The sequence below is a fragment of the Sphingomonas dokdonensis genome, from assembly GCF_002197685.1.
Taxonomy (GTDB): Bacteria; Pseudomonadota; Alphaproteobacteria; order Sphingomonadales; family Sphingomonadaceae; genus Sphingomonas; species Sphingomonas dokdonensis.
On record NZ_NBBI01000003.1, the window covers coordinates 165,249 to 222,919 of the forward strand.

The 57,671-nt window shown below is 67.4% G+C and carries 49 protein-coding genes and 1 tRNA gene (2 of these 50 cut by a window edge); 25 read left to right on the top strand and 25 right to left on the bottom strand.

The features are described from left to right. A protein-coding gene (locus SPDO_RS09235; protein WP_088367199.1) for a M16 family metallopeptidase crosses the window boundary here: on the bottom strand, positions 1-265 show its 5' portion. 2,543 nt of this gene lie to the left of the window's left edge; 265 of the gene's 2,808 nt are visible here — the first part of the coding sequence; its start codon is at positions 263-265; the stop codon falls past the left edge of the window. 153 nt (positions 266-418) lie between these two features. Between SPDO_RS09235 and SPDO_RS09240 the strand changes: the two genes are divergently transcribed. The 6 genes from SPDO_RS09240 to SPDO_RS09265 all read left to right on the top strand — a co-directional run bounded on the left by SPDO_RS09240 (position 419) and on the right by SPDO_RS09265 (position 6,684). Beyond that, on the top strand, positions 419-895 hold the full coding sequence (locus SPDO_RS09240; protein ID WP_088367200.1) for a MarR family winged helix-turn-helix transcriptional regulator: 477 nt from the start codon (positions 419-421) through the stop codon (positions 893-895). After that, on the top strand, positions 883-2,310 hold the full coding sequence (locus SPDO_RS09245) for an efflux transporter outer membrane subunit (protein ID WP_088367201.1): 1,428 nt from the start codon (positions 883-885) through the stop codon (positions 2,308-2,310). The genes SPDO_RS09240 and SPDO_RS09245 overlap by 13 nt, the downstream gene beginning before the upstream one ends. Continuing rightward, positions 2,307-3,461: an HlyD/EmrA/EmrK family protein gene (locus tag SPDO_RS09250; RefSeq protein WP_088367202.1), complete on the top strand. Its 1,155-nt coding sequence runs from the start codon at positions 2,307-2,309 to the stop codon at positions 3,459-3,461. The genes SPDO_RS09245 and SPDO_RS09250 overlap by 4 nt, the downstream gene beginning before the upstream one ends. A gap of 50 nt (positions 3,462-3,511) precedes the next feature. Continuing rightward, positions 3,512-5,089, top strand: coding sequence for a DHA2 family efflux MFS transporter permease subunit (locus SPDO_RS09255; RefSeq protein ID WP_088367203.1), 1,578 nt, complete (start codon positions 3,512-3,514; stop codon positions 5,087-5,089). A 61-nt stretch (positions 5,090-5,150) separates the two neighbouring features. Continuing rightward, on the top strand, positions 5,151-6,281 hold the full coding sequence (locus SPDO_RS09260; RefSeq protein WP_088367204.1) for an acyl-CoA dehydrogenase family protein: 1,131 nt from the start codon (positions 5,151-5,153) through the stop codon (positions 6,279-6,281). Between the two features lie 97 nt (positions 6,282-6,378). After that, a complete protein-coding gene (locus SPDO_RS09265; RefSeq protein ID WP_088367205.1) occupies positions 6,379-6,684 on the top strand; it encodes a hypothetical protein in 306 nt (101 codons plus the stop codon). Positions 6,685-6,735: 51 nt separating this feature from the next. Here the strand turns inward: SPDO_RS09265 and hslU are convergent, their stop codons facing one another. Both hslU and mutS read right to left on the bottom strand, forming a co-directional pair. Then, positions 6,736-8,031 (bottom strand): ATP-dependent protease ATPase subunit HslU, encoded by a 1,296-nt coding sequence (gene hslU, locus SPDO_RS09270; protein WP_088367206.1) that lies wholly within the window; start codon positions 8,029-8,031, stop codon positions 6,736-6,738. A gap of 53 nt (positions 8,032-8,084) precedes the next feature. Next, positions 8,085-10,676, bottom strand: coding sequence for a DNA mismatch repair protein MutS (mutS, locus tag SPDO_RS09275; protein ID WP_088367474.1), 2,592 nt, complete (start codon positions 10,674-10,676; stop codon positions 8,085-8,087). A 205-nt stretch (positions 10,677-10,881) separates the two neighbouring features. Here mutS and SPDO_RS09280 point away from each other — a divergent pair, with 205 nt between their 5' ends. Beyond that, positions 10,882-11,376 carry a methylated-DNA--[protein]-cysteine S-methyltransferase gene (locus SPDO_RS09280; protein ID WP_088367207.1) on the top strand — a complete coding sequence of 165 codons (495 nt, stop codon included), beginning with the start codon at positions 10,882-10,884 and terminating at the stop codon, positions 11,374-11,376. On the opposite strand, the gene SPDO_RS09285 is transcribed toward SPDO_RS09280, so the two are convergent. Continuing rightward, positions 11,360-12,112, bottom strand: coding sequence for an SDR family oxidoreductase (locus SPDO_RS09285; protein WP_088367475.1), 753 nt, complete (start codon positions 12,110-12,112; stop codon positions 11,360-11,362). The two genes, SPDO_RS09280 and SPDO_RS09285, sit on opposite strands and share 17 nt — an antisense overlap. Positions 12,113-12,197: 85 nt before the next feature. On the opposite strand from SPDO_RS09285, the gene SPDO_RS09290 reads away from it, so the two are divergent. From SPDO_RS09290 to SPDO_RS09310, 5 genes are all read left to right on the top strand, one after another. After that, a complete protein-coding gene (locus SPDO_RS09290) occupies positions 12,198-12,593 on the top strand; it encodes a winged helix-turn-helix transcriptional regulator (RefSeq protein ID WP_245829350.1) in 396 nt (131 codons plus the stop codon). Positions 12,594-12,670: 77 nt separating this feature from the next. Continuing rightward, complete coding sequence (locus SPDO_RS09295) at positions 12,671-14,935, top strand: NADP-dependent malic enzyme (protein WP_088367209.1); 2,265 nt, start codon at positions 12,671-12,673, stop codon at positions 14,933-14,935. 133 nt (positions 14,936-15,068) lie between these two features. Then, entirely contained in the window at positions 15,069-15,485 is a 417-nt protein-coding gene (locus SPDO_RS09300; protein ID WP_211280036.1) for a hypothetical protein, read from the top strand. Between the two features lie 162 nt (positions 15,486-15,647). After that, positions 15,648-17,108, top strand: coding sequence for a flavin-containing monooxygenase (locus tag SPDO_RS09305; RefSeq protein ID WP_088367210.1), 1,461 nt, complete (start codon positions 15,648-15,650; stop codon positions 17,106-17,108). A gap of 174 nt (positions 17,109-17,282) precedes the next feature. Next, positions 17,283-18,125 carry a hypothetical protein gene (locus SPDO_RS09310; protein WP_088367211.1) on the top strand — a complete coding sequence of 281 codons (843 nt, stop codon included), beginning with the start codon at positions 17,283-17,285 and terminating at the stop codon, positions 18,123-18,125. A gap of 353 nt (positions 18,126-18,478) precedes the next feature. On the opposite strand, the gene murA is transcribed toward SPDO_RS09310, so the two are convergent. Further along, positions 18,479-19,774 (bottom strand): UDP-N-acetylglucosamine 1-carboxyvinyltransferase, encoded by a 1,296-nt coding sequence (gene murA, locus SPDO_RS09315; RefSeq protein ID WP_088367212.1) that lies wholly within the window; start codon positions 19,772-19,774, stop codon positions 18,479-18,481. 127 nt (positions 19,775-19,901) lie between these two features. Here murA and SPDO_RS09320 point away from each other — a divergent pair, with 127 nt between their 5' ends. Further along, positions 19,902-20,636, top strand: coding sequence for a Crp/Fnr family transcriptional regulator (locus SPDO_RS09320; RefSeq protein WP_088367213.1), 735 nt, complete (start codon positions 19,902-19,904; stop codon positions 20,634-20,636). A gap of 9 nt (positions 20,637-20,645) precedes the next feature. Here SPDO_RS09320 and dprA read toward each other — a convergent pair whose 3' ends face one another. Next, a complete protein-coding gene (gene dprA, locus SPDO_RS09325; protein WP_088367214.1) occupies positions 20,646-21,740 on the bottom strand; it encodes a DNA-processing protein DprA in 1,095 nt (364 codons plus the stop codon). Next, positions 21,733-22,359, bottom strand: a complete 627-nt coding sequence (gene plsY, locus SPDO_RS09330) for a glycerol-3-phosphate 1-O-acyltransferase PlsY (RefSeq protein WP_425441944.1) — start codon at positions 22,357-22,359, stop codon at positions 21,733-21,735. Before plsY ends, dprA begins: the two co-directional genes overlap by 8 nt. Before the next feature lie 112 nt (positions 22,360-22,471). Here plsY and murI point away from each other — a divergent pair, with 112 nt between their 5' ends. The 8 genes from murI to SPDO_RS09370 all read left to right on the top strand — a co-directional run bounded on the left by murI (position 22,472) and on the right by SPDO_RS09370 (position 28,046). Continuing rightward, the gene (gene murI / locus SPDO_RS09335; RefSeq protein ID WP_088367215.1) at positions 22,472-23,260 is read left to right on the top strand and encodes a glutamate racemase; all 789 of its coding nucleotides are present in this window, start codon (positions 22,472-22,474) and stop codon (positions 23,258-23,260) included. Positions 23,261-23,357: 97 nt separating this feature from the next. Then, a complete protein-coding gene (gene hemA, locus SPDO_RS09340) occupies positions 23,358-24,602 on the top strand; it encodes a 5-aminolevulinate synthase (RefSeq protein ID WP_088367216.1) in 1,245 nt (414 codons plus the stop codon). Positions 24,603-24,954: 352 nt separating this feature from the next. Further along, complete coding sequence (locus tag SPDO_RS09345; protein WP_088367217.1) at positions 24,955-25,824, top strand: 3-hydroxybutyryl-CoA dehydrogenase; 870 nt, start codon at positions 24,955-24,957, stop codon at positions 25,822-25,824. Positions 25,825-26,004: 180 nt separating this feature from the next. Next, positions 26,005-26,250 carry a translation initiation factor IF-1 gene (gene infA, locus SPDO_RS09350; protein ID WP_026325702.1) on the top strand — a complete coding sequence of 82 codons (246 nt, stop codon included), beginning with the start codon at positions 26,005-26,007 and terminating at the stop codon, positions 26,248-26,250. 28 nt (positions 26,251-26,278) lie between these two features. Then, positions 26,279-26,854, top strand: coding sequence for a Maf family protein (locus SPDO_RS09355; protein ID WP_088367478.1), 576 nt, complete (start codon positions 26,279-26,281; stop codon positions 26,852-26,854). Beyond that, complete coding sequence (locus SPDO_RS09360; RefSeq protein ID WP_088367218.1) at positions 26,847-27,773, top strand: ribonuclease E/G family protein; 927 nt, start codon at positions 26,847-26,849, stop codon at positions 27,771-27,773. Before SPDO_RS09355 ends, SPDO_RS09360 begins: the two co-directional genes overlap by 8 nt. Then, positions 27,770-27,940, top strand: a complete 171-nt coding sequence (locus SPDO_RS09365) for a DNA gyrase inhibitor YacG (protein ID WP_088367219.1) — start codon at positions 27,770-27,772, stop codon at positions 27,938-27,940. The genes SPDO_RS09360 and SPDO_RS09365 overlap by 4 nt, the downstream gene beginning before the upstream one ends. A 30-nt stretch (positions 27,941-27,970) precedes the next feature. Continuing rightward, a tRNA-Phe gene (locus SPDO_RS09370) sits at positions 27,971-28,046 on the top strand. Positions 28,047-28,102: 56 nt separating this feature from the next. Here the strand turns inward: SPDO_RS09370 and SPDO_RS09375 are convergent. Continuing rightward, positions 28,103-29,002, bottom strand: a complete 900-nt coding sequence (locus SPDO_RS09375; RefSeq protein ID WP_088367220.1) for a LysR family transcriptional regulator — start codon at positions 29,000-29,002, stop codon at positions 28,103-28,105. 89 nt (positions 29,003-29,091) lie between these two features. On the opposite strand from SPDO_RS09375, the gene SPDO_RS09380 reads away from it, so the two are divergent. Further along, positions 29,092-29,973 carry an aldo/keto reductase family oxidoreductase gene (locus SPDO_RS09380; protein WP_088367221.1) on the top strand — a complete coding sequence of 294 codons (882 nt, stop codon included), beginning with the start codon at positions 29,092-29,094 and terminating at the stop codon, positions 29,971-29,973. 47 nt (positions 29,974-30,020) lie between these two features. On the opposite strand, the gene SPDO_RS09385 is transcribed toward SPDO_RS09380, so the two are convergent. Next, on the bottom strand, positions 30,021-30,962 hold the full coding sequence (locus SPDO_RS09385; protein ID WP_088367222.1) for a cation diffusion facilitator family transporter: 942 nt from the start codon (positions 30,960-30,962) through the stop codon (positions 30,021-30,023). 119 nt (positions 30,963-31,081) lie between these two features. Here SPDO_RS09385 and SPDO_RS16825 point away from each other — a divergent pair, with 119 nt between their 5' ends. Next, on the top strand, positions 31,082-31,222 hold the full coding sequence (locus SPDO_RS16825) for a hypothetical protein (RefSeq protein WP_158212171.1): 141 nt from the start codon (positions 31,082-31,084) through the stop codon (positions 31,220-31,222). A 666-nt stretch (positions 31,223-31,888) separates the two neighbouring features. Continuing rightward, positions 31,889-33,676 carry an acyltransferase family protein gene (locus SPDO_RS09390; protein ID WP_088367223.1) on the top strand — a complete coding sequence of 596 codons (1,788 nt, stop codon included), beginning with the start codon at positions 31,889-31,891 and terminating at the stop codon, positions 33,674-33,676. A gap of 15 nt (positions 33,677-33,691) precedes the next feature. Here the strand turns inward: SPDO_RS09390 and SPDO_RS09395 are convergent, their stop codons facing one another. The 12 genes from SPDO_RS09395 to SPDO_RS09450 form a co-directional block, all read right to left on the bottom strand. Next, positions 33,692-34,429 carry an RNA methyltransferase gene (locus SPDO_RS09395; protein ID WP_088367224.1) on the bottom strand — a complete coding sequence of 246 codons (738 nt, stop codon included), beginning with the start codon at positions 34,427-34,429 and terminating at the stop codon, positions 33,692-33,694. A 51-nt stretch (positions 34,430-34,480) separates the two neighbouring features. Beyond that, positions 34,481-34,942: a transcriptional regulator NrdR gene (gene nrdR, locus SPDO_RS09400; RefSeq protein WP_088367225.1), complete on the bottom strand. Its 462-nt coding sequence runs from the start codon at positions 34,940-34,942 to the stop codon at positions 34,481-34,483. 130 nt (positions 34,943-35,072) lie between these two features. Continuing rightward, entirely contained in the window at positions 35,073-35,249 is a 177-nt protein-coding gene (locus tag SPDO_RS16955; RefSeq protein WP_169716253.1) for a small multi-drug export protein, read from the bottom strand. A gap of 7 nt (positions 35,250-35,256) precedes the next feature. Then, the gene (gene glyA / locus SPDO_RS09410) at positions 35,257-36,564 is read right to left on the bottom strand and encodes a serine hydroxymethyltransferase (protein ID WP_088367227.1); all 1,308 of its coding nucleotides are present in this window, start codon (positions 36,562-36,564) and stop codon (positions 35,257-35,259) included. Next, positions 36,561-37,013, bottom strand: coding sequence for a ribose 5-phosphate isomerase B (rpiB, locus tag SPDO_RS09415; RefSeq protein WP_088367228.1), 453 nt, complete (start codon positions 37,011-37,013; stop codon positions 36,561-36,563). The genes glyA and rpiB overlap by 4 nt, the downstream gene beginning before the upstream one ends. Before the next feature lie 138 nt (positions 37,014-37,151). Next, positions 37,152-39,191: a malate synthase G gene (locus SPDO_RS09420; protein ID WP_088367229.1), complete on the bottom strand. Its 2,040-nt coding sequence runs from the start codon at positions 39,189-39,191 to the stop codon at positions 37,152-37,154. A 227-nt stretch (positions 39,192-39,418) separates the two neighbouring features. Then, on the bottom strand, positions 39,419-40,921 hold the full coding sequence (locus tag SPDO_RS09425) for an acetyl-CoA acetyltransferase (protein ID WP_088367479.1): 1,503 nt from the start codon (positions 40,919-40,921) through the stop codon (positions 39,419-39,421). A 2-nt stretch (positions 40,922-40,923) separates the two neighbouring features. Next, positions 40,924-41,727: a crotonase/enoyl-CoA hydratase family protein gene (locus SPDO_RS09430; protein WP_088367230.1), complete on the bottom strand. Its 804-nt coding sequence runs from the start codon at positions 41,725-41,727 to the stop codon at positions 40,924-40,926. A 16-nt stretch (positions 41,728-41,743) separates the two neighbouring features. Then, positions 41,744-44,020, bottom strand: a complete 2,277-nt coding sequence (locus tag SPDO_RS09435) for a CaiB/BaiF CoA-transferase family protein (protein WP_088367231.1) — start codon at positions 44,018-44,020, stop codon at positions 41,744-41,746. After that, positions 44,017-45,432 carry a phosphotransferase family protein gene (locus tag SPDO_RS09440; RefSeq protein WP_088367232.1) on the bottom strand — a complete coding sequence of 472 codons (1,416 nt, stop codon included), beginning with the start codon at positions 45,430-45,432 and terminating at the stop codon, positions 44,017-44,019. Before SPDO_RS09440 ends, SPDO_RS09435 begins: the two co-directional genes overlap by 4 nt. Further along, positions 45,429-46,541: an Rv3169 family protein gene (locus SPDO_RS09445; protein WP_088367233.1), complete on the bottom strand. Its 1,113-nt coding sequence runs from the start codon at positions 46,539-46,541 to the stop codon at positions 45,429-45,431. Before SPDO_RS09445 ends, SPDO_RS09440 begins: the two co-directional genes overlap by 4 nt. 137 nt (positions 46,542-46,678) lie before the next feature. Then, complete coding sequence (locus tag SPDO_RS09450; protein WP_088367234.1) at positions 46,679-47,281, bottom strand: NADPH-dependent FMN reductase; 603 nt, start codon at positions 47,279-47,281, stop codon at positions 46,679-46,681. Positions 47,282-47,342: 61 nt separating this feature from the next. On the opposite strand from SPDO_RS09450, the gene SPDO_RS09455 reads away from it, so the two are divergent. Next, positions 47,343-49,544: a transglycosylase domain-containing protein gene (locus tag SPDO_RS09455; RefSeq protein WP_088367235.1), complete on the top strand. Its 2,202-nt coding sequence runs from the start codon at positions 47,343-47,345 to the stop codon at positions 49,542-49,544. A 275-nt stretch (positions 49,545-49,819) separates the two neighbouring features. Here the strand turns inward: SPDO_RS09455 and gltB are convergent, their stop codons facing one another. From gltB to SPDO_RS09475, 4 genes are all read right to left on the bottom strand, one after another. Further along, complete coding sequence (gltB, locus tag SPDO_RS09460; RefSeq protein ID WP_088367236.1) at positions 49,820-54,334, bottom strand: glutamate synthase large subunit; 4,515 nt, start codon at positions 54,332-54,334, stop codon at positions 49,820-49,822. Next, positions 54,334-55,779: an NAD(P)-dependent oxidoreductase gene (locus tag SPDO_RS09465; protein WP_088367237.1), complete on the bottom strand. Its 1,446-nt coding sequence runs from the start codon at positions 55,777-55,779 to the stop codon at positions 54,334-54,336. Before SPDO_RS09465 ends, gltB begins: the two co-directional genes overlap by 1 nt. Positions 55,780-55,913: 134 nt before the next feature. Further along, positions 55,914-56,714 (bottom strand): undecaprenyl-diphosphate phosphatase, encoded by an 801-nt coding sequence (locus SPDO_RS09470; protein WP_088367238.1) that lies wholly within the window; start codon positions 56,712-56,714, stop codon positions 55,914-55,916. A 56-nt stretch (positions 56,715-56,770) separates the two neighbouring features. Continuing rightward, on the bottom strand, positions 56,771-57,671 hold the 3' portion of the coding sequence (locus SPDO_RS09475) for a complex I NDUFA9 subunit family protein (protein WP_088367239.1). Its footprint extends 29 nt past the window's final position; 901 of the gene's 930 nt are visible here — the last part of the coding sequence; its start codon lies beyond the right edge, outside the window; its stop codon occupies positions 56,771-56,773.

Consider the following 57,671-nt stretch of genomic DNA (forward strand, 5'->3'; position numbering starts at 1 on the left):
TGCCGTTGAACATCAGATGCTCGAACAGATGCGCAAAGCCGGTCTGCCCCTTTGGCTCGTGCTTTGACCCCACGTCATACCACACCGACACCGCCACCACCGGCGCCTTGCGGTCGGTGTGCACCACCACGCGCAGGCCGTTGGGCAGGGTGAATTGCTCGAACGGGATGTCGATCGCCTTCACCAGATCGGCGACAGGCGCCGCCTTCGCCGCGACAGGCGCAGGCGTTGCCGCTTGGGCGTAAGCAGGGGGAACAAGGGCCATGGCCGCAACGCTCGCAGCCAGAGAGATCGACAGACGCAATGCGCAACTCCTCTACAATCCGGCCAGCCTAGGCGCCGCGCGGCGCACTGGAAAGCCAGCAACATTTCGTCACACCGATTGACTGCCCAGGCAATCATTGCCTAAGCAACCAATGTGACCTTCACCGACTCGACCTTTTATCCGGAAACCTCGCCCGGTTACCTGGTGCGCCTGATCCACCAGATGAACGTGGCCGCTGTCGATCGCACGCTCGCCGCTGACGGCCTCAGCGCGACGCAATGGACTACCTTGGTGTCGCTCTACTTCGGCCACGCCGACACCTGCGTCGGCCTCGCGCGCAAGCTCGGGCACGACAAGGGCGCGATGACGCGCCTCATCGACCAGATGGAGGCAAAGGGCTGGGTGTCGCGTCAGCGCGACGACGCCGACCGCCGCCTCATCCGCCTGTCGCTCACCCCGGCAGGCGCGGCCACCGCGATCGCGGCCAAGCGCAAGGTGATCGACTGCTGGAACGGCTTTCTCGCCGACTGGAGCGACGCGCAGATCGCCGAGATGATCGCCGTGTTGCAGCGGCTGCGCACCACCATGGAGGAAAAAATGGCGGAGGACAGCGACCCATGCGCCGCCTGATCGCGATCCACCCACGCGCGTTCGGCGTGGCGTCGCTCGCGGCCTTGCTTGCCGCCTGCACCCCGCCCGACACCGCACCGCAACTGACCGCAAAGGCGCCGGTCGACCTCGGCCTTACCGGCGCACCCATGCCGGCGATCGACCCGACCTGGTGGACCGCATTCGGCGATCCGCAGCTGAACCGCGTCGTCACCGATGCGCTCGCCGGCAGCCCCGATCTCGACGCCGCGCTCGCGCGTGTCCGACAGGCGCAGGCCACGCTTGGTCGCCAGGAGGCCAATCTTGGCCCGAACATCACCGGCGACGTGTCGGCGCAGGCCGCGCGTCTCTCGGGCCGCTACACTATCCCCCCGCCCTTTGCGGGCAGCATCCGCTTCCTGGGGTCGGCGCAGGCGAACCTGTCGTGGAACCTCGATCTCTTCGGCCGCCAGCGCGCTGCGATCGAGGGCGCGCGCGCCTCGCTCGCCGCCAGCGCCTATGACGCGGAGGCCGCACGACTGATGCTCGCCGGCTCGATCGTCACCACCTATGCCGAGGTCGCCCGCGCAGAACGGGTTGCGACGCTCGCCCGCCAGACCATCGCCACCCGTGAACAGGCGGTGCAGCTGGTCAATTCGCGCGTCCGCAACCAGCTGGCGAGCAAGCTCGACGTGCAGGCCGCCACCACGCTGCTGGCGCAGGCCCGCGTCGCGCTGACCCGCGCCGAGGCCGCCCGCATCCTCGCCGTCGACGCGCTCGCTGCGCTCGCCGGTCGCGGCACCGATTACGCGGCCACGATCGGCCAGACGCGCCTCGCCGCACCGACCAGCCTGCCGCTGCCGGCCTCGATCCCCGCCGACCTACTCGCCCGCCGCGCCGACATCGCCGCCGCCGCCGCGCGGGTCGATGCCGCCGCCGCCGGCCGCCAGGTCGCACGCCGCGCTTTTTACCCCAACGTCAATCTGATCGCGCTGGCCGGCCTTCAGGCGGTCGGCATCGGCAATTTCTTCAATCCCGACGCCGGCACCGCTGGCGCGGGCGGCGCGCTGAACCTGCCGATCTTTGACTCCGGCCGGCTGAAGGCCGATCTCGCCGGCGCCACCGCACAGGTCGATCTCGCGATCGCCGACTACAACCGCACCGTGGTCGGCGCGGTGCGCGAGGCGGCCGACGCGCTCGCCACCATCCGCGCCACCGAGGCGGAAGCGGCGGCGCAGGCGCAGGTGGTGCGCGGCTTTGCCGAAACCAATCGCCTGAACGCCGTGCGCATCAACGCCGGGCTCGATTCGCGCCTGACCGGCATCGATACCGACATTCGCCTGCTCGACGCCCAGCTCGCCGCCGCCACCCTCGCCGTCGATGCGCTCGCCGCCCGCGCGCGGCTGGCGCAGGCGCTCGGCGGCGGCTTTGATCCCTCCCGGAACCCTGCATCATGAGCGATACCGCCGTTCCCACCCCGCCACCCGCCGGTCGCCCGGCGCTGCGCCGCCGGCTCCTGACCGGCCTGGCGATCGTCGTGGTCATCGGCATTGCGATCTGGGCCGTGTTCCACTTCCTGCTCGCCGCGCCCGAAGAGGAAACCGATGACGCCTATGTCGCCGGCGACGTCGTCGCGATCACCGCGCGCGATCCGGGCACGATCCTCGCCATCCATGCCGACAATACGCAATCTGTGAAGGCCGGACAGCCGCTGATCGACCTCGATCCACTGACCGCTGACGTGAACCTCGCCGCTGCCGAGGCCGATCTCGCCCGCGCCGTGCGCGGCACGCGCGCCGATTTCTCGCGGGTTGGCGAAGCGAATGCCGCCGTCGTCCAGGCCGAGGCGCAGCTTTCCGCCGCCCAGGCCGATTACACCCGCCGCCGCGGCGCCGCCGCCGAGGGCGCCGTCTCGGGCGAGGAGCTCAGCCACGCCGCCGATCAGGTAAAGGTCGCCCGTGCCGCGCTGAACCTTGCGCGCAGCCGCCGCACCCAGGCGCAGAGCACCGTGGCCGGCACCGCCGTGAACACCAATCCCGCCGTGCTGTCGGCTATCGCCGCCTATCGCCGCGCCGCCATCATGCGCAGTCACATGCACATCGTCGCACCGATCGACGGCGTCGTCGCGCAGCGCAACGCGCAGGTCGGTCAGCAGATCGCCGCCGGCACGCCGCTGATGGCGGTGGTGCCGCTCAATCGCCTGTGGGTCGACGCGAACTTCCGCGAAACGCAGCTCAAGGACCTGCGCATCGGCCAGCCCGCGACGGTGGTGGCGGACGCTTATGGCGATGACGTGGTGTATCACGGCCGCGTTGCGGGTCTGTCCGCCGGCAGCGGCAACGCCTTTGCACTCCTCCCGCCGCAGAACGCCAGCGGTAACTGGATCAAGATCGTGCAGCGCGTACCCGTGCGGATCACGCTCGACCCCAAGGAGCTGCGCGCCAATCCGCTGCGTGTCGGCCTCTCGGTGATGGCCAAGGTGGATACGGCAAACACCAGCGCACCGCGCCTCGCAGCGCCGGCGGCGCAGCCCTATCGCGGGAATGTGACGGAGGCGGATCCCGAAGTGGAGGCGAAGATCGCGCAGATCATCGCCGCGAACCGCTGATCCGATGATCCGCTCGGCTCCCCGCTCCCTCGCATCGATGGAACGGCACGGTGGCTAGCGCCGCTGCCCCCGCGGGCGCCCGCGCAGGCGGCGCGCCCGCGCAGCCGCGCCCGCTGACCGGCGCGCGCCTCGGGCTGGTCGCTTTCGCGCTCGCGCTCGGCACCTTCATGATGGTGCTCGACACCACCATCGCCAACGTCTCCCTGCCGACGATCGCCGGTAATCTCGGCGTCAGCTCGGACAATTCGACCTGGATCGTCACCGCCTTTGCCGTCGCCAACGGTATATCGGTGCCGCTTACCGGCTGGCTCATGCGCCGCTTCGGCGTGGTGCGCACCTTTTGCACCTCGCTGGCGCTCTTCACGATCGCCTCGTTCCTGTGCGGCATCGCATGGAGCTTGCCCTCGCTCATCATCTTCCGCGTCCTGCAGGGCGCCGTGTCGGGCCCGATGATGCCCGGCAGCCAGGCGTTGCTGATCTCCGTCTTCCCGCCCGAAAAGCGCGCCACCGCGCTCGGTATCTGGTCGATGACCACGCTTGTCGCGCCGATCATGGGGCCGATCTTGGGCGGCTACATCTCCGATAATTACCATTGGAGCTGGATCTTCCTGATCAACGTGCCCTTCGGCTTCTTCACCATCGCGATCTGCTGGGCGAACCTGAAGGATCGCGAAACCCCGACGGCCAAGGTGCCGATCGACACCGTGGGCCTCGCCCTGCTGGTGCTATGGGTCGGCTCGCTCCAGGTGATGCTGGATCTCGGCAAGAACGCCGATTGGTTCAACGATCCGATGATCGTCGTGCTGACGGTGATCGCCGGCGTCGGCTTCGTCGCCTGGCTGATCTGGGAGCTGACCGACGCCAATCCGATCGTCGACCTGTCGCTGTTCGCCAGCCGCAATTTCGCGATCGGCAACATCGCCTTTTGCCTCGGCTATGCGGTGTTCTTCGCGAACATCCTGCTGCTGCCGCTGTGGCTCCAGACCCAGCTTGGCTACACCGCCACCTGGGCCGGCCTGGTCGCGGCACCCAGCGGCGTCGTCGCGGTCCTGCTCACTCCCTTGAGTGCGCGGCTGTCGGGCAAGATCGACGCGCGCATCCTCGCCAGCGTCGCATTCGTCGCCTTTGCGGTCAGCTATTGGATGCGCTCGGGCTACACGACCTACGCCGGCTTCTGGGACTTCGTGTTCCCGCTGCTGGTGCAAGGTATCGCCATGTCGACCTTCTTCCTGTCGATGCTCACCATCTCGCTTGATCGTATCCCGCCCGAGCGGTTGCCGTCCGCCACCGGCCTGTCGAACTTCACTCGCATCGTCGCGGGCGCCTTTGCCGCGTCGATCATCACCACCGCTTGGGATCGCCGCGAGGCGCTGCACCAGGGCCGCCTGTCCGAAGCGATCGGCACCAACGTGCCCTACCAGATGGCCAGCGAGGGGCTGATGAACCTCGGCATGAACGCGACGCAGGCGGCGGCGGTCATCACGCGCCAAATGGTCGGCCAGGCCTATCTCCTCGCCTCGACCGACCTCTTCCGCCTGTCCGCCTATCTCAGCGCCGGGCTGCTGATCATCGTGTGGCTCTGCCGCCGCCCGTCGGCCAATGGAGCGGGGCCGGTCGCCGCCGACTGAGCCTTGCGTCCGCTCCCCCGCCAATTCATAGCGTGTTCCAAGAATAGGACGGGAGAGGGCCATGGATCTGTCGCTCAGCGACGAGCAGGTGATGCTGCGTGACACGCTCACGCGCTATCTGGCGCAGAGCTTCGCATTCGACCCCCACCGCCCGCGCGACGCTGCCGCGCTGTGGCAGGCGCTCGGCCGCGATCTCGGCGTGCTCGGCGCGGCCCTGCCGGCAGAAGTCGGGGGCCTCGGCGGCGGCGCGGTCGAGGTGATGGTGGTCGCCGACGCGCTCGGCGAGGCGCTTGCTCCCGTGCCGTACATCGAAACCGCGGTGATCGCCGCCGGCCTGCTGAAACGCACGGGCGGCGAGCGCGCCGAGGCGCTGCTCCCGAACCTCGCCGACGGCAGCGTCCGCGCCGTTCTGGCCGCCGGGGAAGCGGACAGCCGGCAGGCATTGGAAGCCGTCGCCACCACCGCGCGGCGGAGCGGCGACGGCTGGACGCTCGATGGTGAAAAGGTCGTCGTGGCCGGCGCACCCGGCGCCGACTGGCTGCTCGTCACCGCCCGTACTTCGGGCGACACGCGCGACGTGCGCGGAGTGTCGCTGTTCCTCGTGCCCGCCGATGCCGATGGGCTGTCGCGGCACGATTATGCGCTGATCGACGGTCTGCCCGCCTCCGACCTGACGCTCGCCGGCGTGTCGCTGCCGGCCGATGCGCTGCTAGGCGACGAAGGCAGCGCGCTGCCGCTCCTTGAACAGGCGCGCGACGAGGGGATCGCCGCCTTGTGCGCCGAGGCCGCCGGCCTCACCCGCAAGCTGCTGGGCGACACCGTCGCCTACACCAAGGAGCGCAAGCAGTTCGGCCAGCCGCTCGCCAGCTTCCAGGCGCTGCAGCATCGCATGGTGGACATGTATATCGCCGCCGAACAGGCGACCTCCGCCGCCTATCTTGCCGCGCTGCATGTCGATCACCCCGCCGATCAGCGCGCCCGCGCGGTCGCCGCGGCCAAGGCGACGGTGGCCGCCGCCGTCCGCTTCGTCGGGCAGAATGCGGTGCAGTTGCACGGGGGCATGGGCATGACCGACGAGCTTGCCGTCGGCCATTATTTCCGCCGCGCCACTGCGATCGAGCAGCAGTTCGGCGCTGCCGACCATCAGGCCAAGCGCTATGCTGCGTTGATGCGCGAAGACCTTGGCATCTGATCGGAAAGCAGAACCGTCCGCCACGATAGTATCGGGAACGCAAAGCACAGTCGAGCCGTTCAGGTGATCCAGTTTTTCAAAAGCCGGAGTATGGCAGATGAAGACCATGATCGCACTGGCTGTTGCCGGTACCGCTTTCGCAACGACTGCACAGGCCGACGTCCCCCGCTGGGTTTATAGCGACTCGAACTCGCATTATCTCGACTACAAGACCGATTTGAGCGAAGCACGGCGGGAGTTGCGCAGCGATCTGGCGCGCGCGAACGATCAGGCCGATCGCGTCGATGCCTGGGCCGAATATCGCCGCGAGGTCGCCGATGCCCAGCATGACTTCGAGAAGGAAATGGCCGAGCGCGGCATCACCGTGACGCGGCGCCCCAGCGTGTCCGTCGAACCCTATTGATCGACTGAAAGGAACGGGCGGCTCGATAAACGAGCCGCCCGTCCTCCGGGATTACAGCACGAAGCGGCTGAGATCCGTGTTGCGCGCCACGCTGGCGAGATGCTGCTCGACGTAGGCCGCATCCACCGTCACCGAGCTGCCCGCGCGATCCTCGGCGTCGAAGCTCACTTCCTCCAGCAGCTTTTCCATCACCGTCTGCAGCCGGCGGGCACCGATATTCTCGATCTCGCCATTCACTTCGGCCGCGATCCGCGCGACGGCGCGAATGCCATCCTCGGTGAAGTCGACGGTAACGCCCTCGGTCCCGATCAGCGCCTTGTACTGCGCGGGCAATGACGCCTTGGTGTCGGACAGGATGGCAACGAAATCATCTTCCGTCAGGCCCTTCAGCTCGACACGGATCGGCAGGCGGCCCTGAAGCTCGGGCAACAGGTCGCTCGGCTTCGCGACATGGAAGGCGCCCGACGCGATGAACAGGATATGGTCCGTCTTCATCGGACCGTACTTGGTCGAAACCGTTGTGCCCTCGATCAGCGGCAGCAGGTCGCGCTGCACGCCCTCGCGGCTCACCGAACCGCCGCGCACGTCGCTCACCGCGATCTTGTCGATCTCATCGAGGAAGACGATCCCGTTCGCCTCGGCATCGGCCAGCGCGACACGGCTCACCTCGTCCTGGTCGAGCCGCTTGTCGGCCTCTTCCTCGACCAGCTTTTCCCACGCCGCCGGCACCAGCAGCTTGCGCCGCTTGGTCTGCCCGCCGCCCAGCTTGCCGAACATCTCGCCAAGATTGATCATGCCCATCTGGCCGCCGCCGGGCATTTCGAACGGCATCTGCGGCGCGACCTGAAGCTCGAGCTCGATCTCGGTCTGGTCGAGATGCCCGTCGCGGAAGCGCTGGCGGAAGCTTTCGCGCGTGGCCTGGCTCGAATCCTTGCCGACCAAAGCATCGAGCAGCCGGTCCATCGCCGCTTCCTCGGCCTTGTCCTTCACCGCGTTGCGGCGGCGTTCCTTCTCCAGCCGCACTGCTTCCTCGACCAGGTCGCGCGCGATCTGCTCCACGTCGCGGCCGACATAGCCCACCTCTGTGAACTTGGTCGCTTCCACCTTCACGAACGGCGCATCGGCCAGCTTCGCCAGCCGGCGGCTGATCTCGGTCTTGCCGCAGCCGGTCGGCCCGATCATCAGGATGTTCTTCGGCGTCACCTCGTCGCGCAGATCGGGCGACAGCTTCTGCCGCCGCCAGCGGTTGCGCAGCGCGACGGCCACCGCACGCTTCGCGTCCTTCTGTCCGATGATATGTGCGTCGAGGGCGGCGACGATCGCCTTGGGGGTAAGTGTGTCCTGCATCGCGGGCGCATATCGGGGCGCGGCGGCAGGGGATCAAGCGGGCGCGCGCGCCTTCACCCCTCCCGCACGATCCCCTTCAACCGATAGAGCTGGTCCAGCGCCTCGCGAGGGGAGAGCGCATCGACGTCCAATTCCTCCACCGCTGCGCGCAGCGGATCGACTGTCTCCTCCGGCACAGCCGCCGCCGCGGCAAACAGCGGCAGGTCGTCCAGCCCCGCCGCCAGCCCGCCGGTCTTGGCGCGCCCCGCCTCCAGCTTCGCCAGCACCGCCTTCGCCCGCGCCACCGTCGCCGGCGGCATGCCCGCGAGCCGCGCGACGGCAAGGCCGTAGCTGCGATCCGCCGGCCCTTGGGCCAGCTCGTGCAGCAGCACCAGCTCGCCCTTCCACTCGCGCGCCCGCACATGGTGCAGCGACAGCGCGTCGCACCGCTCCGCCAGTCGCGTCAGCTCGTGGTAATGCGTCGCGAACAGGCAGCGGCAGCGATTGTCCTCATGGATCGCCTCCACCACTGCCCAGGCGATGGCGAGCCCGTCATAGGTCGACGTGCCACGCCCCACCTCATCGAGGATGACGAAGCTCTGCGGCGTCGCCTGCGCCAGGATCGCCGCCGTCTCGACCATCTCGACCATGAAGGTCGATCGCCCGCGCGCCAGATTGTCCGATGCGCCCACGCGGCTGAACAGCCGATCGACCAGCCCCAGGGTCGCACTGGTCGCCGGCACATAGCTTCCCGCCTGTGCCAGCACCGCGATCAGCGCGTTCTGCCGCAGGAACGTCGACTTGCCGCCCATGTTCGGACCCGTGACGAGCCACAGCCGCGAACTTTCCGACAGCGTGCAATCATTGGCCACGAACCGCTCGCCGGTCTTCGCTACCGCTGCCTCCACCACCGGATGCCGCCCGCCGATGATTTCGAAGCACGAATGCTCCACAAGGCTCGGCCGCGCCCAGCCCCCTTCCGCCGCGCGCTCCGCCAGCCCGGCGGCGACGTCCAGCCGCGCCAGTGCATCCGCCGTCGCCGCGATCGGCTCCGCGCGCGCCAGCGCGGCAGCGATCAGATCCTCGAGATGCGCCGCCTCCGCCGCCACCGCATGCGCGCCGGCCTGGGTCACCCGGCTCGCCACCTCGTGCAGCTCGGGCGCATTGAAGCGCACTGCCCCCGCCATCGTCTGGCGGTGCGTGAAGCCGCTGTCGGGCTTCATCAGCGCCTCGGCATTCTTCGCCGGCACCTCGACATGATAGCCAAGCACGTTGTTATGCCGGATCTTCAGGCCGTTGATCCCGGTCTCGGTGCGATAGCGCGCCTCCAGCGCCGCGATCGCCTTGCGCCCGCCCGATCCCGCATCCCGCAGATCGTCGAGCGCGGCGTCATACCCTTCCGCGATGAAGCCGCCGTTCGCCGCATCGATCGGCGGCATCGGCACCAGCGCGCGCTTCAGCAGGTCGATCAGCTCGCCATGCCCACGCAGCCGCGGCGTCAGTCGCGCCAGCAGGTCGCCGCCCGCGCCGTCCACCAGCTGCGCCGCGATCGATTGCAGCGTCTCGGCCAGCAGCCACGCGCCGTCCAGCCCGTCACGCAATTGCCCCAGATCGCGCGGGCTGCCTCGCCCGGCCACCAGCCGCCCGATCGCACGGCCGATATCGGGCAGCGCGCGCAACCGCTCGCGCAGCCGGGCGCGCAGGTCGCCGTCGTCGTGAAACAGCGTCACCAGCGCCAGCCGCGCCTCGATCGCTGCCTTGTCCATCAGCGGCGCACCGATGTCGGCCGCCAGCAGCCGTGCCCCCGCCCCGGTCACCGTGCGGTCCACCGCATCGAGCAGACTGCCCTTGCGCGTGCCGCCGGCAGTGCAGGTCAGCTCCAGGCTCTCGCGCGTCGCGGCATCGATCGCCATCGCCTCGGCGCTGCGGCTGATCACCGGCGCGCGCAGGAACGGCAGCGTGCCCTTTCCATTATGGTCGAGGTACGCGATCAGCCCGCCCGCCGCGGCCAGCATCGCGCGATCGAACTGACCGAACCCGTCGAGCGTCGCCACGCCATGCAGGCGCTTCAACCGCTCTTCGCCCCGCGCACTGTCGAACTCGCCACGCGGCCGCCACACCGTCGCCGGCGCGTCGCTCCCCTCGGCCGCGACCACTTCCGCCGCCGCCAGCCGCGCGAGCTCCGCGCCCAGCGCGTGGGGCGAACAGGCGATCACCTCGAACCGCCCGGTCGACACGTCCGCCGCCGCGATCCCGACGCCGCCCGCCGCCTCGCCCACCGCAACGCACCAGTTCGCGGCGCGCGCATCCAGCAGCGCTTCTTCGGTCAGCGTCCCCGCGGTGACGAAGCGGATGATCGCGCGGTTCACCAGCGCCTTCGATCCGCGTGCCTTGCGCGCTTCCTCGGGGCTTTCGGTCTGCTCCGCGATCGCCACGCGATGCCCCGCCTTGATCAGCCGCTGGAGATACGCCGTCGCGGCATGCACCGGCACGCCGCACATCGGGATCTTCTCCCCGGCATGTTCGCCGCGCGCGGTCAGCGCGATGTCGAGCACCTGGCTCGCGATCCGCGCATCCTCGAAGAACAGCTCGAAGAAATCGCCCATGCGATAGAACAGCAGGCAATCGCCTGCTTCTTCCTTCAGCGCGAGATATTGCGCCATCATCGGCGTCGGAGCGGTTGGGTCGGCCATGATTTTCCGGGTGTCGAAACGGATGAGGTGCTGATGCGGGCAGGCAGACGTGGCGACGCCCGCCGGATCACCCCCGTCTAGCCAGACATGCCGCCGCTGACGAGGGGCGCTTTGGCCGCAAGCATCGGGACGCACGCTCGCCCGGCCGCTATTAGGGTCACGCCGAAGGAGCCACGCCATGACCTTTGCGACCGCCACCATCCCCTCGCCCACCGGCGATCTCACGCTGATCGCCAGCGACGCCGGCCTCGTCGCAATCCTGTGGGACGACGATGCGGCAGCGCAGGTGCGCTATGCTCCGCGGCGCGCGGATACGCACCACCTCGTGATCGCCGCCACCGTCCGCCAGCTGGAGGAATATTTCGCCGGCACGCGCACCGCCTTCGATCTGCCGCTCGATCCGGTCGGCACGTATTTCCAGCGCGACGTTTGGCGCGCGCTCCTCACCATCCCCTATGGCGAGACGCGCAGCTATGCCGACATCGCCCGCGCGATCGGCCGGCCGACTGCCACGCGCGCCGTGGGGGCGGCGAACGGGCGTAATCCGCTGCCGATCGTCACCCCCTGCCACCGCGTGATCGGCAGCAACGGCACGCTCACCGGCTTCGCCGGCGGCCTACCGAACAAACAGCTCTTGCTCGCGCTGGAGCAGCGCGTCAGCGCCGCTGGTTGATCATCTTGAACACCTTGGCGTGCTGTGCGTCGTCCTGCGCCGCGCGCAGCGGCTTGCAGCGCTCCACCACGATCTCCTCGCCGTCGGGGTTCGCCTCCAGGATCGCCATCACCTCGGCGATGTAATCGGCGAGAGGCATCGCGTTGGGATCGCTGTCATGCCCCGGCATCAGCTCGGTCTGCACGCCTGGCGGGATCAGCTCGATCACACCAATCCCGCTGCCCGCCAGCTGCGCGCGGAGCGCGATCGACCAGCTGTGGATCGCCGCCTTGGTCGCATTGTACGTCGGCGTCGCGACCAGCGGGACGAAGGCGAGACCCGACGAGACGGTCATGATCGTCGCGCCCTCCTTGCCCTTCAGATGCGGCAGCAGTGCCGCGGTCAAGCGGATCGGCCCCAGCAGGTTGGTGGTGATGATCGCCTCGGCGGTGTCGAGCGTCCAGTCGTCGGCGGCGATATCCTCCGCCACCATGATGCCGGCATTCTGGATCACGACGTTGAGATCGGGATGATCGGCGCTCAGGCGCGCCGACACGTCACGGATCGCCGCCGGGTCGCTCACGTCCAGCACCACGCTCGCCATGCCCGGATTTGCCGCGACCACCGCGTCGAGCGGCCCCTGCCGCCGCCCCGCCACGATCACCTTGTTGCCCTTGGCGTGCAGCGCCTCTGCAAGCGCACGGCCGATGCCGCTGCCGCCGCCGGTGATCAGGATGGTATTGCCCGAAAGTTTCATGCTGGCCTCCATGCGAAATGCTGGACGACAGGTAAGCGGGGCAGTTACCAACCGAAAGAAGGCACCTGAAAGTTCGGTACTTACCGTGCAGAAACCAGCGATCGACCACGACTATCCCGAAAACCTCGACCCACGTGTCGAGGCGCTCGTCACCCAGGTGATCGGCCGCGTCGCCGACAAATGGACCATGATCCTGCTGGAGGTGCTGACCGAGCATGGTGAGCAGCGCTTCTCGCAACTGCTCCGCGCCGCCGACGGGATCAGCCAGAAGATGTTGACCCAGACGCTGCGCCAGATGGAGCGCGACGGCCTTGTCATCCGCACCGTGCATGCTGCCGTCCCGCCGCGCGTCGATTATCGCCTGACCGATCTTGGCGAGGGGCTGAGCTACGCCTTCTGCGGCGTCTGGGTGTGGGCGGCAAAGAACGTCGATCGGATCGAGTCGGCCCGCGCCGCCTTCGATGCCGCGCGCGAGCGTTGAAGAACCGCGCGCGGATGGTTCCCATCCTCCCCCCTTGCTCCTAAAGGTCCGGCTTGAAACCTTCGGCCGGGGGCGAAATGACCGACAAGACCAGCAACACCATCCAGTTCTCCGAGCGCGAGGCGCTGCTGTTCCATTCCGAAGGCCGCCCGGGCAAGATCGAGATCATCGCCTCCAAGCCGATGGCGACCCAGCGCGATCTGTCGCTCGCTTATTCGCCGGGCGTCGCCGTGCCGGTACAGGCGATCGCCGACGATCCCGCCACCGCCTATGATTATACCGCCAAGGGCAATCTGGTCGCCGTCATCTCCAACGGCACCGCAATCCTCGGCATGGGCAATCTCGGCGCGCTCGCCTCCAAGCCGGTGATGGAAGGCAAGGCGGTACTGTTCAAACGGTTCGCCGACGTCGATTCGATCGACCTCGAGGTGAAGACCGAGGATGTCGACGCCTTCATCAACTGCGTCGAGCTGCTCGAGCCGTCGTTCGGCGGCATCAACCTTGAGGATATCAAGGCGCCCGAATGTTTCATCATCGAGCAGACGTTGCGCGAGCGGATGAACATCCCGGTCTTCCATGACGATCAGCACGGCACCGCGATCATCACCGCCGCCGGCCTCATCAACGCCTGCCTGCTGACCAAGCGCTCGCTGCGCGACGTGAAGATCGTGGTGAACGGCGCCGGTGCGGCCGCGATCGCCTGCACCGAGCTGATGAAGGCGATGGGCGTGCAGCATGACAATGTCATCATGTGCGACCGCACCGGCGTGATCTATCAAGGCCGCGAGGACGTGAACCAGTGGCAGTCGGCGCACGCCGCCGTCACCGAAGCGCGCACGCTGACCGAGGCATTGGTCGGTGCCGACGTGTTCCTTGGCCTCTCCGCCGCCGGCGCGCTGAAGCCGGAGATGGTGAAGGACATGGCGCCCGCGCCGATCATCTTCGCCATGGCCAACCCCGAGCCGGAAATCCGCCCCGAGCTAGCCAAGGAGGCGCGCCCCGACGCGATCATCGCCACCGGCCGCTCGGACTATCCGAACCAGGTCAACAACGTCCTCGGCTTCCCCTTCATCTTCCGCGGCGCGCTCGACGTGCGCGCCTCGGCAATCAACGACGCGATGAAGATCGCCGCGGCGCAGGCGATCGCCGAGCTGGCGCGCGAGCGCGTGCCCGAGGAAGTCGCCGCCGCCTATGGCGTGCAGCACGTCTTCGGCCCCGATTACATCATCCCCGCCCCGTTCGATCCGCGGCTGATGGAGATCGTCCCCGCCGCTGTTGCGAAGGCCGCGATGGACTCGGGCGTCGCGACACGCCCGATCCTCGACATGGAGGGCTATCGCCAGGTCCTGCGCGCGCGGCTCAACCCGACCACCTCGGTCCTCAGCCTCGCCTATGAGGGCGCGCGCGCGCATCCCAAGCGCGTGCTGTTCGCCGAGGGCGAGGAGGAAGTCGTCCTGCGCGCCGCGGTCAACTTCAAGGAAGGCGGCTATGGCATTCCGGTGCTCGTCGGCCGCGACGACGTGCCCGATCGCCTGCGCGCCATGGGCATCCAGAATCCCGAGGAATACGAACTGCACAACAGCCGCATCTCGCCGCTGGTGCCGCAGATGGTCGACTTCCTCTACAAGCGGCTTCAGCGCCGCGGCTATCTGCGCCGCGATTGCGAGCGCATGATCAACCAGGATCGCAACATCTTTGGCGCGGTGCTGCTGCAGATGGGTCATGCCGATGCGATGATCACCGGCATCACGCGCACCTGGGCGCAATCGATGCGAGAAGTGCGCCGCGTAATTGATCCGGAGGCAGGCCGCACGCCCTTCGGCATCCACGTCATGGTCGGCCAGAGCCACACCGTCTTCATCGCAGACACCACGATGAACGAGCGCCCCACCGCCGAGCAGATGGCCGACATCGCCGAACAGACCGCCGCGGTCGCCCGCCGCATGGGCCACGAGCCGCGCGTCGCGTTCTTGAGCTATTCCACCTTCGGCAATCCCAAGGGCACGTTCCTGGAGCGGATCCGCGACGCCGTGACCGAATTGGACAAGCGCAACGTCGGCTTCGAATACGAAGGCGAGATGACGCCGGACGTCGCGCTCAATCCCAAGCAGATGGCGAACTATCCCTTTGCCCGCCTGTCCGGCCCGGCCAACGTCCTCATCATGCCCGGCCTCCAGTCGGCGCACATCTCGGCCAAGCTCCTGCGCGAGCTGGGCGGCGACAGCGTTATCGGGCCGATGCTGATCGGCATGGAAAAGCCGGTGCAGATCGCCCCCATGACTTCAACCGCGGGCGACCTCATGACGCTAGCGGTGCTCGCCGCGGGCGGCATCGCACGCTGATCCGCAACGGGCGACCGCTTCACCCGAAGCGGTCGCCACGGATCCGTTGGTCCGGACTATCGCGTCGGCTCGCCGCAACCTTTCACCCGCTCCAGCCATTACCCCTTCGTTCCAAGGATTGAAGGAGGAAGCGATGCGGAAAGTTGCGTTGGCCGCGATCGGTGCGGCAACAATGGTCAGCGGGTGCATGGGCACCGGCCTGGGCGGTGGCTTGGGCGGCGGTGGCGGATACGGCTATTCGGGCTATGATTATAACCGCCCCGATCCCGCGTACGGCGGCTATGAGGCCGATCGCTATTATCGCGACGATGCCCGCTATCGTGAGCGCCGCCTGGGCACGAATGACCGCATCTATGCCGGCCGCGATGGCCGCTATTATTGCCGCCGCAACGACGGCACCACCGGCCTGATCGTCGGCGGCATCGCCGGCGGTGTGCTCGGCACGGCGCTTCGTCCGGGTGGCTCGGGCCTGCTCGGCGCGCTGCTCGGCGGCGCCGGCGGCGCGGTTGCCGGTCAGGCGATCGACAAGAACAACGTCCGCTGCCGCTAAGCAGCGACGCGAAACTCGCCGTGGCACGATCGTGCCGCGGCGGGCACGCCTCTGATTACCACGCCCGCGATTAACGCGAGCGACTTAAAACCCCCTTCCCTCCACGCGTTCGACAAGGCATCCTCGCCCGCGAGCGGCTGCAGACCGCAAGTGGAGAGCAGGATGAGCAAGCGAATCGCGGTGATCGGTGCGGGGATGGGCGGGCTGTGTGCCGCCATCAAATCGCGTGAAGCCGGCCACGACGTTACCGTCTTCGAACATGCCGATTCGGTCGGCGGCACCTGGCGGGCAAACCGCTATCCCGGCGTCGCGTGCGACGTGCCCGCGATCCTCTACCAGTTCAGCTTCGCGCCCAATCCGAACTGGAGCCACAATTACGCGCGCGGCCCCGAGATCCACGATTACACCAAAAGCCTGGTAGACCAGTTCGGCCTCCCCGACGTGCTGCGCCTGAACGAGGGCGTCACCCGGGCAAAGTGGGATTCGGGCGCGGGCACCTGGACGCTCACCACCGGAAAGGGCGCAACCGAAACGTTCGACGCGATCGTCCCCGCGCTGGGTCAACTCAGCCGGCCCTGCTTTCCCGAGATCGCCGGCGTGCACGATTTCGCCGGACCCAAATGGCATGCGGCCGAATGGGACGACAGCGTCGACCTGGCCGGCAAGCGCGTCGGCGTGATCGGCTCGGCCGCCAGCGCGGTGCAGCTTATCCCGGAGGTTGCCAAGGTCGCCGGCCACCTCACGGTGTTTCAGCGCACGCCCAACTGGGTCGTCCCGCGCAACGACAGCCGCGTCACGCCCGAGACAAAGGCGCTGATGGCCACCAACCTTGAAATGGCGATGAAGCTCGGCGCGTCGCAGCGCGCGATGATTTTCGACAATGCCGACAATTTCTTTTGGCAGGCGTTTAAATGGACGCCCGAGGGCCGCGCCGCCTTTACCCGCAATGCGCTCGACCATCTGGAGGAGCAGGTGCCCGACCCAGAGCTGCGCACGAAGCTCACTCCCGATTACCCGATCGGCTGCAAGCGCATCCTCATCACCGACGATTTCTACCCCGCGCTGATGCGCGACAACGTGACGCTCGAGACCGCCGGGATCCAGCAGATCGAGGCGCACGGCGTGCGCACCGCCGACGGCTTCCACGATCTAGACGTGCTGATCTTCGCCACCGGCTTCGAAACCACCCAATGGGATTGGTCGATGCAGGTGATCGGCGAGGAAGGCCGCACGCTCAAGGAAACGTGGAAGGAAGGCCCCGAAGCATATCTCGGCATCATGGTGTCGGGCTTCCCCAACATGTTCATGCTGTACGGCCCCAACACCAATCTCGGGCACAATTCGATCAGCTTCATGATCGAGCAGCAGGTCGGCTACATGCTGCAGACCCTGTCGGCGCTGGAGGCGGAGAAAGCCAAGGCCGCCAACGTCACCCCCGACGGCCAGCGCCGCTTCAACGAGCGCATTTCCCAGCTGCTTTCCAGCACCGTCTGGGCCGACCCGCACTGCCGCAGCTGGTACAAGGCCGCCAACGGCCGCCTGTACCAGAACTGGGCGGGCGACTGCGCCAGCTACGCCGAAGAAACCGCCGTGCTGGACCGTGAGGCGGTGGCATTGAGGTGATTGCTCGCGGCGCCCTTCGTCCGATCAGCAAGGGACCGGTGCAAGCATGATATCGACCGAAACAAAGCAAGACCAAGGACAACGTCAGCACTTCCGCCAGCAGTCAGTTACTAACTTGGTTCCAAGGCAAGGTAGCTGGCGGTGGTGTAGGCTATGCGTCTAGGTTGCAAGTTCATGATTGATCTCCACGACACAATCGACACCATCAAGCGGCATCTGGCTGAAGGGTCAAATCGGTCGCTGACTTATGCCGCGCTCGAGTGCCGCCTTGCTATTGAGCGTATCTGCTATGACCGACTGGCGCGAGCGCACGACTATATATCGCACGAGGAGGTTCGCAGTTGGCGGCCACATCACGTGATCAAGCTCATCGAGGAGGATGTCGATCCGCATGTCGCCTCAACCTACACTTTCAGCATCAGCACACAGCCTGCGTTGGAAGGCGAAGACCTGACGAAGAAGGATTACGTTACGGTCGGAACGCAGCAGGGCTTTGATGGCGCGCGCCTCGCTAAGCTCTGGAATGCGCTTTCGAATACCGCGCTGCATGTCTCGTTGCCAAAATCGAGCGGTGTGAGTGTCACGCAATTCGGCAGCGCCAGCGCGATCCGCGCCAAGGTCGAGCAGGCGCTTGGCGAGCTCGAACGCATTGCGACCGGAACCATGACTTCGAACGGCTTCGGTCCTGGAGTTTCGTTTACCTGCGAATGCGGTCAACTCGTCAAGCGCCGCTCCGACCAGCTGTCGGCGGGCAAGGTCATCCATTGCATCAACCCGGCCTGTAACGAAAGCTATAAGGTCAAAGTCGAGGACGATAGAATCAATTTCGATGTCCGAGCGGTACATGTGACCTGTATGTGCGGCGAGGAACGTCGGTTCCCGAAGGCGCCTCTTGAGAAACTGAGAGTGAACGAGATCGGCCGCTCGCATTGCTCCTGCGGTGCCGAGATCATCTTTTGCTGGAAGCTGTTCAGCGCCATTCACAATCCCGATGCGGCAAAGAGTGACCTAGGCTAGAAGCATCAATCAGGCCACGGAACGGCGCTTGCTTTCGCTTGCTCGATCCCCAAAGCTGCCTGGCAGCTCCCGGCCCGCATTAGGGACATAGCATCACGGCCAAGGCAACGCCTGCCTAAGCGGCATCATCGGCAACGCAAATGGCCGTTATTGGGCGACTCCTGCCACTCTCTCCATCGTCATTCCCGCGGAGGCGGGAATCCATAAGCTCTGGACCTCACGAGAGAAGCGGGCGCTGCGTCTATGAATTCCCGCCTTCGCGGGAATGACGGGGATTGGGCGGGAGCGGCCGTTACGTTAATCCGTTTACAAATAGCTTGCCGAACATTTCCCGTGTTCCAGTCACCGCCACCTCATCCGTCACTGACGCGCTCGATATCCGCGCCCACCGCCGACAGCTTTTCCTCCAGCCGCTCATAACCACGGTCGAGGTGATACACGCGGCTCACCGACGTCTCGCCGTCCGCCGCCAGCCCCGCGAGGATCAGGCTCATCGAGGCGCGGAGGTCCGTCGCCATCACCGGCGCGCCGGCCATCCGCTCCACGCCGCGCACCACCGCGGTTCGCCCGGTCACGGTGATGTCCGCGCCCATCCGCGCCAGCTCGGGCACGTGCATGTAGCGGTTCTCGAAGATCGTCTCGGTCAGCACGCTTGCGCCATCCGCCTTGCACAGCATCGCCATGAACTGCGCCTGCATGTCGGTGGCAAAGCCGGGGAAGGGCGCGGTCGTCAGCGTCAGCGGCTGGAGCGGCCCCTGCGCCGTCACGCGCACCGCATTCTTCGTCAGCTCCACCAGCACGCCGGCGTCGGACAGCGCCGACAGGGTTGCGCCCATGCTCTCGGCATCGATCCCCACCAGCTCCAGGCTGCCGCCGGTGATCGCCGCCGCGCAGGCATAGCTGCCCGCCTCGATCCGGTCGGGCATCACGGCATAGGTCGCGCCGTGCAGGCGATCGACGCCCTCGATCTCCAGCGTCTCGGTGCCGATCCCCTCGATCTGCGCGCCCATCGCGACAAGACAGCGGCACAGGTCGACGATCTCCGGCTCGCGCGCGGCATTCTCGATCCGCGACGATCCCTTGGCCGTCACTGCCGCCATCACCACATTCTCGGTCGCGCCGACCGAGACCACCGGGAAGCGATAGCGCCCGCCCGTCAGCCGGGCGACGCCGTTTGTCTTGGGCGCCCGCGCGGTGACATAGCCCGCGCTCATCTCCAGCTCGGCGCCGATCGCTTCCAGCGCCTTCAGGTGCAGGTCGATCGGGCGATTGCCGATCGCGCAGCCGCCCGGCAGCGATACCCTCGCCTCGCCCGCGCGCGCCAGGATCGGGCCGAGCACCAGGATCGACGCGCGCATCTTGCGCACGATGTCGTACGGCGCCTCGGTCGAGGTCAGTTGCCCCGCGCGGATCGTCATCACCCGGCCGAATTCGTCCGGGCGGGTGCCCTCGATCGCCGTGGATGCGCCAAGCTGGTTCAGCAGGTGGCCAAAGCCATCCACGTCGGCAAGCCGCGGCAGGTTGCGCAACGTCAGCGGCTGATCGGTCAGCAGGCCGCACGGCATCAGCGTCAGGGCGGCGTTCTTCGCGCCAGAGATCGGCAGCTTGCCCGACAGGCGGTTGCCGCCGCGAATAAGGATACGGTCCATCACGGCGCATTACCGGACGCTCGCCGCCACGCCAAGCGACAGAGGCGTAACGATGTTGATCGACTTTAATGCGCCCCCGCCCGACCCGCGACTAGCGGTAGATGCTTGATCCGAGGGGCAATCACGCGTGACCGTTAGTCGTTTTGTCGAGCGTCTCGGCGAATTCGTCCCATTGTGTGCAAGGGAGCAAGCCGCACTTGGGCGCCTGGAAGAACGCCAGCGCGTCGTGCGCCGCGGCGCCACCTTGGTGCGCGAACATGATGTGTCGACCGAATTGTGTATTCTGCAAAGTGGCATGATGATGAGCTTCGTCATCCTGGCGGACGGCAGCCGCCAGATCCTGCGCTTCCTGTTTCCGGGCGACCTCATATCACTGCCCTCGCTTGTTTATACGACAGCGCCCGAAACGGTGGCGGCCCTCTCCGACAGCGTCGTGTGCCCGTTCGACCGCGCGATGCTGGCGCAGCTCGCCATGCGACAGCCGCGGCTCTTTCTGGCGATGGTCGCGCTCGATCAGGCGGAACGGGTGATGCTCACCGATCGGCTGGCGGGTCTTGGCCGCACGTCCGCCAAGGCACGCGTCGCCTCCGTGCTGCTGCACGTGCGCGATCGCCTGCGCCGGTTCGACGGCACGGTGGGCGACAGCTTCGTGCCCGGACTGACGCAGGAGGAGATCGGCGATGCCACCGGGCTGACCGCCGTGCACGTCAATCGCATGCTGCGCCAGCTGGAGGAGGAGCAGTTGATCGCGCGCGAGTCCGGCCGCGTCACGCTGCTGGACGAGCGCAAGCTGATCCGCGCCGCCAATTACGTCGACCGGCTGAGCGCGATCGATCTGTCCTGGCTGCCCCCGGCGGCCTGAAGCCAGCGATCAGGCGGAAAGGCTGACCCGCGCACCGGCATGGCGCTCCAGCCGGCCGGCAAGCTCCAGTTCCAGCAGCACCATCTGCACCACCGCCGGCACAATCCCGGCCTGGCGGATCAGCTCGTCCACCGGCACCGGCACCGGCCCGAGCAGCGCGGTCACGATGCGCCGCGCGGCATCATCCGCATCGGCCGGCAACGGCGGTTGATAAGGCGCGGCGGGCGCCCGCACGAGCCGCGCGTCGAGCGGGCGGATCTGCTCCAGCACGTCCGCCGCGGTCTGGATCAGCGTGGCGCCGTCGCGGATCAGGAGGTTGCACCCTTGCGCCCTTGGATCGAGCGGGCTGCCCGGCACCGCCATCACCTCGCGCCCTGCCTCGTTGGCGAGCCGCGCCGTGATGAGCGAGCCGGACTTCGGCGCCGCCTCCACCACCACCGTGCCCTGCGCCAGCCCGGCGATGATGCGATTGCGGTGCGGGAAGTGCCGCGCGCGCGGCTCGGTACCGGGTGGCATCTCGGCGAGCAGCAGCGCCTCCTCGCCGATCCGCGCCTGCAGCTCGGCATTCTCCGGCGGATAGGCGACGTCGATCCCGCCCGCGATCACCGCCACCGTTGCCGCGCCGGCGCCCATATGCGCCGCCGTGTCGATGCCGCGCGCTAGGCCCGAGATGACGGTCGCGCCCTCGCACGCCAGATCGTGCGCCAGCCCGCGGGCGAAGCGGCACGCTGCCGCCGAGGCATTGCGCGCCCCGACGATCGCCACCGCCGGGCGGCTCGCCTCGGGCAAGGTGCCGCGCGCCGTCAGCACCGCCGGCGCATCGTCCAGCGCGGCCAGCAGCGCCGGATAGGCCGGGTCGTCGAGAAACAGATGCCGCGCGCCGAGCGCCGCCACCCGCTCGATCTCGCGCGCGATCACTTTGGAGTCGGCTGGTGTCGCGGCGCGTCCGCCGCCCCGTCGGGCAAGGTCGGGCAGCGCATCCAGCGCGGCGCGCGCGCTGCCGAACCGGCGCAGCAGTTGGCGATAGGTAACGGGGCCGACGCCTGCGGTGCGGATCAGGCGGAGCCGGTCGAACGCGTCGGCCGGCGGATCCGCATCAGCCACGCTTGCTGCCGATCCGCGGCTCCGCGCCCTCGATCAGCCGCCCGATGTTCTCGCGGTGCTTCCACACCACGATCAGCGCCAGCGCGAGCAGCAGCGGCACCAGGTCGAAGTGGCCGAACACCGCCGCCGCGACCGGCGCGCTCACCGCCGCCGCCATGCCCGCGACCGAGGAGATGCGCAGCACCGCCAGCAGCCCCAGCCAGACCACCGCATAGACCAGCCCCAACAGCGCATAGAGCGCCAGCACGATGCCCATCAGCGTCGCCACGCCTTTGCCGCCGCGAAACTTCAGCCACACGGGATAGCAATGGCCGACGAATGCGCCCGCCGCCGCGAGCAGCTCGTTGTCCAGCATCAGCGCGGCCGCAATCACCACCGCGCACCATCCCTTGGCGAGGTCGAGCAGCAGGGTCGCCGCCGCCAGCCCCTTGCGCCCGGTGCGCAGCACGTTGGTCGCGCCGATATTGCCCGAGCCGATCTGCCGCAGGTCGCCTGCGCCCGCCGCGCGGGTCAGCAGCACGCCAAAGGGGATCGATCCCAGCAGATAGCCGAGCAGCATCGCCGCCAGCGGCGACATCCAGACGATCTCCGTGTCCAGGACAATTCCTCCGTTGATCATGACGATAGCTCAATGATCGGGCGTTTTCCAACATACAAATCATGAACAGCGTGCGTCGCTATGTGACTGGCCCGGCCTTCCCTCCCGCGCGCCCTTTTCCTAAGCGGCGGCGATGCTTGATGCGCGGCCCATTCTGTTTTTCGATTCTGGCGTTGGAGGCCTTTCGATCCTTGCCCCCACCCGCCGCGCCGTGCCCCAGGCACCGATCGTCTATGTCGCCGATTCCGCCGGTTTTCCTTATGGCGTGAAGGATGAGGCGGAGATTGCCGGCCGCGTGCCCGCACTGCTCGGCCGGCTTGCCGAGCGATATGCGCCGCGGCTCATCGTCATCGCCTGCAACACCGCTTCCACCATCGCGCTGGCCGCCGTGCGCTATGCGCTGGACATCCCGATCGTCGGCACGGTGCCCGCGATCAAGCCCGCGGCGGCGCTCAGTCGCACGCGCACCATCGGCGTGCTCGGCACCGCGGCCACCGTCCGCCAGGCCTATGTCGACGATCTCGCCGCGCGATTCGCCGCCGATTGCCACGTCATCCGCCACGGCTCGGCGGCGCTTGTCACGCTGGCGGAGGCAAAGCTGCGCGGAGAGACCGTAGCGCCCGCGACGGTGCGCGATGCTGTCGCACCGATGCTCGCCAGCCCCGGTGCGGACAAGCTCGACACGGTTGCGCTCGCCTGCACGCACTTCCCCCTGCTCGCCGACGAGCTTGCGCTCGCGTTCGGCCCGGGCGTCACCTTTGTCGACGGCGGCCCGGGAATCGCCCGCCGCGTCGCGGATCTGACTCGCGGGCAGAGCTTTGCGCGCACCACGCCAGACGTCGCGGTGTTCACCGGCGCGATCGGTGCGGGGCTTGAAGAAACGCTGGCAAAGCACGGCTTTGGGCAGTGCATTCCGCTGTAATGCTGGTGGCTAGGCAGCGGCTCAGTGGCGCAAGCGATCACGCAAAACGGCTGAATCTTCTGGCAATGCCACTGACACGGGGGTAAGCGACGGGGCCATGTCCAATGACACTCTTGCGGCGCGGCCTGTCGATTACACGCGTGCCTTTTCGCAGGCGATCGATCGGCTCCATGCCGAAGGCCGCTACCGCGTGTTCATCGATATCCTGCGCAACAAGGGTCATTATCCCAGCGCGCGCTGCTTTGCCGGCCACAACGGCCCGAAGCCGATCACCGTCTGGTGCTCGAACGATTACCTCGCCATGGGTCAGCATCCCAAGGTGATCGCCGCGATGGAAGAGGCGCTGCATGACGTCGGCGCCGGATCGGGCGGCACCCGCAACATCGGCGGCAACACGCATTACCATGTCGATCTGGAGGCCGAGCTTGCGGACCTGCACGGCAAGGAAGGCGCGCTGCTGTTCACCTCGGGCTATGTCTCGAACGAGGCGACGCTGGCGACCTTGTCCAAGGTGCTGCCGGGCTGCATCATCTATTCGGACGAGCTGAACCACGCCTCCATGATCGCGGGTATCCGCAATGCCGGCTGCGAGAAGCGCGTGTTCCGCCACAATGATCTGGCGCACCTCGAGGAACTGCTCGCCGCCGACGATCCCGCCGCGCCCAAGCTGATCGCGTTCGAGAGCGTCTATTCGATGGAGGGCGATGTTGCCCCGATTGCGGCGCTCTGCGACCTTGCCGACAAGTACAACGCGCTCACCTATCTCGATGAAGTCCATGCCGTCGGCATGTATGGCGCGCGCGGCGGCGGCATTTCGGAGCGTGACGATGTCGCGCACCGGCTGACGATCATCGAAGGCACGCTGGGCAAGGCGTTTGGCGTGATGGGCGGCTATATCGCCGCGGACAAGACGATCATCGACGTCATCCGGTCCTATGCGCCGGGCTTCATCTTCACCACCTCGCTCTCGCCGGTGCTCGTCGCCGGCGTGCTCGCGAGCGTGCGTCACCTCAAGAGCTCGAGCGTCGAGCGCGATGGGCAGCAGGCCGCCGCCGCGCGCCTCAAGGCGATGATGACCGAGGCCGGGTTGCCGGTGATGCTGGGCGATACGCATATCGTGCCGGTGATGGTCGGCGATCCGGTAAAGGCGAAGAAGATCAGCGACGTGCTGCTCGCCGAATACGGCATCTACGTGCAGCCGATCAATTATCCCACCGTGCCGCGCGGCACCGAACGTCTGCGCTTCACCCCCGGCCCGGCGCACAGCGAAGCGATGATGCAGGAACTGACCGACGCATTGGTCGAGATCTGGGATCGCCTGGCGCTGCGCAAGGCCGCCTGACCGGCACCGCTACGTCACCCCGGCCGTGTGCCGGGGTCCACCGCGTCGCACACCTCTTTGCTGCGGATAAAGCCCGTCGCTGGCTGCTCGGACAACCCCGGCAAGACAGGGGCACAACGCCGCCTTTTCATCGCGCACGCGCTGCCCTCCCTACCACCCGTCATGCTGAACTCGTTTCAGCATCCATGGTTGGGCTTGATCCGCGGCGTATGAGTGCGCGGCGAGATGGATGCTGAAACAAGTTCAGCATGACGAGAAGGCGGCGAGTCAAACGCCCTCTCCATTCCCACTTCGACAAGCCGCACCTTAACCGGCTAGAGCGCGCCTCACGCAGCAAGAAGAGGGATGAATCATGCAGGCAGTCGGCGTAATCGGCGCAGGCCAGATGGGCGCGGGGATCGCGCAGGTGTCCGCGCAGGCCGGCTATCGCGTCCTCCTGACCGACGTTGACAAGGCGCGCGCCGAAGCGGGCAAGGCCGGCATCGCCAGGCAGCTCGACCGCGCGGTGGAAAAGGGCAAGCTGGAGCCGCAGGCGCGCGACCAGGCGCTGGAACGGATCGAGCCGATCGACGGCGTCCAGGGCATGTCGTCGTGCGGCCTCGTGATCGAGGCGGCGACCGAGCGCGAGGAGGTGAAGCGCACCATCTTCGCCCGCGTCGGCGAAGTTCTCGGACACCAGGCGATCCTCGCCTCCAACACCTCCTCGATCCCGATCACGCGGCTGGCGCAGGCCTCGCCCGACCCTGCACGCTTCATTGGCGTGCACTTCTTCAATCCGGTGCCCGTAATGGGCCTGATCGAGGTGATCCGCGGCCTCGCCACTGCCGACCAGACAGTGAAGACCGTCGAGACCTACGCCACCGCGCTCGGCAAGCAGGTGGTCCACGCCAACGACGCGCCCGGCTTCATCGTCAATCGCATCCTGATGCCGATGCTCAACGAGGCGTGCTTCGCGCTGGGTGAGGGCGTCGCCACGATCCGCGACATCGATCTTGCCTGCCAGCTTGGCCTCAACCATCCGATGGGGCCGCTGACGCTGGCCGATTTCATCGGCCTCGACACCTGCCTCGAAATCACCCGCGTCCTGTTCGAGACGACCGGCGATCCCAAGTTCCGCCCCGCCCCGCTGCTGGTGAAATATGTCGAGGCCGGCTGGTACGGCCGCAAGGTGAAGCGCGGCTTCTACGATTATTCCGTCGAGACGCCGGTGCCGACCCGCTAATCGCAAGCCGCCCTCGGCAAGACGCTCTCACGGGCGCGTCTTGCCGGCCACTGCTTGTATTGTTGTCGGTGCGGCCACACTTTGGCAGCATCGTTGCTAGCGCTTTGCCGGCGCGCCTTTCCTTTTGGCGCTGCTTCGGCTAAGCGCCCGCGCGCCCTTATCCGCAGAAAGATCGATTTTTTGGCGAAAGAAGAACTTCTCGAAATGCGCGGCCAGGTGGTCGAGCTCCTGCCCAACGCCATGTTCCGCGTCCGGCTGGAGAACGATCACGAGATCCTCGGCCACACCGCAGGCAAGATGCGCAAGAACCGCATCCGCGTGCTGGTCGGTGACGAAGTGCTCGTCGAGCTGACCCCTTATGATCTCACCAAGGGTCGGATCACCTACCGCTTCATGCCCGGCCGCGGCGGCCCCGGCCCGCAATAAGCGCCGGTCACACGATATGGGTGGGCCGATGCCCGCCGATCTGATCCTCGGCTCCGCCTCGCCCCGTCGGCTGGCGCTGCTTGCCCAGATCGGCGTTGTTCCCGCGCGTGTGGTCGCGCCCGAAGTCGATGAAACACCGCTGAAAGCGGAACGCCCGCGCGATTACGTCCTGCGCGTGGCGATGGCAAAGGCAGCTGCGGTCGCCCGTGCCGATGGCGAGGTGGTTCTCGCCGCCGACACCAGCATCGCCGTCGGCGCCCGCATCCTCGGCAAGCCCGCCGACGCGGCCGATCTCGTCCGCATGCTCCGCCTGCTCTCGGGCCGGCGCCACCATTGCCTGTCCGCCGTGGTCGTGATCGACGGCGCCGGCACGATGCGCACGCGCCTCTCCGACACGACGGTCGCGTTCAAGCCGCTGACCGATGCCGAGATCGCCGGCTATGTCGCCGGTGGAGAAGGCATGGGCAAGGCCGGCGGCTATGCCATTCAGGGCCGCGCCGAGGCGTTCGTGCGCCGCATCGATGGTTCTTACTCCGGCGTGGTCGGCCTGCCGCTCTTCGAAACGCGCGCGCTGCTGGCGACAGCGGGCGTCCTTCTTGGCTGAGTGGCTCTTCGAGGATGGGATCGGTGAGCAGCGCGCAGCGCTGATCGGTGACGATGGACAGATCCTGCGCGCGCGCATCGCCGTGGATGGCGCCGGCCCGCAGCCCGGCCTCGTCGCGCCCGCCCGCCTGATCGAGCGGGGGTTAGCTAGGCTCGACAGCGGCGAGGAGGTGGCGCTCACCCGCTCGGCACCCGGCGTCACGCTTGGCGCCGCCATCCGCGTCGAAATCACCCGAGCGGCGATCCCGGAGGTCGGTCGCCCCAAGCCGCCGCGTGGCCGCATCACCGACGCCGCTCCCCGCCCCGCCCCCACGCTGCGCGAGCGCCTGATCGACGCCCCGGTACGCGTCCTGCGCGCGCACGAGTCCGACGCGCTGGAGGCCGCCGGCTGGTCCGAGATACTGGAGGAGGCGCGCACCGGCGATATCGCCTTCCCCGGCGGCATGCTGCGGCTCTGGCCGACGCCGGCGATGACGCTGTTCGACGTCGATGGCGACCCGCCGCTCGACACGCTCGCCGTCCGCGCCGCCACCGCGGTCGCCGCTGCGATCGAGCGGCACGACATCGGCGGCTCGATCGGCATCGACTTTCCGACGCTCGCCGGCCGCGATGCGCGCCAGGCCGTCGCCGCCGCGATCGATTCGGCTCTGCCGCAACCCTTCGAACGTACCGCAGTGAACGGTTTCGGGTTCCTTCAGATCGTGCGGGCCAGAACACATCCATCCATGGCCGAATTGCTCCGGTCCGATCCCGTCGGCGCTGCGGCGCGGGCCATTCTGCGCCAGATCGAGCGCACGCCGCCCACCGCTTCGAACCGCTTCAGCCTGCTCCCCGCCGTCCGCGCAAGCATCGAGGAAAACCGCGCATGGATGGCAATGCTCGTGCAACGCACCGGCCGCACCCCCATATTCGACGCATGACCAGCACCTGCCCCCTCTGCGCGCAGCCGACCGACCCCGCCAACACGCCCTTCTGCTCGCGCCGCTGCAAGGATCGCGATCTTCTGCAATGGCTTGGCGAAGGATATCGCCTTCCCGGCACACAGATCGATCCAGATGGGCTGGACAGCGGCGCCACACCCGATTAGGGGGACCGCTCCCCGGCGATCCGTCGGTGTGCCCAGGTAGCTCAGTTGGTAGAGCATGCGACTGAAAATCGCAGTGTCGGCGGTTCGATCCCGTCCCTGGGCACCACTTCCTGTGATCGCAAAATGTCGACGCGCTGCGCTGCGCGAATTCAGCGACTTCGCTCAGGATGCGCGCAGATAGTCGATAAAGGCGCGCAGCGGCGGCGGCACCAGCCGGCGGCTCGGGTGATAGAGAAATGGCCCGGAAAAGGGCTGCCACCAGTCCGCCAGCACCGGCTCCAGCACGCCGCTTGCGAGATGCGGACGTAACCAGTCCTCGAACAGGTGCAGCACGCCGACACCGGCGATCGCCGCATCGACCGCGCAATCCATGCCGCCGCCGACACCCACGGTCAGCCGCGCCTTCGGCTCGATCCGCACCACCGCGCCATCACGCTCGAACTCCCAGGGCGCGGTGAGGCGACCGCTGGCGAATCGTCCGAGAATGCAGGCGTGGCCAAGAAGGTCGCGCGGATGCGCAGGCCGGCCATGGCGATCAAGATAGGCCGGCGCCGCGGCGGTCGCGAACCGCTGCAATCGGGGACCGATCGGCACCGCGATCATGTCCTGCTCCAGCCGTTCGTCATAGCGGATCCCCGCGTCGCAGCCGGCAGCCAGCGCATCGACGAAGCCGTCCTCGACGACAATCTCGACACGCACATCCGGATAGGCGGCAAGGAAGCCCGGCAGGATCATCGGCAGCACCAGCCGTGCCGCGCTGACGGGCACGTTGAGGCGCAGCGTGCCGCTCACCCCGTCGCGCAGCGCATCCACCGCCTGCAGCGCCGCCGCGACCTCGCCCAGCGCGGGCGCAAGCCGCTCGAGGAGGCGCGCGCCCGCCTCGGTCGGCGTCACGCTGCGGGTTGTACGGTGCAGCAGGCGGACGCCCAGCGCGGCTTCCAACCGGCGGACGGCGGCGCTCAGCGTCGACGCGCTCGCACCCGCCTTATGTGCCGCCTGGCGAAATCCACGCGCCCGGGCGACCGCTACAAACGCGTTCAGGTCGGCAAGATCGGGGTTCATTGTTCGGTTTCCTGCACAGCCCGTGCGGATCATGCCGGATTATCGCCGCAGCGGCCAATCCCTAGCTGGGCGGCGAAGGAGAAAGATCCATGACCAAGATCGATAAGGCAGGCAGCGTCACCCTCGGCGATCGCGCGGTGAAGCGCATGGGCTATGGCGCGATGCAGCTCGCCGGCCCGCACGTCTTCGGACCGCCCAAGGACCGCGATGCTGCGCTGGCGGTGCTGCGCACGGCGGTGGCGGAAGGCGTCAACCATATCGACACCAGCGACTTCTACGGGCCGCACGTCGTCAATCAGCTGATCCGCGAGGCGCTCTCCCCCTATCCCGACGACTTGGTGATCGTGACCAAGGTCGGAGCCGTTCGCGGCGAGGACGGCTCGTGGAATGCGGCACAGGAGCCCGGTCAGCTGCACGCGGCTGTCGAGGACAATCTGCGCAATCTGGGGCTGTCGCGGATTGAGGTAGTAAATTTCCGCATCCACCCCGGCCATCATGGCCGCGGCGATCACTCCATCGCCCGCAGCTTCGAGGCGATGGCCGCCATGCAGGCGGAAGGACTGATCCGCCATCTGGGGATCAGCAACGCCACCGCCAGCCAGGTGGCGGAAGCCCGCGCGATCGCGCCGGTCGTATGCGTGCAGAATCAGTACAACCTCGCGCATCGCGAGGACGACGCGCTGATCGATGCGCTTGCTGCCGACGGAATCGCCTACGTGCCCTTCTTCCCGCTCGGTGGCTTTACCCCGCTCCAATCCTCCTGCCTGGACGCGGTGGCGCAGCAGCTTGGCGCCAGTCCGATGCAGGTCGCGCTTGCCTGGCTGCTGCGGCGCTCTCCCAACATCCTGCTGATCCCCGGCACCTCGTCGGTCGCGCACCTGCGGGAAAATCTCGCCGCGGCCACGCTCGATCTGTCAGCCGAGGCGATGGCAACCCTCGACGCGATCGGCAGCAGCAGCGACCGCGCATAGATCGCACCCACAAGGCGGCGAAAAGACAGGCGCTTTCGCTCCGCCCGCTAGCCAGCAGCCAGCGTCGCCGCCTGCTCCCGCTTTTCCGGGCGAATGTAGATCGAGGAAAGCTGCGGGAACGAGGCGCGCAGCTGATCCTCGATATTCTCGATGATCTGCTCGGCCTCACCCATCGTTACCGCGTCGTCGAAATCCGCACTGATCGCGACGAACACCTGCTTGGGCGCTGTGTGAATCGTTCGCACATGGTTCACCGCCGAAATCGCCGGATGCGCCGCGACGATCTGGGCGATGCCGCCGACCAGCTTCGGGTCCGCGCGCTCACCGATCAACAGTCCCTTGGCTTCCCGCGCCAGGAATATCGCAACAAATGCCAGGATCGCCCCGATGACGATGGAGGCCAGGCCGTCGATCCGCGGATCCGCGAAATAGTGGCTCGCCCACACGCCAGCCCCAGCAACGATCAACCCGGCGAGCGCCGCCGAATCTTCGAACAGGACGGTGAAGGTCGCGGGGTCCTTCGAATCCTTGACCGCTTGCCACCACCCAGCATCGCCCTTTGCCGATCCGAACTCGCGCAGCGCGATCATCCACGATGTGCCCTCCAGGGCAAAGGCGATCGCCAGCACGATATAATTGATAAGCGGCGATTGAAGCGGCTCCGGCGCCGACCAATGCAGCCAACCTTCATAGATCGACACGACGGCGCCGACCGCAAAGATCAGAATGGCGACGACAAACGCCCAGAAATACAGCTCGCGGCCATAGCCGAAGGGATGCAGCGCGTCGGGAGGGCGCTTGGCTCGCCGTTCGCCGTAGAGCAGCAGCACCTGATTGCCACTGTCCACCACCGAATGGATGCCTTCGGTCAACATGGCGGTCGAGCCGGTGATGGCGGCCGCGACGAACTTCGCCACCCCGATCGCCAGGTTCGCAGCAAGCGCTGCCCAGACGACGATGTTGCGCTGACCGGCGCCTGCTGTGCTCATTGCGCCAGCCTAGCCGCCGCGCCGATCGATAGCGACCGCAAACGGCGCGGCGGCGTTCGCCGACCGATTCAACTTATCTCCACACGGCGCGTTGGTGGTGCAGGTACAGGAGACCGCAGATGACCCCGACCCTTATTCCGGGCAACGAGCCCGATCCCGGCGATATGTCGGCCGACCCCAACATGCCCGTGCCGACGGATCCGGCCGACGAGCATGGCCTGCCGGACGACGAAGCCGAGCATCTGGGTGACTTTGCATGATCGCGGGCGCGCAGCGATGACCGATCCGGATCAGCAGCAGCCCGGCGAGGCCGATCAGGCCGCCGCGATGGAAGAGGCGCAACAGGAAGCCGCCGTGCAACGCGAAACCGACGGCGGCTATCAGTAACGTCGGGACACTTAAGCGGCACGCCCACTGTCGCGATGCGCCCTCAGACCGTCTGGTTCAGCGGATCAGGCGCAGGCACACGGGCGAACGGCCCTGCCGAGCTTGGCCGCGGACGGCCTCGGCCATCCGGCGGCGGATCTGCTGCAGGCGTCCGCTTTCCTCATAATCAACGATATGGGCAAAATGCCCGCCATCGAAAAAGGCGAGCTCTGAATAACCTGGAATAACAGCTCCTTCGCCGGCGTGACGGGTAGGCAACTGACGCGTCGACGCTCTGTTCCGCCCGAACCGTCTGCGATCAAGCCAGCACGGCTCAAACGCGCCGAAAGTGCGCCGACCCGGGCACCGCGGCACCACCCCTCGGGAAAATACTGGCGGCCTGACAGGCTCTGACCGTGCTGGCACCACCAGCAATCGCAAAGCGCTGTTTCCACCATTATGGCTCTTGTCGCGCCGCCAGTCGGCTGACCTGCCCTACGCTTGCTGACAAAGCAGCGATTACGCATTTACCATAGCGGGGTCGGGAAAGGGGCGCGCGGATGAAGCATCGTCGTGAGATCGACGGGCTGCGAACAATCGCCGTCCTGCCGGTCCTGTTGAGTCATGCCGGCGTGTCGCTCTTCGCGGGCGGCTTCGTCGGCGTCGACGTGTTCTTCGTAATCAGCGGCTATCTCATCACCGGCATCATCCTGGCGGAGATGGACGAGCGGCGTTTCTCCATCCTGCGCTTCTACGAGCGGCGCACCCGACGCCTGCTGCCCGCTCTGTTCGTCGTCATGGCCACCTGCCTTCTCGCCGGCTGGTTCCTGATGAGCGCCGACGCCTATCAGAACCTCGGCCAGAGCATCGTCGCCACCACCTTGTTCTCGAACAACATCCTGCTCACCGTCACCAGCGGCTATTGGGACATGGAGTCGCAGTTCAAACCGCTGCTCCACACGTGGAGCCTGGGGGTAGAGGAGCAATATTACATCGTCGTGCCACTGCTTTTGGCACTGGTGCATCGCTTCTTTCGTCGTCACGTGCCGCTCGCCCTCGCGCTCGTCGGCATCGTCAGCTTCGCGCTCAGCCTGTGGAGCATGCGCGCGCACCCGGTGGGCAATTTCTACTTGCTGCACACCCGCGCTTGGGAACTGGCGGCGGGCGGCTGGGCCGCGACGATCCGCGCGCCCGAGGATCGCCCCGGCTCGGACGCCCTGTCGCTGCTCGGCCTAGCCCTTATCGCAGCCGCGGTGCTCGCGCTGCCGGAGGGATCGGCCTCGCCCTCCCCGGCGATCCTGATGCCGGTTGCGGGCACCGTGCTGATCCTGCTGTATTGCCGCAGGGGTCTCGCGTATCGCCTGCTCGGCTCCCGTCCGATGGTCGGCATCGGCCTCATCAGCTACAGTACCTATCTCTGGCATCAGCCGCTGTTCGCCTTTCTGCGCATCGCCAGCAGCAGCCGGCCTGCGACCTGGCAGTTCGTGGCGCTGATCCCGGTCGCGCTCGCCCTCGCGTGGGCAAGCTGGCGCTTCGTCGAGCGCCCGTTCCGCAGCAAGGCCATGCCCTTCCGCACCGTCGCCGCCATCCTGCTGCCCGCCGCGCTGGCGCTGCTGGCAGTCGGCGCGCTGCTGCACCTGCGCGGCGGGCTGCCGGGTCGCTTCGACGTCGCGCCGGGCGCCGATCGGCCGGCCACGTTCAAGCAATACAACATGCGCGTGGTCGACCTGAAGGTCGATCGCTTCGCGGCAGGCGCAGACAAACGCGCACTTATCCTCGGCAACAGCACCGGGCGCGATGTCGTCAACATGGCGCGCGAGACCGGCGCACTGCCCGGCTATGCGATCGTGTACCGGGACGATCTGGACCTATGCGACGGGCCAGCGCTCAGCGCATGGAAGCGCGCGCTGGTCGAGGCTGCGACGCTCGTGGTGCTGGTGTACGATCACAAGCCGCGCAACACCTGCAGCGGCTGGCAATTGGCGCAGCGCCCAGACCTTTACGGCAAGATCGTCTTCGTCGGCCCCAAGGATTTCGGGATCAACCTGAACCCGTACGCCCGCCTGCCGCTCGCGCAGCGGCCGCGCGCACAAGTGCCGCTGTCAGACATCGCGCTCACCGCCAGCCGCCAGTATCGCGCAATCACCCCGCCGACGCTCTATGTGGATGTGATCGCCGCTTTATCGCGCGACGGTCGCCACGTGCCCGTCTACGACCGGCAGGGCCGCATCCTCAGCGAGGATCGCGTCCACGTCACGCGCGCCGGCGCGCGCTTTGTCGGGCAGCGCATCTTTCAGACACCCGCCTGGCAGCACGTCATCATGCGAGTGGAAGGCGCCAAGCGATAAGCGCGGCCCCGGCGCTCAGCCGGACCTCTTCGCCTTCGCCCCCGCCAGCGCGGACAGCACGCCGCGCATCGTGCGCACCTCCTGGCTGGACCAGCCCGGCTTGGTCAGCAGGGTACGCAAGGTGCGCTGCGTGGTCGGCTTGCGATCGGGCGGAAAAAAGAAATTCGCCTGCACCAGCATGTGATCGAGCTGCGCGATCATGCCTTCCAGCTCCTCCTGCGGCGCGGGTGGATCCAGCACCACTTCGGGCGGCGAGGCGAGCGCTTCGCCCTTTGACCATTCATACGCCACCAGGATCACCGCCTGCGCCAGATTCAGGCTGCCGAACTCGGGGTTGATCGGCACGGTCAGGATCTCGCGCGCGAGCGCCACGTCGTCGGTTTCCAGCCCCGATCGCTCCGGCCCGAATAGGATCGCGCTGCGCCCGCTCGCACTGCGCATCTGCCCGGCGGCCTGCTCGGGCGTCACCACCGGCTTGGTCACGCCGCGTTTTCGCACCGTGGTGGCATAGACATGCGGGCAATCCGCGACAGCCTCGGCCACCGTGTCGAACACCCGCGCATCGGCGAGCACCACGTCTGCGCCCGACGCTGCCGGTCCCGCGGCCGGGTTGGGCCAGCCATCGCGCGGCGCGACCAGCCGCATTTCCGTCAGCCCGAAATTCAGCATGGCACGCGCCGCCTTGCCGATATTCTCGCCAAGTTGCGGCCGGACCAGCACAATGACAGGCGGCAGGGAAGCTTCAGCAGTCATGCGATGCGCCTATCCGGCGAATGGGGGCGGAGACAAGCGCGCCTTGCGCGATCAGCTACGCCCAGCCTCCTCGACCGTCCCGGCGAATTCCTCGAAGTCCTTCGCCTCGCTGAAATCGCGATAGACACTGGCGAAACGGATATAGGCGACCGAATCGAGGCCCTTCAGCCCCTCCATTACCATTTCGCCGATCCGCTTCGAGGCGATCTCCGCCTCGCCGCTCGTTTCCAACTGGCGCTGAATGCCGCTCACCAGCCGCTCGATCGCGAGCCCATCCAGCGGCCGCTTGCGCGCGGCGATTCCGATCGACCGCAGCAGCTTCTCGCGCTCGAACGGCTCGCGCCGATCCTCCGACTTCACCACGGTAAGTTCGCGCAGCTGGATGCGCTCAAAGGTCGTGAAGCGCGCAGCACAGCCTTCGCATTGGCGGCGGCGGCGGATCGCAGCGCCATCGTCGGTCGGCCGGCTGTCCTTCACCTGGCTCGCATCATGGCCACAGAAGGGGCAGCGCATCGGGTTCTTCAATCCATCATGTCGGCCGCCGATCGCGACGGCCGGGCAGTCTCTGTCGGGCGTTGTGCCGCAAAGCGCAACGCCCGATCACGCCGTCACCCCGCTTTCGGGGTAATCGGCGCTCGCCTTGTCAGATCTTGTTACGCCGCGTGTAGGCGACGCCGGCACCCACCAAAGCGCCGAGCACCGGGCCGACGAACGGCACGGGGATCGCGATTACGGCACCGATCGCACCATATTTCGCCATCTTCTTGCCGAGACCCGGAGTGTTCTGGACGTTCTGCTGGACTTCGTCGATCTTGGACACGTTCACCTCACTTGTAGATGGGGAAACGAGCGCACAGCGCGCGAACTCGTTCCCGAACGGCCGCTTCAACGTCGGCATCGCCCTGCTCACCCTTCTTGGCAAGACCATCCAGCACGTCGGCGACCATGTTGCCGATCTCGCGGAATTCCGCCGTGCCAAAGCCGCGCGTGGTGCCTGCCGGGGTGCCGACGCGGATGCCGCTGGTCTTCACCGGCGGCAGCGGATCGTTGGGGATGCCGTTCTTGTTGCAGGTGATGCCCGCGCGTTCCAGCGCCTCGTCCGCATCCTTGCCGGTAACGCCCAGCGGGGTGAGATCGACCAGCGCCAGATGCGTGTCGGTGCCGCCCGATACGATCGCCGCGCCGCGCTCCTTCAGCGTCGCGGCCAGCACCTTGGCATTCTCCACCACCGCGGCGGCATAGCTCTTGAACTCCGGCCGCAGCGCCTCGCCGAACGCCACCGCCTTGGCGGCGATCACATGCATCAGCGGGCCGCCCTGCAGCCCTGGGAATACCGCCGAGTTGATCTTCTTCGCGATCGCCTCGTCGTCGGTCAGGATCATGCCGCCGCGCGGCCCACGCAGCGTCTTGTGCGTGGTGGTGGTCACGACATGCGCGTGGCCGAACGGCGTCGGATGGACGCCGCCCGCGACCAGCCCCGCGAAATGCGCCATGTCGACCATGAAATAGGCGCCGACCTTGTCCGCGATCGCGCGGAACCGGGCAAAATCGATGTGGCGCGGATAGGCCGAACCGCCGGCGATGATCAGCTTGGGCTGCGTCTCGACCGCCTGCTTCTCGACCGCGTCATAATCGATCAGGTGCGTGTCGGGCGTGACGCCATATTGCACCGCGTTGAACCACTTGCCGCTCATCGCCGCGCGCGCGCCGTGCGTCAGGTGACCGCCCGAATCGAGGCTGAGGCCCATGATGGTGTCGCCCGGCTTCACCAGCGCCAGCATCACCGCGCCGTTCGCCTGCGCACCCGAATGCGGCTGGACGTTGGCAAAGCCGCAGCCGAACAGCTGCTTGGCGCGATCGATCGCCAGGCTCTCCACCTCGTCCGACGGGTGGCAGCCCTGATAATAACGCTTGCCGGGATAACCCTCGGCATATTTGTTGGTGAAGACGGAGCCCTGCGCCTCCAGCACCGCCTTGGAGACGATATTCTCCGACGCGATCAGCTCGATCTGCGTCTGCTCACGGTCCAGCTCATGCTCTACGCCAGCGAACACCGCAGGATCGGCATCGGCAAGGGTACGGGTGAAGAAGCCATCAGGCTGAACCTCGTTCAGCGTGGTAGGGTTGGTGCTCATGCTGGCTCCTTTTCGAAAGCGGGCGCGCCGAGCTTGTCGACGCGGGGGGCGTGGCGGCCGCCGGCAAAGGCGGTCTCGAGGAAAGCGGAAACGCACGCCTTCGCCATGTCCTCACCGACAAGGCGGGCGCCCATGGCAATGGCGTTGGCGTCGTTATGCTCGCGCGCGAGCGCGGCGGACAGCGGCTCGGCAACGAGTGCGCAGCGCACCGCGGGATTGCGGTTCACCGCGATCGAAATACCGATCCCCGATCCGCACAGGGCAATGCCGCGCACGGCGTCACCGGAGGCGATCGCCTCGGCCAGCTTGTAGCCGTAATCGGGATAATCGACCCGCGCATCGGTGGCGGGGCCAAGGTCGAGAACATCATGCCCCGCCTCCCGCAGCCAGGCGACAAGCGTCGCCTTCAGCGACACGGCGGCGTGATCGGAAGCAATGGCGACTCGCATGCGGGCGGCGTGGCTCTCGGCAGCTGATGGATGCGCGGCCCTTTAGCGGGGCGGTCGAAATAATGCCACCGCCCCGTTGCGTATGCCACGCGCTGCCCAGTTACGTCCTGCGAGGGCGGAAGAGCGTGAAGCGCGAGATCAGGCCGCCTTCGCCTCCTGCCGGAACTGATGCAGCAACGGCTCGGTATAACCCGACGGCTGGCTCACCCCCTCGAACACCAGCGCGCGTGCCGCCTTGAACGCGAACCCATCGCGGCTCAGCGGCGTGTAAAGCGGATCGCCCGCATTCTGCGCATCCACCTTCTTCGCCATCCGGTCGAGCGCCGCATCGACCTCCGCTTCGGTGCACACGCCATGCAGCAGCCAGTTGGCAAGATGCTGCGAGGAGATGCGCAAGGTTGCGCGATCCTCCATCAGCCCCACGTCATGGATGTCGGGGACCTTGGAACAGCCGACGCCCTGATCGATCCAGCGCACGACATAGCCAAGGATGCCCTGGCAATTGTTGTCCAACTCCTCGCGTATTTCTTCCGGCGTCCAGTTGCGCCCGGCGGCGAACGGCACGGTCAGCAGGCGATCCAGCGCGGGCGGCGCCTCGCCCGCGATCTCCTTCTGCCGTGCGAACACGTCCACCTGATGGTAGTGCAACGCATGGAGCGTCGCGGCGGTCGGCGACGGCACCCAGGCGGTGTTCGCGCCCGATTGCGGGTGCGCGATCTTCTGCTCCAGCATGTCGGCCATCATGTCGGGCGCCGCCCACATGCCCTTGCCGATCTGCGCCTTGCCCGAAAGCCCGCACGCCAGCCCGATGCGCACGTTGCGGTCCTCATAAGCCTTGATCCAGTCGCTGCCCTTCATCTCCGCCTTGCGGATCACCGGGCCGCCGCGCATCGCGGTGTGGATCTCGTCGCCGGTGCGATCGAGGAAGCCGGTGTTGATGAAGACGATCCGGTCGCGCACCGCATGGATGCACGCGGCGAGATTGGCGGACGTGCGCCGCTCCTCGTCCATCACGCCGACCTTGATCGTGTGGCGGTCGAGCCCCAGCAGATCCTCCACCGCGTCGAACAACCGATTGGTGAACGCCGCCTCGTCCGGCCCATGCATCTTGGGCTTCACGATATAGATCGAACCGGCGCGGCTGTTCTGCAGGCTGCCGAGCCGCTTCAGGTCATGCAGCCCGATCAGCGAGGTCATGATCGCGTCGAGAATTCCCTCGGGCGCCTCGCTACCATCCGCCAGTCGGATCGCGGGCGTCGTCATCAGATGCCCGACGTTGCGCACGAACAGCAAAGACCGGCCCGGCAGCGAGAAACTGGTCCCGTTCGGCGACGTATAGGTTCGCTCCCCCGCCAGCTTGCGGGTCAGCGTCTCGCCATTTTTCTCGAACGTCTCGACCAGATCGCCGCGCATCAGGCCCAGCCAGTTGCGATACGCCGCAACCTTGTCCTCGGCATCAACGGCGGCGACCGAGTCCTCCAGGTCGACAATCGTCGTCAACGCAGCTTCGAGGATCACGTCGGCAATGCCGAGCGGGTCGGTCTTGCCGATCGGATGGTCGCGATCGACCACGATCTCGATGTGCAGCCCGTTGTGGACGAACATCACACCCTTATCGAAGCGCGCAAATCGGTGGGGGCACTCACCCCCCGTCAGCGCAGCCTCCCACCCCGGCAGCGTCTCGTCCAGGAACGCCCGCGCCCGCGCGATCACCTGCGCGCCGCGTTCCGCATCGTAGCCGCCCGGCTTCGCCGCGCCCGGCAGCGCATCCGTGCCGTAAAATGCATCGTACAGGCTGCCCCACCGCGCATTGGCGGCGTTCAGCACAAAGCGGGCGTTGAGGCTTGGCACCACCAGCTGCGGCCCGGCCATGGTGGCGATCTCAGGATCGACATTTTCGGTGCCGATGGCGAACGGCGCCGGCTCGGGCACGAGATAGCCGATCTCGCTCAGGAACGCCGCATCCACCGGCTCGCCCGCCATGTAGCGCGCGTCGATCGCCGCCTGCAGCTCCTCGCGGCGGGCGAGCAGCGCCTTGTTCTCCGGCGTGAAGCGATCGAAAATCGCCGCCGCGCCCTGCCAGAAAGCGTCAGCCGCAATGCCGGTACCGGCAAGCGCCTCCGCCTCGACAAAGGTGGCGAGGCGATCATCGACCGAAAGGCCGGCGCGGGTCTGCATGGGGGATTCCTCCTGACGTTACCAACAGCGCCTGGGGAGGGCACCGCCGCGATTAGGCGATAGCGACAACGAAGCGCAAGCCTCCGCTATCCGCCGGTACGGCCAGCCTCCCTTCCCCCGCTGGCTGGGAGAGGGACAGTCAAAGGCGACAACGCTCCGACACCGCCCCTCTCCCAACCTGGCCTACGGCTCGACCACCCTCTCCCCGCGCGCGGCAAGAGAGAGATTTACGCGCGTTTCCACACCATCAGCTCGCCCTCGGCGACCACTTCGCCGGCCGCCCCAACCGGCTCGGCCGCACCATCGCTCAAGAATGCGATCGTCGCCGCGTCACTCGCTGGCACCTGCGCCAGCGTACGCTTCCCGTCGGGCAGCTTCGCCACCACCACGCCGGCCTTGGCCGAACCATCGCGGTTGTAGAAAACGGTGTAGGTCTCGACCTCACCCGGCCCGGTGTAATCCTTCACCAGCTCCGGCACCGCGCCGCGCGCGGCATCCGCCTCCGCCTGTAGGTCGAATTCATGCGCTTCGCCAGCGCCCGGCAGCGGCTGGGTGCCGAGCACGATCGCATGGTTGTGGGTGGCAAAGCCACCATTGGCGAACAGCAGCCCCTTCTCGCCCTCGCCGCCCCGCAGGCTGTCGACCAGCTCGGCCACGGCATGCGCCATGTAATTGCCGATCGGCCCGCCACCGAAGGTCAGCCCGCCGAACACCGTCGCCGGCTTCTCGACCGGCCAGCCGATCACCCGCCGCGCCATCTTCGGCACGCAGGGGAAGCAGGAATAGAGCTCGACCAGATCGAGATCGTCCGCCGTCACTTCGTTGAACTCGAGCGTGCGCTTGAGACACACCTCCATGCTCGGCGACTTGTCGTAGCGGTCACGGGCGAGGAAATCGCCTGCCTCATGCGCACTGGCGCCGCGCCCGACATAGACGATCCGCTCCTCGGGCACCCCGCGCCGCCGCGCTTCGGCCAGGCTGGTGACGATGAAGCCCGCGCCCTGGTTGACGCTCGAATTGGCTACCATCAGCTTGGTGTACGGGAAAGCGATCGGGCGATTGTCCGCGGTGGGTTCGATCACCTCTTCAGGCGTCTTGGGCGCGTGGATCCACGCCGCCGGCGTCTGCGCCGCCACCTCGGAGAAGCGCGACCAGATTTCGCCCGATTCGCGCTGTCCCTCTTCCAGCGTCTGGCCATAGGCCGCGCGCCCGGCATTCTCGTAGAGCGGATAGACGTCGACCGGCGTCGCCAGCCCGTAGATCTGGCGATAACCGGGCTTGGTGCCCTTACTGAGGGTGCGCAGCGGGTTCTGGTCCGCAACGCTTGTCTTTGCCGCGATCGCCGCACGCTGGCTCGCGGTGCGCAGCGCCTCGCCGCCCGTTACCGCCGCGATCTTGATCTCGCCGCGCGCGATCCGGTTCGCCGCCTCGTTTAGCAGCAGGATCGGGCTGTCGCCGTTGGGGCCAACGGACTCGTAGACGAGGCCAGCCTTCGATCCGATCCCGTCCGCCACCTTCTGCGCCAGCGGATTGTCCTTGCGGAAGCTGATCTGCTGCACGACCGCGACCGAATCCACATCGGCCAGCCAGCCGCCGCCGGCATCCTTGTCGGCCTCCTCCAGCGCGGCGATCATCAGGCCGAGCGCATCCTTCCCCGCCATCGGATCGGCCGGGCGGTCGTTGACCTGCCCGACGCCGACGATGACCGCGACCTTCTCCGGATCTGCCATGCTCACTTCGCCTTCCACACCGGCGCGCGCTTCTCGGCAAACGCCTTGGGGCCTTCGCGCGAGTCCTCGCTGGTGAACACGACCTTCGTTTCCTGCCGGTTCTGCGCCCAGGCGGCTTCCTCGCGCGCCACCTTGCCGTCCGAGATGCCCTGCGCCATTCGCTTCGACGCCTGCACCGATAGCGGCGCGTTGACCGCGATGCGCTCCGCCAGCGCAAAGGCAGTGTCGAGCAGCTGTTCGCGCGGGGCGACGGCGTTGATCAGGCCCAATTCTAGCGCGCGCTTGGCATCGATCGGATCACCGGTCAGGATCATCTCCATCGCGATCTTCTTGGGCAATTGCTCAGGGAGCCGGAACACGCCGCCCGCGGCCGCAAACAGGCCGCGCTTGGGCTCGGGAAGGCCGAACTTCGCCTCGTCCACCGCCACGGCAAGGTCGCAGGCCAGCGTGATCTCCAATCCGCCGCCCAGCGCCATCCCGTTGACCGCCGCGATGACGGGCTTCGAAATCGCATGGCTCACGATCCCGGCGAAGCCCCATGCGGCCTTGGTCTTGTCGTCGGGCGCCAGGCTCTCCCCGCGCGACAGCGCCACCAGATCGGCGCCCGCGCAGAACGACTTGTCGCCAGCGCCCGTCACGATGACCACGCGGATCTCGGGGTCGTTGTCGGCCGCCTGCAAGGCATCGCCCACACCCTCATGGACGAAGCGGTTGACCGCGTTGCGCGCGTCCGGGCGGTTGATCGTGATGAGCATCACATTGCCACGCGTCTCGACGGCGACGGCCTCGTTCCCGAGCTGGGTCATTTGCTACAATCCCTTTCTAGGCAGCTTGTTCGATGATCTTATCGGCCAGCAGCGGCGCGATCGCATCGTCGCTCAACCCCAGCCAGTCGCGCAGCACCTCGGCGCTGTCTTCGCCGATGCGCGGCGCCGGTCGCTGATCGGGCACCGGCACACGCTCAAAATGCGCAATCGGCCCCTCGACCTGGAATGGTGTTGGCAGCAGCGGGTGCGTCGCCGCGCGAAACGTGCCCAGCGCCTGGTATCCAGGCGATTTCGGCAGGTCGGCGACCCGCACCATCATGCCCGCCGGCACCCCGGCGTCCTGCAACTGGGCGGCGGCATCCTGCGGCGGAAGCGTCCTTGCCCAAGCCGCCGCCGCGTCCTGTCCCGCGCCGCCCACAAGCGCCGCGACGGCCGCACGATCCGCCGCGCTGCGCAGCGTGGCGACGCACCATTCGTCGTCCCCCGCGCACGGCAGCAGCCAATCCTCCGCCGGCACACCCGCTTCCACCGCAATGCCCGCCGTATTCGCTGCGCGCCGCGCGATGTCGGCCGCCATATGCCCGAGCATCACCTCCGCCTGGCTCACGCTCGCCATGCCTCCCGCCCCTGTGCGCATGCGCCGGATCAGCAGCGCCAGCGCGCCCACCGTGCCGATCCGCGCCGCGACATGATCGGGATACACCGTAACCGTGTCGCAAAACGCATCCGGCGCATCGGGATAGACCCACTGCCGCGACAGCCCCGCCGACGCGCGTACCAGCGGGCCGTACCCCAGCCGGCGCGACCATGGTCCGGTCGGCCCGAACGCCGAACTGTCCACCGCGATCAAGCGCGGATTGGCCGCACGCAGCGTTTCGGCATCAAAGCCAAGGCTCGCCAGCGTCCCGGGCTTGAAATTGGAAAGCAGCACGTCCGCCTGCCGCACCAGATCGAGGAACAGCTGCTTGCCCCGCTCGGCACGCAGATCGATCGACAGCCCGCGCTTGTTGCGATGCCCGGCGGCAAAGGTGAGGCTGACCGGCGCATCATCGAGCGACTGGCGCTGCCCATCGGGAAAGGCGCTGTTCTCCACCTTCACCACATCGGCGCCCAGATCGGCCAACAGCCGCCCCGTCTCGCCCCCGACGACGATCACCCCCATGTCGAGCACCCGCACGCCGGCGAGCGGATAGTCCGCCGCTGGCGGGGCATCGAACGACGCCCGCGGCTCAATGAATCGCGCGTCCTCGCTAAGCGCCGGAGCCGGACCGCGCACCCCGGCACGCGCGCCGTCGATCTCGATCGTGCCATTGGGAAAGGGCAATGTGCAGCCCGGCGCGATCTCGACCGGTACAAACGCATTGCGCGCGATCATCTGCGGCGTTGCCACCGCTTCGCTTGCGTCCAGCACTGCCGCTGCGGGCACGCCGCGCCGTGCCGCTTCCTCCTCGATTTCGCCGCGCGTCTTGTCGGCGAGGAAACGCGTGATCGCCGGTAAGAGGTCGGGTGAGGTCGCCCGCGTGATCACGCGGTCCCATTCAGGCCCGGCGAACGCCTCGGGCGCTCCCATCCACGCATGCATCGCGCGCCATTGCCGCGGCGCGAGGATGCAGAAGCGCACAAAGCCATCGGCGCACGGCAGGATCGGATAACGGTGCCGCGCGTCCGTCCGGCTGTGCGGCATCTTCCACAAGGGCACGCCCGATTGCGCACTGCCCGACAGGCCGAAGCCGGGATCGAGCGCCTGCATCCCGGCCTCCAGCAGCGACACGTCGACCCTTTCGCCCTCCCCGGTCCGCAGCCGACCGATGAAGGCGCCGAGCGCCGCCACCGCAATCTGCGGCCCGGCGGTTTCCAGCGCCAGTTGCCCTGGCGGCAGCAAGGGCGGGCGCCCGGGCAGGCCTGACCGCGACAGCCCGCCGGTCAACGCATGCAGCACGGCATCACTCGCCTGCCAGTCCTTCCATGGCCCGACCGCGCCGAGATCGCTGATCGCCACATGGATCAGCGTCGGCACAGCCTCCCGTAACGCGGCACGATCAAGCCCCGGCAGCCCCGCCTCCAGCAGAATGTCCGCCTCGCGCGCCAGCGCCAGCAGCCGCGCCTGCTCGCGCGGCAGGTCGATCGCGGTCGCAGTCTTGCCGAGGTTCGCGGCGACGAACGACAGGCTGGCTCCGACCACCGTATCGCCCGCCCTCCGATCCGCTCCGCCACCGCGCGGCTCGACGCGGATCACCTCGGCGCCAAGCTCGCCCAGCAGCCGCCCGATGCTGCCGAGCACCCCCGGCACGGCATCGATCACGCGAACGCCGGAGAGCGGCAGGTCGATCATAGCGGCCAGGCGAGCTCCCGCCGTGCCGCGCTTTCGCGATAGAAGTCGAGGAACGGCGCCTCATCGCCGTCCGCCTCCGCCACCTCGTCATGCTGCGCGATCAGCGCAGTCGCCAGCGTGCCCCAGATGCCGTCGAGCGCATCGAGCATCTCGCCCTCATGCGTGATGGGCGCATCCTCGCCGAGCAGGCGGCGCATGTCGCGGATGTCGGCCATGCGCCACGCCGCCGCCTTTTCCGCTTCCTGCGCGCCGAGCAGCGCCAGCAGTGCCGCCACCGTCAGCGTCGATCCGGCAAAGGCATCCACGGCGCCCATCTTCTCGCCCGCGCCCGCTGCCGCGATGCCCGCGCCGATCAGCACCTGCGCCAGGTCGCTCGACGGCATCACCGGCACCGGATCATAATGCCGCCCGCCCAGTTGCGCGGCGATGATCGCATCCTGTCGCCGCGCGGTGTACCAGCCCGATACCGCCAGCACCGGATCCTGCCGCCCGCCGTCGACGAATTCGCGGAAAGCGGAGATCCAGATCGCGATCCCCTTTACCGATGCGAACAGCGACCACCAGCGCATTGCCGCCGGCTCCGCCGTCAGCCCGCTGGTGCGTTCCCACGCCGCGATCGCCTCGTCCCGTGGCAGCATCCCGCACGACATGCCCGGCGCGAAATGATCCCAGATCGGGTCCAGCGCCCAGCCGAGATCCTCCAGCGGATCGCCAAGATGCGCCATTTCCCAGTCGAACATCGCCAGCATCTTCCCGGCGCCGTCGTGCATCACATTGCCCGATCGGTAATCGCCGTGAACGATCGCCACGCGCTGCGCCGGCGGCGGCGGGTTGGCGCGCAGCCAGCGGATCGCCGCCTTGGCGATCGGCTGCGGCGAGAGCGCATCCTCGTCGATCACCCCCTCCCAATAATCCAGTGCGACGCGCCAGCATTGGTCGGGCGCCGGCGCCGGCGCATGCTGCGCCAGCGGCGATCCGGTGGGATCGTGCGCCGCCAGCCGGCCCAGCGCGCCGAAGAAATCCTCACCCAGCGTCTGGCAATGCGTGCCGAACGGATCGCGCGCAAAGCTGCCGGCGACCTCGCCGCCCTCGATCCGCTCCATGATGAAGAACGGCCGACCAAGCTCCGCGCCGTCGCGCTCCAGCACCACGGCATGCGGTACCGGCACGACACCGGCAGCGCTCTGATACGCGCGAAACTCGGTTTCGCTCTCCGTATCGATCAGGCCCTTCGCCGGCTCTCGCCGCAGGATCAGCCGATGCGTCTTTTCGCCATCATGCGCGTCGAAGCGATAGGTCTCACGGCTGGCCCCGCCGGGAATGCGCGCCAGCCCCTCCACCGTCACCGCCCGCTGCCACAAACGGCCGAGATACGCCTCGATCTCGGCCCCGGTGAGTGCATCCCCGCTCATGCCGCGTCCAGCATCCCCTTGAATCCCGACGGCGCGTGCGGGCCGATCACCAATTGCTCCAGCACGCCCTTGCCCCGCCGCGTCTTGCCGTCCGGCCCGGTCATGGTGACGTTGGCGATCGCCTGGATATGCAAATGATGCGGCTGCATCACGTCAAGTTCGGCCGGCACGAAGTCCTCGCGCTCCACCACCACGCCGTCGCCCTGGTGGCGCCCATGCCCCCATTTGGGATGCGTATAGCCCAGCCCCAGCATCATGAACGGCGCGCCGATGTCGAACTCGACCTTGGTCTCCGCGCCCTTTTCGTCCTTCAGCGTGACGCTCGCGCCCTGTGCATGGCGCGACCCCTGCTGCCACTGGATCTCGTACTCTGACTCGAAATGCGTCTCGTCCTCGATCCCGCCGCCCAGCGGCTTCCACGCTGCGCGCCGGTTCCAGAAGCGGCCATGCTCGTCGTCGTTGGTGTGGAAATAGAAGTCCCCGTCCTCCATCGCGGTCGGGCTCCACAGCCAGAAGAATTGCGGCATGATCGGCGGACTCGCCGGCTGCGCATCCGGCGCGCCGATCGGCCGCACGCCCCATGAGCGGTCGCGCGTGCCCAGCCAGCTGTTCACCTCGGTGCGCACGCCATCCACCTCGATCCAGCCCTGATAGGTGCCGTTCTGCGTCATGCGCGTCACATCCATCAGCACGCGCGGGCCGTTGCGGCGAGTGAAGCGCGGCTCCTCCAGCGGAAAGGCGCGCCCGGTGTAGGTCAGCTCGGCCCGCATCTTGTGCTCGGGCGCGTCGACCGTCAGCTTCACCGACTTCAACGGCTCCAGCACCTCCACGGCAATGCCGCCGACCTGCGTGTCCATCCGCTCCATGCCGAGATCGCGGCTGGCGTGCAGGTTGATCTGCTTGCCGTCCTTCAGCCAGCAGAAGCTCGCATCGATAATGTTGATATGCGGGTAGATGCCCATTGCCGCGGCGAAGAAGCCGTCCTCGTCGGCGCCGGGGGCATAGCCGTTGAAGAAGAACCGATCGTAGAAATTGCGGTCCGTGCCCGCATAGGCGACCGGCTCGGCCGTTTGGTGGATCGGATATTCGTCGCCCTTGGTCAGCACCATGCCCGCTCTCCGCATCTGTAAAGGTGCCGGTCTGTGCCGGCTTGCAGCGGGGGAGGTGGACCAGCGGCAGCAACGCTGTCAACGGCAAGATAACAGATGTTACGCCGCAATGACGCTACGGCGCGCGAGGCGTGCGCTCAGCCGCCCTTCACCAGCGGCGCAAAGCGCGCGACCTGCTGCCCGATTAGGCGCAATTGCTCGATCACCGCCGGATCGCTCGCACCGCCCTCGTCGTCGAACTTGGTGACCGCGCTGTTGATCGCCGCCGCAAAGGGCGTTGGCCAGCCGCGCAGCGCGTGAACGATCGAGCGCAGCGCCGCGATGGTCGACCCCGTCGCCTGCCAGCCATAAGCGGTGGCGATCAGGCCCACCGGCATGTCCGCGAGATACGCACGCTCCGGGTCGCGCGCGGTTTCTTCCAGCAGGTCGAGCGCGTTCTTCACTACGCCCGAAATGCTGCCGTGATAGCCGGGCGAGGCGATGATCAGCGCCGAGGCACCGCGCACCGCCGACACGAACTCGCGCTCCTCGGGCGTGCGCTCGGCCGCCTTGGGATCGTACAACGGCAGCTTCGCCATGTCCGCCCCACCGAACAGCCGGGTGCGAAAACCCTGCTCTGCCGCCGCGTCGAGCGCGATGCTCAGCGCGCGTTCGGTGGAGGACACACCGCCGATGGTGCCGCCGATCCCGACCACCAAAGGCCGCTGATCCGATTGAAGTGCTTCCGCTTCGCCGCTCATGGCTCTATTCCCTCGCACGATGCGCCTCCTTGCGGCAACTGTCTTAGTAAAGTAATACGCGATGGCTGACCGCCGGAACGACGATATGCGCCCTGATCCCTTCGACGGCGGTCGCATCCGCTACAACCATTCGCCCGGCGAGCCGCGCGGCCCCATGCCCGATTTCGACGCGTGGCAGGAAGAAGGCGGCGCGCCGCCCCCCGGTCTTGCCCCCGCACGTCGTCTGCCGCGCATTTCGATGCGCTGGATCATGCGCGGGCTCGGCGCCATCCTCATCCTCCTGGTGCTGCTGATCGCGTGGCTCGCGATCACCGCACCCCTGTCGCAGTCGCTCAAGCCGCCCACGCCGCCCTCGATCACGCTGACCGCCGCCGACGGCACGCCGATCGCGCGGCGCGGCGCGATCATCGCCGAGCCGGTCGATGCGGCCACGCTGCCGCCGCATGTGCGCGAGGCGTTTCTCGCGATTGAGGATCGCCGTTTCTATTCGCACTGGGGCATCGATCCGCGCGGCATCGCACGTGCCGCCTGGGCCAATGTCGGCTCGGGCGGGGTGCGCCAGGGCGGCAGCACGATCACGCAGCAGCTCGCTAAGAACGCCTTTCTCGATTCGGATCGCACCGCTGCGCGCAAGATCCGCGAAGTGTTCATCTCCTTCTGGCTGGAAGCATGGCTCAGCAAGGACGAGATCCTCTCGCGCTACCTGTCGAACGTCTATTTCGGCGACAACGTCTACGGCCTGCGTGCCGCGTCGAAGCATTATTTCGGCCGCGCCCCCGAAAAGATGAACATCGGCCAAGCCGCGATGCTGGCCGGCCTCGTCAAGGCGCCGTCACGGCTCGCCCCCACCAGCAATCTGAAGGGCGCACGCGAACGGCAGGCGGTGGTGGTCGGCGCGATGGTCGACGCGGGCTTCCTTACCAAGCGCGAGGCCGACGACGTCCAGCCGCAGCGCGTCCTCGCCAGCCGACCGCAGCAATTGCCCAGTGGCACCTATTTCGCCGACTGGATCCTCCCCGAGGCGCGCGATCAGGCGGGCGAGATCAAGACGGAGGCAACCGTGCGCACCACGCTCGATCGTGGGCTTCAGCGCACGGCCGAACGCGCAATCAAACAGGCCGGTTTGCGCCAAGCACAGGCCGCGCTCGTCGCCATGACGCGCGATGGCAAGGTCGTGGCGATGGTCGGCGGCCGCGATTACAAGAAGAGTGCCTTCAACCGCGCCACCCAGGCGCGCCGCCAGCCGGGCTCCACCTTCAAGCTGTTCGTCTATCTTGCCGCCCTGCGCGCCGGCATGTCGCCCGACACGATCGTCGACGATTCCCCGGTCGAGATCGCCGGGTGGAAGCCGAAGAACGACGACAATCGCTATCTTGGCGAGATCACCCTGCAACGCGCCTTTCAGCGCTCGTCTAACGTCGTCGCCGCGCGGCTGACGCAGGAAGTCGGCGTGCGCAACGTGATCCGCGCCGCGCGCGATCTCGGCATTTCCACCCCGATCGCCAACGAGGCGACGATCGGCCTCGGCACGTCGGAGGTGTCGCTGATCGAGCTGACCGCCGCCTTCGCCGGCGTGGCCGAAGGGCGCTATCCGGTGCAGCCGCATGGCTTGCCCGATACGCGCGACAAGAGCTGGTACAGCGCGCTCACCGGCGGGCAGAAGACGCTGCCCAACCGCATTCATGACGACATGCTGACCCTGCTCGCCGCCTCCGTCCGCGGCACCGGCCGCGCCGCCGCGCTGTCGGTGGATGCCTATGGCAAGACGGGCACCTCCCAATCGGGCCGCGACGCCTGGTTCGTCGGTTTTGCCGGTGACCTGGTGGTCGGCGTGTGGGTCGGCAATGACGACAACACGCCGAACCCTGGCCTCCACGGCGGCGGCATTCCGGCGCGGATCTGGCGCAATTTCATGGTCAGCGCGCTCGATCTCCAGCCCGTCACGAAGGCGCCGGTGGTCGAGGATGTCGACCCAGAGGCCGGGCTCGTCGGCGTGTTGCAGGATCAGGTCGCACCGATCGCGGGCGAACTAAATGATCTCGGCATGGATCTCCAGATCGGCCCGGACGGCTCGGTCAGCATCAGCCGCCCGCGCGACGAAGAGCCGCTAGGCCGCCGCGAGGAAGAACCCGTGCTCGGCGCCGAGCCGCAATACCTCCCCTCCGCCGCCAACCCGCCCGATCGCCGCGGCCCACCGCCCGGTCGCGGGCGAGGTCGTGGCAACGGGAATGGTAACGGTAACGGCCGCGGCAGGAACGATTAACGCCCCCGGCGCACCTACGTCATGCCGGGCTCGTCCCGGCATCCACCGTCCCGCAAACTCCCCTACGTGGGGTCGCGGCTAACTGGACGCCAACGACCAACCCGGCATGACGTAGCGCTAGCAAGCGTTTACGCCATGCACGTCGCGACTGCCTAAAATGATCGTCATCCCGGCCTTGGGCTGGGATCCAGGGCTCTGCGAAAGCTGCGCGCAGCCGCGGACCCGGAACACCGCCTGCCACGCGCAGCCTGCCATCACAGCAGATAGGCCGTCGCCTATTCCGCCGCCTCCATCGCCGGCGCATCGTCCAGCGGATGCACTAGCCGGCTCAGCATCTCGCGTGGCACGACCTGCCAGAAGCGCGGTGCGGCGCGATCCCAATCCTCCAGAATGCCGCGGCCCCACTTGGAGTCCGTCGCCTCGACATGCCGCTCGATCAGGTCGCGCAGCACGCCCGACCAATGCGCCGAGGCCAGCCGCTGCCAGGTGATGTTCTCCGGGTTGGCGCGCCGGGCAAAATTGTCCTCGCAATCGTAGATGAAGGCCATGCCGCCGGTCATGCCGGCGCCGAAATTCTGCCCGACCGCGCCCAGCACCACCGCCGTGCCGCCGGTCATATATTCGCACCCGTTCGCGCCGCAGCCCTCGACCACTACCGTGGCGCCCGAATTGCGCACCGCGAACCGCTCGCCCGCCTGCCCTGCGGCGAACAGTGCGCCGGAGGTGGCGCCGTACAGCACGGTGTTGCCGACGATCGTATTCTCCTGGCTGCGCAGCGGCGACGACACCGCCGGCCGCACCACGATCATCCCGCCCGACAGGCCCTTACCGACATAATCGTTGGCGTCGCCGAACACCTCCAGCGTGATCCCCTTGCACAGGAACGCGCCCAGGCTCTGCCCGGCCGAGCCGCGCAGCCGGATGGTGACGTGATGGTCGTTGAGTGCGCTCATCCCGAACGTGCGGGTGATCTCGCTCGACAGCCGCGTGCCGACCGCGCGGTGCGTGTTGCGCACCGAATAGGTCAGCTGCATCTTCTCGCGCCGCGAGAATACCGCCGCGGCATCCTTGATGATCTGCGCGTCCAGGCTGTCGGGCACTTCGTTGCGGAAGGTGTTGAGGCTGAACCGCCGCTCCGCGTCGGTCGCATCGACCTTGGCGAGGATCGGGTTGAGATCCAGATCGTCGAGATGCTCCGCACCGCGGCTCACCTGACGCAGCAGCTCGGTTCGTCCGATCACTTCGTCGAGGCTGCGCACGCCGAGCCGTGCCAGAATGTCGCGCACTTCCTCGGCGATGAAGGTCATCAGGTTGATGACCTTTTCGGGCGTGCCGACGAACTTCTCGCGCAGCCGCGGATCCTGCGTGCAGACGCCGACCGGGCAGGTATTCGAATGGCACTGGCGCACCATGATGCAGCCCATCGCGACGAGGCTCAGCGTCCCGATGCCGAATTCCTCCGCTCCCAGGATCGCGGCGATCACGATATCCCGCCCGACGCGCAGACCCCCGTCGGTGCGCAGCTTGATGCGCCCGCGCAGGCCGTTCAGCGTCAGCACCTGATTGACTTCGGACAGGCCCATTTCCCACGGGGTGCCGGCATATTTGATGCTGGTCTGCGGCGACGCACCCGTGCCGCCGACATTGCCGGAAACCAGGATCACATCGGCGTGCGCCTTGGCGACACCCGCCGCCACCGTGCCGATCCCGGCCGAGGACACCAGCTTCACGCACACCCGCGCGCGAGGATTGATCTGCTTCAGATCGTAGATCAGCTGCGCCAGATCCTCGATCGAATAGATGTCGTGGTGCGGCGGCGGCGAGATCAGCGTGACGCCCGGCGTCGCGTGGCGCAGCTTGGCGATGAACTCGGTCACCTTGAAGCCGGGCAGCTGCCCGCCCTCACCGGGCTTGGCGCCCTGCGCGACCTTGATCTCGATTTCCTCGCAGGCGTTGAGATATTCCGCCGTCACGCCGAAGCGCCCCGACGCGATCTGCTTGATCACCGAATTGGCGTTGTCGCCGTTCTCGTACGGCTGATACCGGCTCTTGTCCTCGCCGCCCTCGCCAGACACCGCCTTAGCGCCGATGCGGTTCATCGCGATCGCCAGCGTCTCGTGTGCCTCGGGGGACAGCGCGCCCAGGCTCATCCCCGGCGTCACGAAGCGCTTGCGAATCTCGGTGATCGGCTCGACCTGATCGACCGGCACGCCCTCGGCCGGAAAGTTGAACTGCAACAGGTCGCGCAGATAGATCGGCGGCAGATCGCCCACCCCCCGCGAAAATTGCAGATAGGTCGAATAGCTGTCGGTGCTGACCGACGTCTGCAACAGGTGCATCAACTGCGCCGAAAACGCATGCGCCTCGCCGGTGTGCCGCTGGCGATAGAAGCCGCCGATCGGCAGATTCACCACCGCCTCGTCGAACGCCGCGTCGTGCCGCTCCTTGGCGTTGATGTGGAGCGAGGCATAGCCTTCGCCCGAAATCTTCGCCGGCATGCCCGGAAAGAAATCGTTCACCAGCGCGCGGGAAAGCCCCACCGCCTCGAAATTGTACCCGCCGCGATAGGAGGAGATCACCGCGATCCCCATCTTCGACAGGATCTTGAGCAACCCCTCCTCGATCGCCTTGCGATGCCGCTTCAGGCATTCCTCAAGCGGCACGTCGCCGAACAGCCCGCGCGCCTGGCGATCCGCGATCGCCGCCTCCGCAAGATACGCGTTCACCGTCGTCGCGCCGACGCCGATCAGCACCGCGTAATAATGCGTGTCGAGGCACTCCGCCGTGCGCACGTTGATCGACGCATAGGAGCGCAGCCCCCGCCGCACGAGGTGCGTGTGCACCGCCGCCGCCGCCAGCACGCCGGGGATCGCGATCCGCTCCGGCCCGACATATTCGTCGGTCAGGAAGATCTCGCTCTTGCCCTGCCGCACCGCCTGTTCGGCCTCGTTGCGGATGCGCTGGATCGCCGCGCGCAGCTTGTCCGCGCCGCCGTTCGCCTCGAACGTGGCGTCGATCTCCGCCGCCGCACTCGCGAAATAGGTCTTCAGCCGCGCCCAGTCAGTGGAGGTCAGCACCGGCGAATCGAGCACCAGCACGCGCTCGCGCCGATCCTCGGTGTCGAGGATGTTGGCGAGATTGCCGAACCGGGTCTTGAGGCTCATCACGTAGCGCTCGCGCAGCGGGTCGATCGGCGGGTTCGTCACCTGGCTGAAATTCTGCCGGAAGAACTGGCTGATCAGCCGCGGCTTGTCGGAAATGACCGCGAGCGGCGTATCGTCGCCCATCGATCCGATCGCTTCCTTGGCGGTCTCCACCATCGGCGCGAGAATCAGCTCCATATCCTCCAGCGTCTGCCCCGCCGCCACCTGCCGCCGCGCCAGCTCGGCGCGGTCGTAATGCGGCACACTCGTTGCGGGCGCCGGCGGCAGATCGTCGATCGTGGCGAAATTGCCGATCATCCCGGCGTAATCCGCCTCGCCGGCGATCCGGTCCTTGATCGCGCGATCGTCGTACACCTTGCCCTCGGCCAGATCGACCGCGATCATCTGCCCCGGCCCCAGCCGCCCCTTGGCGACCACGGTCGACTCCGGCACCACCACCATGCCGCTTTCCGATCCCACGATCAGCAGCCCGTCCGCCGTCTGGGTGTAGCGCAGCGGGCGTAGCGCGTTGCGGTCCATGCCCGCCACGGCCCAGCGCCCGTCGGTCATCGCCAGCGCCGCCGGGCCGTCCCACGGCTCCATGACGGAGGCGAGATATTGATACATCGCGGCATGCGCCGGCGGCATGTCGTCCACCACGTCGCTCTGCCACGCTTCTGGCACCAACATCAGCTTTGCCGTCGGCGCGTCGCGGCCCGAGCGGCAGATCGCCTCAAACGTCGCATCCAGCGCCGCGGTGTCCGACGCGCCGGCCGGGATCACCGGCTTGATATCCTCCGAATGCTCGCCGAACGCGATCGACGCCATGCGGATCTCGTGGCTGAGCATCCAATTCTTGTTGCCGCGGATCGTGTTGATCTCGCCATTGTGCGCCAGGCACCGGAACGGCTGCGCCAGCCACCATTGCGGAAAGGTGTTCGTCGAATAGCGCTGGTGGAAAATGGCGACCCGACTCTCGAAACGCTTGTCGGTCAGGTCCGGATAGAACACCGACAGGCTCTCGGCCAGGAACAGCCCCTTGTAGATGATCGAGCGGCACGACAGCGAACAGACGTAGAAACCCTGGATCTGCGCCGCGATCACGCGCTTCTCGATCCGCCGGCGGACGAGATACAGCGTCTTCTCGAATTCCGCGGCGTCCACTTCATCGGGCATCGGCCCGGCGATCATGATCTGCTCGATCTCGGGGCGCGTCGCCTGCGCCTTCATCCCGATCACGCTGACGTCGACGGGCACCTGTCGCCAGCCGTAGATGGTATAGCCCGCCTCGATGATCGCACTCTCTACGATGGTGCGGCACGTCTCCTGCGCAGCAAGATCGGTGCGCGGCAGGAAGACCATGCCCACCGCCAGCCGGTTCGGCCGCACCTTGTGTCCGCTCATCGCGATCGCATCGTCGAAGAAGCGCAGCGGCAGGTCGACATGCAGCCCCGCGCCGTCGCCCGTCTTGCCATCGGCATCCACCGCGCCGCGATGCCACACCGCCTTCAGCGCATCGATCGCCGATTGCACCACGCGGCGCGACGGCTTGCCATCGGTTGCCGCGACCAGGCCGACCCCGCAGGCGTCACCCTCGAACTCGGGCCGGTACATGCCATGAGTGGCGAGATAATCGCGTTGATCCATCACGCGGCCTCCTTCGCGGGCTGCGCCGCGATCTTGCTCTTGAGATACTTGTGCATCGACGATGCCACGTCGCGCCCGTCGCGGATCGCCCAGACCACCAGGCTCGCCCCGCGCACGATGTCGCCAGCGGCGAACACGCCGTCCAGGCTCGTCATCAGCGTCTTGTTGTCGACCAGCACCGTGCCCCAGCGCGTCACGCCCAATTCGGGCGCGTCCCACAGGTGCGGCAGCTCCTCCGCGTCGAAGCCCAACGCCTTGATCACCATGTCGGCCGGCATGTCGACCGGCCCGCCCGGGTCGACCTCGGGCGCGCGCCGCCCGCTCGCATCGGGTGCGCCCAGCCGCATGCGGTTCGCCCGCACCGTCTCCACCCGCTCGCCGACAAAGGAATGCGGCGCGGACAGCCAGACGAACTCCGCGCCCTCTTCCTCGGCATTGGCCACTTCGCGCTGCGACCCCGGCATGTTGGCACGGTCGCGGCGATACAGACAGCGCACGCTCTTGGCGCCCTGGCGGATCGCGGTGCGCACGCAATCCATCGCGGTGTCGCCGCCGCCGATCACCACCACGTTCTTGCCCTCGGCATCCAGGCTGCCGTCGTCGAACGCCGGCACCGCATCGCCGAAGCTCTTGCGGTTGGACGCGGTGAGGTAATCCAGCGCCGCGATGACGCCGCCCGCCTCGTTGCCCGGCACATCGATCTCGCGCGCCTTGTACACGCCGGTCGCGATCAGGATCGCATCATGCCGCGCACGCAGCTCGCCGAACTTGGCGTCCTCTCCAACGGCGAAGCCTTCGTGGAAGACGATCCCCGCCGCCTTCAGCCGCTCCACCCGGCGCATGACGACAGGTTTCTCCAGCTTGAAGCCCGGGATGCCGTAGGTCAGCAGCCCGCCGGCGCGGTCGTGCCGGTCATAGACATGCACCTCATAGCCATAGCCACGCAGATATTCCGCCGCGCTCAGGCCCGCCGGCCCGGCGCCGATCACGCCCACCGATTGCCCGCGCGCGGGGCCCGGCACCAGCGGCTCGACCCAGCCTTCTTCCCAGGCGGTGTCGGTGATGAACTTCTCCACCGATCCGATCGTCACCGCGCCGTGACCTGAAAACTCGATCACGCAATTGCCTTCGCACAGCCGATCCTGCGGGCAGATGCGGCCGCAGATCTCGGGCATGGTCGAGGTGCTGTTCGACAGTTCGTACGCCTCGCGAAGGCGCCCTTCCGCGGTCAGCCGCAGCCAGTCGGGGATGTGATTGTGCAGCGGGCAATGCACCGTGCAATAGGGGACGCCGCATTGCGAACAGCGCCCGGCCTGCTCCTCCGCGTTCGGCACCGCATAGCGATCGGCGATCTCGCGAAAGTCCTCCGCCCGCAGCTCGGCCGCCCGCTTGTCCGGATAGGACTGCGGGGTCGCGACGAATCGAAGCATGGTATCAGCAGCCATAAGCCCTCCGCCGATGTGGGTCTCACATCGCCAGAATGGCATCAAGTCAGCATTGCTGACCTATTTTGCGCTTTGACCCACCGTTTACGCGGTTGGCCGCTTCGAACACGAATAAAGAAGGTATTAGTTCGGACCTATCGAACGGAAAGCATCACCAAGGCTGCTGCGCCGGCAATAATCCGATACCAGGCGAACGGCGCAAAGCCATGTTTGGTCACCACAGCCATGAACGCCTTCACCACGGCCAGCGCGACGATAAACGAGACGAACGCGCCCACGCCGATCAGCTGCAGATCACCGGTGGTAATCGCGTCCCGGTGCTTGACTAGCTGAAGCACGGTCGCGCCCGTCAGTGTCGGCAACGCGAGAAAGAACGAGAATTCCGCCGCGGTACGCCGGTCGATGCCGAACGACATTGCACCCATGATCGTCGCGCCCGAGCGGCTGACGCCTGGGATCATGGCGATGCACTGCACCAGGCCAATCTTCGCCGACTGCATCGCCGAAACACCCGAAATGCCGCCGACATTGCTCGTCTTCGCCAGCTTCTCGACGATCAGTATCGCCACCCCGCCGATGATCAGCGCCCAGGCGACCACCACGGCATTTTCCAGCAGCGCCTCGATCTGGTCGTTGAACGCCAGCCCCAACACGACGGCCGGGATGAACGCGATCAGCAGGTTGCGCACAAAGGCGACCGCGCCCGGCTCACCGCGAAGCAATCCGCTCAGCACTGCCATGAACGTGCGCCAATACAGCACCACGATCGCCAGGATCGCGCCCGGCTGGATCGCGATGTTGAACACCGCCCAGCGCTGCGGATCATAGCCCAGCAGTTCGGTGGCGAGCACCAGATGCCCGGTGGAGGAAACGGGCAGGAATTCGGTGACGCCCTCGACGATGCCGAGGATGATCGCAATCAGCAGGTCGGACATGACAGCCTTTCAGGATGCCCGCCGCCGCGGGCCGCTATGCGTAACGAAGAGCGGGTTCAGGCTGCGGCGGTCGGACGCGCGAAGCGCCCGGCGCGCTGATATTTGACCAGCCAGCCCGGCGCGACGGCGGCCAGCGGCGTCGGGGTGACGCCCAGTGCCTCCAGACCATCGGCGCCCGGCGCCACCACCGTATCTTTTTGCAGCAGCTTCCACTGATCGCGTGAAATTGGCGCACCCGGCAGCACGGCGAGCAGCCCGCCCAGCGCATCGGGCAGCGGCAGGAACGCGGGGTCTCGTCCGATCTGCGTGGCGATCCATTGCTGCAGCTCGAGCATCGTGAGCACATCGGGGCCGCCGAGCTCGAACGTCCGCCCGGCGAAACGCGCCGGCTCGCACAGCACATGGGCAACCGCATCGCCGACATCGCCGGCGAACACCGGCTGGAAGCGCGTCTGCGGCTTCAGCACCGGCACCACCGGCAGGCGGGCCACCATGCCGGCAAACATGTTGATGAACTGGTCCTCGCGGCCGAAGACGGTTGACGGGCGCAGGATGGTGGCGCCCGGAAACGCCTCGCGCACCGCGGCTTCGCCGTCCCCCTTGGTCTGCGCGTAAGCGGCATCGCCCTCGGGATCCGCGCCGATCGCCGACACATGCACCAGCGATGCGACGCCTGCCTTGCGCGCGGCTTCGGCGAGCGCTCGCGGACCCGCCACATGGAGGCGATACAGGTCGCCGGTGAAGCTGCCGACCAGGTTCACCACACCATCCGCGCCCGCGATCGCCCGCTCGATCGTGTCCGGCCGCGTGATGTCCGCCGCCACGAACTGGGTCTGCCCCAGCGCGCCCAGCGGCTTCAGATACCACGCACCGCGCGGATCGCGCTGCGCCACGCGAACCCGCGCCCCGGTCGCCATCAATGCCTGTGCGACATAACGGCCCAGAAAACCGCCACCG

Excerpts from the sequence above, each read along its gene's own strand:
- SPDO_RS09295 (WP_088367209.1), top strand. The coding sequence starts at position 12,671 with ATGACCGACAAGACCAGCAACACCATCCAGTTCTCCGAGCGCGAGGCG.
- SPDO_RS09300 (WP_211280036.1), top strand. The coding sequence starts at position 15,069 with ATGCGGAAAGTTGCGTTGGCCGCGATCGGTGCGGCAACAATGGTCAGC.
- rpiB (WP_088367228.1), bottom strand. The coding sequence starts at position 37,013 with ATGCGAGTCGCCATTGCTTCCGATCACGCCGCCGTGTCGCTGAAGGCG.
- SPDO_RS09250 (WP_088367202.1), top strand. The coding sequence starts at position 2,307 with ATGAGCGATACCGCCGTTCCCACCCCGCCACCCGCCGGTCGCCCGGCG.
- hemA (WP_088367216.1), top strand. The coding sequence starts at position 23,358 with ATGTCCAATGACACTCTTGCGGCGCGGCCTGTCGATTACACGCGTGCC.
- SPDO_RS09465 (WP_088367237.1), bottom strand. The coding sequence starts at position 55,779 with ATGGCTGCTGATACCATGCTTCGATTCGTCGCGACCCCGCAGTCCTAT.
- plsY (WP_425441944.1), bottom strand. The coding sequence starts at position 22,359 with ATGATCAACGGAGGAATTGTCCTGGACACGGAGATCGTCTGGATGTCG.
- SPDO_RS09310 (WP_088367211.1), top strand. The coding sequence starts at position 17,283 with ATGATTGATCTCCACGACACAATCGACACCATCAAGCGGCATCTGGCT.
- SPDO_RS09380 (WP_088367221.1), top strand. The coding sequence starts at position 29,092 with ATGACCAAGATCGATAAGGCAGGCAGCGTCACCCTCGGCGATCGCGCG.
- SPDO_RS09345 (WP_088367217.1), top strand. The coding sequence starts at position 24,955 with ATGCAGGCAGTCGGCGTAATCGGCGCAGGCCAGATGGGCGCGGGGATC.
- murA (WP_088367212.1), bottom strand. The coding sequence starts at position 19,774 with ATGGACCGTATCCTTATTCGCGGCGGCAACCGCCTGTCGGGCAAGCTG.
- glyA (WP_088367227.1), bottom strand. The coding sequence starts at position 36,564 with ATGAGCACCAACCCTACCACGCTGAACGAGGTTCAGCCTGATGGCTTC.
- SPDO_RS09420 (WP_088367229.1), bottom strand. The coding sequence starts at position 39,191 with ATGCAGACCCGCGCCGGCCTTTCGGTCGATGATCGCCTCGCCACCTTT.
- hslU (WP_088367206.1), bottom strand. The coding sequence starts at position 8,031 with ATGCAGGACACACTTACCCCCAAGGCGATCGTCGCCGCCCTCGACGCA.
- SPDO_RS09450 (WP_088367234.1), bottom strand. The coding sequence starts at position 47,281 with ATGAGCGGCGAAGCGGAAGCACTTCAATCGGATCAGCGGCCTTTGGTG.
- SPDO_RS09265 (WP_088367205.1), top strand. The coding sequence starts at position 6,379 with ATGAAGACCATGATCGCACTGGCTGTTGCCGGTACCGCTTTCGCAACG.
- SPDO_RS09285 (WP_088367475.1), bottom strand. The coding sequence starts at position 12,112 with ATGAAACTTTCGGGCAATACCATCCTGATCACCGGCGGCGGCAGCGGC.
- SPDO_RS09425 (WP_088367479.1), bottom strand. The coding sequence starts at position 40,921 with ATGGCAGATCCGGAGAAGGTCGCGGTCATCGTCGGCGTCGGGCAGGTC.
- SPDO_RS09355 (WP_088367478.1), top strand. The coding sequence starts at position 26,279 with ATGCCCGCCGATCTGATCCTCGGCTCCGCCTCGCCCCGTCGGCTGGCG.
- SPDO_RS09445 (WP_088367233.1), bottom strand. The coding sequence starts at position 46,541 with ATGGTGCTGACCAAGGGCGACGAATATCCGATCCACCAAACGGCCGAG.
- SPDO_RS09260 (WP_088367204.1), top strand. The coding sequence starts at position 5,151 with ATGGATCTGTCGCTCAGCGACGAGCAGGTGATGCTGCGTGACACGCTC.
- SPDO_RS09470 (WP_088367238.1), bottom strand. The coding sequence starts at position 56,714 with ATGTCCGACCTGCTGATTGCGATCATCCTCGGCATCGTCGAGGGCGTC.
- mutS (WP_088367474.1), bottom strand. The coding sequence starts at position 10,676 with ATGATGGCGCAATATCTCGCGCTGAAGGAAGAAGCAGGCGATTGCCTG.
- SPDO_RS09390 (WP_088367223.1), top strand. The coding sequence starts at position 31,889 with ATGAAGCATCGTCGTGAGATCGACGGGCTGCGAACAATCGCCGTCCTG.
- SPDO_RS09385 (WP_088367222.1), bottom strand. The coding sequence starts at position 30,962 with ATGAGCACAGCAGGCGCCGGTCAGCGCAACATCGTCGTCTGGGCAGCG.
- SPDO_RS09455 (WP_088367235.1), top strand. The coding sequence starts at position 47,343 with ATGGCTGACCGCCGGAACGACGATATGCGCCCTGATCCCTTCGACGGC.
- SPDO_RS16825 (WP_158212171.1), top strand. The coding sequence starts at position 31,082 with ATGACCCCGACCCTTATTCCGGGCAACGAGCCCGATCCCGGCGATATG.
- SPDO_RS09280 (WP_088367207.1), top strand. The coding sequence starts at position 10,882 with ATGACCTTTGCGACCGCCACCATCCCCTCGCCCACCGGCGATCTCACG.
- murI (WP_088367215.1), top strand. The coding sequence starts at position 22,472 with ATGCTTGATGCGCGGCCCATTCTGTTTTTCGATTCTGGCGTTGGAGGC.
- gltB (WP_088367236.1), bottom strand. The coding sequence starts at position 54,334 with ATGGATCAACGCGATTATCTCGCCACTCATGGCATGTACCGGCCCGAG.
- SPDO_RS09435 (WP_088367231.1), bottom strand. The coding sequence starts at position 44,020 with ATGATCGACCTGCCGCTCTCCGGCGTTCGCGTGATCGATGCCGTGCCG.
- SPDO_RS09430 (WP_088367230.1), bottom strand. The coding sequence starts at position 41,727 with ATGACCCAGCTCGGGAACGAGGCCGTCGCCGTCGAGACGCGTGGCAAT.
- SPDO_RS09440 (WP_088367232.1), bottom strand. The coding sequence starts at position 45,432 with ATGAGCGGGGATGCACTCACCGGGGCCGAGATCGAGGCGTATCTCGGC.
- nrdR (WP_088367225.1), bottom strand. The coding sequence starts at position 34,942 with ATGCGCTGCCCCTTCTGTGGCCATGATGCGAGCCAGGTGAAGGACAGC.
- SPDO_RS09245 (WP_088367201.1), top strand. The coding sequence starts at position 883 with ATGCGCCGCCTGATCGCGATCCACCCACGCGCGTTCGGCGTGGCGTCG.
- SPDO_RS09365 (WP_088367219.1), top strand. The coding sequence starts at position 27,770 with ATGACCAGCACCTGCCCCCTCTGCGCGCAGCCGACCGACCCCGCCAAC.
- SPDO_RS09305 (WP_088367210.1), top strand. The coding sequence starts at position 15,648 with ATGAGCAAGCGAATCGCGGTGATCGGTGCGGGGATGGGCGGGCTGTGT.
- SPDO_RS09375 (WP_088367220.1), bottom strand. The coding sequence starts at position 29,002 with ATGAACCCCGATCTTGCCGACCTGAACGCGTTTGTAGCGGTCGCCCGG.
- SPDO_RS09395 (WP_088367224.1), bottom strand. The coding sequence starts at position 34,429 with ATGACTGCTGAAGCTTCCCTGCCGCCTGTCATTGTGCTGGTCCGGCCG.